Here is a 55,094-nt window from a genome sequence, read left to right on the forward strand (position 1 = left end):
AAAAACCACTGCAGTTATGCAGTGGTTTTTCGATTCTGTACAAAAAGTCACTTGAATCACAGCTTGTACCGAGTCATATGTGCATCGCAATGATGCACATATGACTCGGTAAATACTCAATTCCAAGAGTATTTACTTTCAATGATTAATACTCCAGGGACAAGGGTTCGAACTTTAAAGCGTAAATTGTTGCTATATAGCGTTTATTATCTAATTTCTTACTAATTTATCTTCAAGGGTCGTAGTGAATGATGTGGTATAATACTTGCATATAAGAACTGTTAACAGAATATTTTAAAAAGTATATTTTATAGATTTTCGTATATACTTTTTTCTCCAGTTCTTAGTGGAATACCTGCAAAGCAGTCGTTGTTGCTTATACCACCAAAATTCTTTTTCGGATATGCTAAGAAATGAGGGATCCGCTTGAAACATCGTGTCCTATTGGTCGATGACGATGACTCCGCACGTCAAGAACTGGGCTATTTACTCCAGCCTTTTGAGGATGTTCAGATTGTTGGGGAAGCCTCAAATGCATTAGAAGCCCTAGAGTTAATTGATAATCTGGATTATTCCCTAATTTTTTTAGACATTCTTATGCCTGGCTTAAACGGGATTGACCTAGCCCACCTATTGAGAGAAAAATCGGATTCACTCACAATTATCTTCACCACGGTTCATGAAGAGTATGCGTTTGTCTTTGCTTTAAATGGTTTAGACTATCTTCTTAAACCTATTCACCCTAAACGCCTGGAAGAAAGCCTCATGAAAGTGCGTCAAATGATAGGCAAACCAGCTGGACCGAAGAGTAAGCCGCTACCTGCTAAAAGTGATGTTATAACACCTCCCATTAAACCTTTGGAAGTTGTACCTGTTGAACTAAGAGGCAAAATAATTCTCTTACACCAGAACGACATTATCTTTATCTATACCGATAAAGACAAGGTCTTCATTAAAACCCAAAAGGACTCTTACTTAACCCGTTTCACCTTACGGGAGTTGGAAGAACGTTTAAACTCCGCCCTTTTTTTTCGTTCCCATCGTTGTTATTTAGTAAACACACAGCACATGAGGGAACTTTTCCCCTATTTTAATGGAACTTACACTATAGTAGTCGATGACCATGAACGTAGCGAAATCCCTGTGAGCCGGCCCAAATCCCGTATACTCAAAGAGATGTTAGGTCTTTAGGGTCGTATGGGTATTGAGTGACCATCAAGTGTGCCCAATTATCACTGGAAGCTGGCTACATCACGCTAAGTTTTAGTAATTCGAGAGTGAACTCGTTCAGTTATCCAACCATCCATTTACCAGCGAAATTGACCAATCTTCCCTCGCCAGATAATTGATGAATAGGAGGGCTAGAGCTTTATGGGCGTATTTAAAATATCTAACCCCTGTCCAGTTCAACTTAACCCAGACCAGCCCATTTCTGAAATAATCGATCTCTTAATCGCTAATAAACTCTGTTTTGCACCTGTTATAAAAGACCAGGTATTGCTCGGCATTCTGAGTCTGGCAACTGCCCTAAAATGGACAAGGTCCAATGAGCCCCTCAAAAATCAGGGTAAAGTCAAAGATGCCATGCAAACAAAAATCGGCCCTTATCAGGGAGGTTTAGATGGAAAAGAAGGGTTTCCAGAGGGCAATTGTGCGTTCTCTAGAGAAGATTCTCAGGGTAACTCGGATGGCTTAATCACTTTTAAGGAAGCATTTACTAATCTTACTCAAAAGATGACGACTCAAAATGAGTTTAACCAAGCCATTCTGGAAAGCGCACCTGTTGGTATCATTGCTCTCAACGCCCTCGGTGAAATCATATTTATGAACAAGGAAGCCTACCGTTTACTTAGTGTGGATAGTAATATCATCGGGAAACCGATGAAACTAGTTTTTCCTGTCAGTGGACTTACCAATATCATTGAGACGGGTCTTACAGAATTTGGCCAAAAATTAGTGGTTAACGGTCGCACTATTATATCCAACCGCTCCCCCATTATTTTGAATGACAATATTTGTGGTGCGGTGGCAATTTTTCAAGATATCACCGAATTAGAGAATATCTCCTCCCAACTCGCTTCGGTAAAGCAACTTAACCTCGAACTGGATGCGATTATCGAATCCTCTTTCGACGGCGTTATGATAACCAACCAAGAAGGAGTAGGCATCAGAATCAACCAAGCCTTAGCCCGATTAACCGGATTAGATGCCACGAACTTTGAAGGAAAACTAATCGATGATTTATTTGTTAAAGGCATTTTTGAGTATGAATCTATTACCATCAAGGCTTTACGAGAAGGACGAACTATTACAAATGTCCAGAAAGTTAGCACCACAGGCAAAGAGGTGCTCGTTACTGGTAATCCGATTTTCGATATAGAAGGTAAGGTTCATAGAGTAGTCACTAATGTCCGTGATATTTCCGAACTCCAAAACCTGAAGGAAAAATTAAAAGAGTCTGAGATGTTGGCAACTCGCTATCAAACAGAACTTTCACAATTGATTCCGGAGCGACTTGAAAAGGACAAAATTATTGTACAAAGTCCTAGTATGTTGAAACTATATAATCTCGCCATGCGAGCGGCCCGGACGGATGTCACCGTTCTGCTTCTCGGTGAATCCGGTGTCGGAAAAGAAGTCTTTTCCAGAGTGATCCACAGCACAAGCAACCGTGCAACTACAGGAAGATTAATCCAGATAAACTGTGGAGCTATTCCGGAAAATCTTTTAGAATCCGAGCTATTCGGATATGAACCTGGTGCTTTTACTGGGGCCAGTCCAAAAGGGAAACCAGGGATTTTTGAAATCGCTACCCACGGGACACTACTTCTAGATGAAATAGGAGATCTACCTAAAAATCTCCAGGTAAAACTGTTACGTGTTCTTCAGGAACAGGAAGTTTATCGAATAGGGAGTACTAATCCGATTAGACTTGATGCTCGCATTATTGCTGCTACCAATCTAAATATTTGGGAACGAGTAAAAGAGGGTTCCTTTAGAGAAGACCTATTTTATCGTTTGAACGTTTTACCTATTGAAATCCCCCCCTTAAGGGAACGCAAAGAAGATATTTTGCCTCTAGGCATGCACTTCATTAAACTTTACAACGAAAAATATAAAGTATCAAAGCGGCTGGACCCCAAAGCCATACCCATTCTGGAATCGTACAATTGGCCTGGCAATGTAAGAGAACTTCAAAATGTACTCGAAAGATTAATGGTCGTTACCGATGAAGAATTAATTCAATCCTTACAGGTTCAGTATCAATTAACCAAGTTTAAACCAAAGTTTAATTCTCCGATAACCGTAAATGAACTTATACCAATTCATGAAGCTAGAGATATATTGGAAAAAGAACTGATTTGTATGGCCTTAGATTGTTACCCTTCCATCAGAAAAGCTGCTGACGTTTTGGGACTTGATCACTCAAATATTGTACGTAAGGTTGCTAAATACGGGATAAAGAGATAATTAGATCCTAAGGCATTCTGCAACGAAACTAGTGCGTTTGACCATGACCCGGTGTTATAAGACTCCATATTGGTGCGGTAGGACTCCATATTTGAGGTTCTACCGCACCAATCTTATTTTTCCCATCGTTGTCTTAAAAAGTATATCTTCTGTTTACTACTTAAATATAACCGTTCAAGTTTATATAATGATAATTAATAGAAAATTTTAAAGATTCAGAAATAAATGGTCCTACTATTGCATTAAGAATTTGTAGTTATTTGAAATTCTCTTTTTTAAGATTGTTAAACCTAAAGGAACCTTTTTTCAAAGGGAAGGGGGGAAAGACTATCGTATCGGAGTATCGATGTTCAGCTTTGGCTGAACCACTTCACTTTGAAAGGAATGTTTTTCAACTATGCAAATAAAGAAATCAGAAGAAACAGCAAAGTTTAATGCAGCTAACTTATTTGTTGACCGTCATGTGCGCCAAGGTCGCGGAGACAGAGTAGCTCTTTATTATCAAGACCAACAAATCACTTACGGAAAGGTTTTTGAAAAGGTCAACCAGATCGGTAATGCTTTGAAAGACTTGGGCGTGAACATGGAAGACCGTGTTATGTTATTACTTTTAGATTGTCCAGAGTTTATTTACAGTTTCTTCGGGGCAATGAAAATTGGGGCAGTGCCGATACCTGTCAATACTCTACTAAAACCAGCAGACTACGAGTACCTGCTGAATGACAGCAGGGCTAAAGTGATCGTGGTCAGCGACGAATTGCTGAGCAACATTTCAACAGCTAAATTAAAATACTTGAAACACATCATCGTTGTAGGCAATCCAAACGAACCATTTATCAATTTTAATACTTTAATTAACGATAAATCTACAGAATTAGAAACTGCCGACACCGGCAAAGATGATCCAGCGTTTTGGCTCTACAGTTCGGGTACCACCGGTTCCCCCAAAGGCGCAGTACACCTCCACCATGATATGGCTTTTTGCGCAGAGCATTTTGCCAAAAATCTTTTTAATATTACTGAAAATGACCGAACCTTCTCCGTGGGCAGGTTGTTCTTCGCCTATGGTTTAGGTAATAGTATGTTTTACCCCTTTTATGTAGGTGCTTCCGCCATACTCTCTCCAGACCGCCCTACTCCAGTTCATCTCCTCCAGATCATAGACCAGTATAAACCTACGCTATACTTTGGGGTTCCTACCTCGTATACTGCCATACTACAGTTGGAAGAGGATACAGATAATTATGATTTAAGCAGCATCAAGCATTACTTTTCTTCTGGAGAAGCCCTACCCTCGGTGATCTTCGAGCGCTGGTTGGAAAAATTCAAGGTTGAGCTGTTAGATGCCATTGGTTCGACGGAGGTTCTGCACATCTTTATCTGCAATATGCCCGGTCAAGTTAAAGCAGGAAGTACCGGTAAGCTTGTTCCTGGCTTTGAGGCAAAGCTTGTTGACGAGGATGACTTGATCGTACCAGAAGGTGAAGTTGGAACTCTAATGATCAAAGGGGATTGTACAGCCGCCTATTATTGGAATAAACATGAAAAGAGCAAAAAGACCTTCAAGGGGGAGTGGGTTAATACTGGGGACAGATATTATCAAGACAAAGATGGATTCTTTTGGTATGTTGGACGAGACGATGACATGTTGAAATCCGGTGGGATCTGGGTTTCCCCCATCGAAGTGGAACATGCTTTAATGGTACACCCAGCAGTACTGGAAACAGCTGCCATTGGTAGCAGCGACGTAGATGGATTAATTAGGCCCAAGGCCTTTGTTGTGCTGAATAAGGGTTATGAACCCAGCCCAGAGTTAGCAAATGAATTAACCCAATTTGTCAAGAACAGCATTGCCCCTTATAAATTCCCGCGCTGGATCCAGTTTGCTACCGAACTACCCAGAACCGCTTCAGGAAAAATCCAGCGGTTTAAGCTACGGGAATTAGACAACTCTAATCATTCAGTATCAATGTAACTATTTTGCTGATATTACCTGCAAAGGGTGTAGAAAATGTTAAGATAAAGGGAGGTTTACAAATGAAAGAAGCACAAGGTAGTGCTTATGAATGGTTAGATAATATGAAATATAGCAGTTTTCATACACTAATAATTGTGTTACTCTGTTTAGTTTTAATTTTTGACGGGTATGATTCTCAGATAGTAGCCTATATCATGCCTTTGGCATCAAAGGAATGGGGCCTTACACCAGTAATGACAGGCTCCTTAGCCTCTTGGGGCTTCGTGGGTTTAATGTTTGGAACTGCCTTCTTTGGCTTTTTGTCTGATCGAATTGGCCGAAAAAAGGGTCTTGTGCTTGCAATTGCCTTCTTTACAATCTTTAGTGGATCAGCTTTTTTTGCTCCAAATTATAGTGCATTTGTTGCTCTACGAGTCTTGGCTGGACTAGGGATGGGCGGTGCCATGCCGATTTGTATTACTATGATTTCAGAATATTCACCTGCCAGAATCCGCGGCAAAGCAGTTACGGCCATGTATGGAGGTTTTACAACAGGATGGATATTGGCTGCCTTAGCGGCAATCGGGGTCATCCCATCTTTTGGTTGGCGCCCTGTGTTTCTGATGGGTGCCATTCCTATACTAATGATCCCATTACTGATGAAGTATATGCCTGAATCAGTCCGTTTTCTCGCCAGCAAAGGACGTCATGAGGAAGCTATTAAAGAAATACGCAAAATAGAAAAACTTACTGGTCAAAAGCCTATTGATTGGAAACCCGAACATTTTGCTATTACTGAAGTAAAATACACAGGCACCATCAAAGATCTTTTTACACCAGGTTTAATAAGAATGACAATTTTGATCTCTGGAACTTACTTTTTCAATCTCATAGTTGTCTATGGGTTGGCCAGTTGGCTTCCTACCCTTCTCGTTCAACGTGGTTTTTCCCTTGTCAAAAGCTATAACTATGGAATGGTTCAAGCTATCGCAGCTTCGGTTGGCGCATTTTTTATTGGTACTTTGTTAGATATATTTGGTCGTAAAAGAACCCTTATTGCAGGTTATTTAATAGGCGCAGTTTCTCTAGTGTTGTTTGGATTTGCTACCAGTGGTCCAGTTTTGATGGCTGCTGGGGCCGCGGCCGGATTTTTCATAATCGGCACGCAAACAACCCTGCACGTTGTTAATGGAGAAACTTATCCAACTCATATTCGTTCAACTGGAGTAGGCTTCACTTATACGATTGGTCGTATCGGTTCCTTTGCTGCTCCCCTAATTGGTGGGACCCTACTGGCGGCAAAAGTAAGTTTCAGTTTATACTTCGTAATCTTTGCGATTCCCTGTGTACTTTGCGCCTGTTGTGTCGCCGGATATAAGACAGCTGTGAAAGGTGAGGGACTTGAGCAGATTACTAAAACACTTATTAGAAATGTTGATGCTTAGGACGAAAGCTTTCGGTAAACCAAAAGAACACTGTCACCCGTAGGATGTCTACCCCCACCAAAGCAGAGTACGGGTACTCCTACTTTTAGACAAGAAGTGGGAGTCTCACGATAGGATAAACGAAAAATCAAAATTAGCCCTTAACCTTCCACTAGGAATAGTTAAGGGCATTATTTAATGTTTATTTACATTTCCCAATTCTACTCGCGAGGTTTTGTAGCTAGTATTTTGAAAAAGCCAAGATATTTGCTTATGTCAGCAAGAACTATGAATTTCAACAAAAAGGCTTTATTTGCTTTATATTTTGTAAATAATTGTAAATTAAATTTATTGAATTTTTTGGATATTTGTTTTAAAATTATTATTAACTTTTTTGAGTAGCTTAACTTCGTAATATAAGTTTTAAGGAGCAGCGACTGTATGGAACTTATCAAATTAGCTAGACCTAGTCCGGTGCAGCCTGACCCTGAACAGCCCTTAGCCAAGACAGTGGATAGTATGATTGCTCATGAACTCAGTTCGGTTCCGGTGTTACTAAACAAAAAAATTGTTGGCATCCTTTACCTGGCAGTAGCCCAGAAATGGACTCAGAAGGGTGAAAATTGGCAGCGCAGGGGCCTTGTTAAGGATGCTATGCAAGCGGATATCATTATTTACAGAGAAGGCACGGAATTAGAAGATGCTCTGATAGAGAATAATTCTTGGTTTCCTGCAGAAGATGCTCAGGGCAACTTTGTTGGAATAATTATGACAAGCACACTTGTTGTCTACCTTAATAAAAAGCTGACCACTCAAAACCAGCGTAACCAAGTGATATTAGAGAACATACCTAATGGTATTGTCGCTATTAACGCCGAAGGTAGAATCGAGATTGTGAACAAAGCTACCTGCCGTCTTCTGGGCGTAGATAAAGAAATCATAGGCCAATTGATTAGCGAAATATTCCCTGAAAGTAACCTTCCTGACATAACAAAATCCGGTTTAACCCAATATGGACATAAAATTGAACTCAATGGCCACACCCTTATCTCAAACCGTTCCCCGATTATTTGCGATAATTATATCTCTGGTGCGGTCGCAGTATTTCAGGATATGACGGAATTAGAAAATATCTCCCATAAACTAGCTTCAGTCAAGCAACTTAACCTAGAATTAGATGCCATTATCGAATCTTCTTATGACGGAATAGCGATTTGCGATCATGAAGGGCGGGGTATCAGGATCAATCAGGCCCATGCGCGATTAACCGGCTTGGATGCCTCACACTTTATCGGTCAGAATATTGATGACTTATTCGAAAAAGGCATTTTCCAGTATGAGTCCATCACTATCAAAGCCCTTCGCGAAGGACGGACTATCACCAGTGTTCAGAAAATCAGCACTACTGGTAAACAAGTACTGGTTACCAGTAATCCTATTTTTGACATAGAGGGTAACGTTTCGAGGGTTGTAAACAATGTCCGGGATATTTCTGAACTACATGAGCTTAATGAAGAACTAAGAGAATCTAAATTGCTGGCAACTCGCTATCAGACAGAACTCTCACTGTTAATGCTAGAGCGACTCAAGAAAGATAAAATTATTGTAGAAAGCCCTGGCATGATGAAGATCTTTAATCTGGCAATACGTACCGCCCAGACAGATGCCACAGTTCTACTTCTAGGCGAATCTGGTGTAGGGAAAGAAGTATTATCCCGGGTTATTCACAATACCAGCAACCGGGCGGCAAGAGGAAGTTTTATCCAGATAAACTGTGGGGCAATTCCAGAAAACCTCTTAGAATCAGAATTATTCGGCTATGAACATGGTGCTTTTACCGGGGCCAACCCCCACGGAAAACCAGGTATGTTTGAGCTTGCTCACCTTGGTACACTTCTGCTTGACGAAATTGGAGATCTTTCAGCGAGTCTACAAGTTAAACTATTAAGAGTGCTTCAGGAACAAGAGGTTTACCGGCTCGGGGGCACTAAGCCCATTAAGCTTGATGTCCGTATCATCGCTGCTACGAACCGTAATATATGGGAAAGAGTACAGGCAGGCACCTTTCGTGAAGACTTATTTTATCGGCTAAACGTTTTACCCATTGAAGTTCCACCCCTGCGGGAGCGAAAAGAGGATATCTTACCTCTAACTATGCACTTTATCCTCCTGTATAACGAAAAATATAGAGTCGTTAAGCGTTTAGATCCTAAAGCTATTCCCATATTAGAAGCCTACAGTTGGCCAGGAAATGTACGGGAACTTCAAAATGTGCTCGAAAGATTGTTGGTCGTCACCGAGGAAGCATTGATTCAACCCTTGCAAGTTCAGATACAATTGTCTAAATTTAAGACTAAGTTTAATTCTCCGATCACTGTTAATGAAATCTTACCGATTCAACAAGCAAAGGAAATGTTGGAAAAGGAGCTGATCATTATGGCTTTTGATTCTTACCCTTCAATCAGAAAAGCAGCCGAAGTTTTAGGTCTTGATCACTCAAATGTTATGCGCAAGGCTTTAAAATATGGGATAAAGAAGTAATGGCCAGAGGCCTGAACTTCAAGGTTCGAGATTCGTACATCAAAGATGGATAGGTTAAACTAAACGTGAGGGGGAGCTTTTTAAACTCCCCCTCACGTTTAGTCTCCTTTTTAACCCTTATCTCTGCTAGGTATTTTACACCCTTTTTGCGCGCTTCGATGTCGTATTTACTTTACTTAACTTCAGCAGCTAGTTTAACTGCTTTAATAATCTTGGTATAGCCCGTACAGCGACAGAGATTTCCTCCTAAGGCTTCTTTAATCTCCTCTTCATTAGGTTTAGATATTCTGTCTAAAAGACTCTTGGCAGAAAGCACCATTCCAGGTGTGCAGAACCCGCATTGAATAGCGCCATTTTCAACGAAGGACTGTTGAACTGGATGCAGTTTGCCATCATCTCCAGCCAACCCTTCAATCGTCATGATCTCTTTGCCTTCGGCCGCGATTGCCAAGGTAGAACAGGCTAGAGTAGGCTTATTTTCTACTAATACAGTACAGGCACCACAGCTGCCTTCATTACACCCTGACTTCGTTCCAGTGAGTCCAACCGTCTCTCTCAGCACCTCAAGTAAAGTCTGCTGTGGTTTGACAAGCACTTCATATTCCTGATTGTTTACATTTAAGACGATTACTCTTTTATTACTACTCATAATCTCGCCCCTTTTTCTGGCTATTATTTAGTAAATATTTGCTTCAAGCTTTCCTCGATCAATGCTCCCACCATCCGACGTCGATAGCTGGGTCGATAGGACATATTAGCTACTGGAAGAACATTTTTCCCTGCTATCGCCGCACATTCTTGGGCCAACCCTGAAATCTTTTCTGCATCTAGTTCTTCAGTCTTTAAACCACGGAAAATCTCTCCAATGCCTTTTACTAACACTGGTCCACTCCCTAGAGCAGTAAGTGCGAGATGAAGGTCTTTGACTAGTCCGCCTTCTTCGCTGACAACAACAGCTACGCCTGCCTGTGGAAAGTCTATGCTTTTGCGTGAACGGAGTTTGAGGTAGGCACTTTTGGTCTGCCAGGCACTTTGGGGAATTGTGATTTCGCTGATGATTTCTCCAGGTTTAAGGTTGGTTGGTGTTTTACCCTCTCCTGTATAAAACTCTGCTAAGGGGATTATTCTTTCACTATCTAAACAAGAAAGCTTAATTGTTGCTCCATAAGCAATTAGGGCTGGTGCGATATCGCTGCAATAGGCAGCATGGCATCTTTCAGACTTTTTCATAACCAGACATTGATCTCCACCAGTTTTATAGCATAACGGGTGAGCCTTTCTCCAATGGCGAGTCTGATTATAAAACCAACAACGGGTGTCTTGGCAAAGGTTTCCACCAAGAGTCCCCATCTGCTGGTGTTGGACAGCCCCTACTCCGCTGCCCGCTTGGTAGAGTGCCGTCAAACTCTGTTTAACTTCTAGCTGGTGGATTAAGTCCCAAATAGTGACCGCACCACCGGCAATGATTTGCTCATTAACTGAACATGCTATTTTGGATAGCGCCTCGATATCCGTAAGATCGACGAGAATTTCGGCAGGATTGAGTCCCACTTTCATATTGTTTAGTAAGTCGGTTCCCCCAGCCAAGGGGCGAATTTTTCCTGCTTGTTCTTTCAATAAGGTTAAGCATTCCTTGATGGTTTGAGGACGGTAATATTCTAAGGCCGGCAGCGTCATGCTTCCTTCCTCCCCTTGTTATTTTTTTCTTCGATTGCCTTCAAAATCTTTTCTGGAGTTATTGGTAAATCCATTATCCTTACTCCAATCGCGTCGGTAATAGCGTTCACGATAGCCGGTGCGGTGTAGATGGTTGCACCTTCCCCACATTCTTTAGCACCAAAAGGCCCTACCGGATCATTCGTCTCAACGTGAATTACTGCTTGAGGAGGGGCATCAGCAGCCGTGGGAAGCTTATAATCAATAAACGATACACTCCGGTTTTGACCATTTCCCATATCAAAATCAGGATCTTCATAGAGGGTGTGTCCGATCCCGGTCATAACCGCTCCTTCTATTTGGCCTTCCACCTGATCTGGGTTCAAGGCCCTGCCCGCATCGTCTGCCGTCACAATCTTAAGGATTGTGACCCGACCTGTTTTAGGGTCAACTTCAACTTCACAAGCCTGGGTTCCAAAGCTGTAGGAGCCGGAGATATCGCCGTTATCTCGCAGCAACGTGGTTGGCTCTTTAGCCGGCAATTGATAGTAGCCACGTCCAATCATGGGAACTTGAATATCAGCATACTGTACTAGCTTGACAGCTTTATTGATTTGCATTTTGCGTTCACCACGAAGCAGAATGTAGTCTTCTTTGATCGTCATTTCTTCCGGATCGGCCCCGATCTCTTTTGCGACAACTTGTAAAATTGTCTTTTTGATATCCCGGGCAGCAAGCTGAGCTGCTTTACCGGACCTGACGGTTACACCGCTACCGAATGTCCCGGAGTCTAACGGGCAGATGTCTGTATCTGCAGCGATAACCCTTACTTTCTCAAAGCTGACCCCTAGTTCTTCGGCGACAATTTGCGCGATAACGCTTTCCGCTCCTTGTCCGATATCTGCAGCACCTGTAAGTACCGAAACACCGCCGGTTTTCTCCAGCTTAACAACCGCACCGCCACCGATATGGCTCATGTTGTTAACGCCTGAAGCCCAACCGGAACCTCCCACGCCAACACCCCGATAATTTCCGCGGCCGCGCTTTTCCTTCCAGCCAATAGCCTCCGCAGCTTTATCCAGACTCTCTTTAAATCCGCAAGTGCGCAGAATCATTTTAGCGGGGTTTGGGCTGCCGGCTTCCAAAGCATTGATCCTCCGGAAATCAATAGCATCCATGCCTAAGTCTGCAGCTAGCATGTCGACCTGGGATTCGATGGCATAGCGCATCTGTGGCGCGCCGTGTCCCCTCATGGCTCCGTTCGCTTGTTTATTAGTATAGACATGCTTGGCATCTAAGACCAGATTAGGCAGATAATAAGGGATCATCCCAAAGTAACCGGACAGGGTGATGATCAGCGGGGCAGTACTGTTATAAGCTCCACCGTCCACGGTAAGATCAATGTGCTGGGAACTGATCCGGCCATCCTTAAAAACGCCGGTACGGACTTTGAGGATCGCGGGATGCCTGCCCCGTACACAGGTCTGTGCTTCTTCTCGGTCATAGAGAAATTTGACCGGCCTTCCTGTTTTCATAGAGAGAAAGGCAGCGCAAAAGTCTTTGGAGTACATATCGATTTTGACACCAAACCCCCCGCCAACGGCTGGCTTGATCACCCGCACGCGATCTTCGGCAATACCTAAAGTACTGGCAAGGTTGTGCCTTAAAAAATACGGGATCTGAGTACTGGACCAAATGGTGAGTTTGCCGCTCGGCTCGTACATGGCAATAGCCGCGTGGGGTTCCATCGGGGCATGATACTGACCGTGTGTTCTAAAAGTGTCTTCCCGAATATGGTACGCTTCAGCAAAACCTTGTTCGATATTGCCAAATTCTTTACGGTATTGAATGCTAACATTATTTTTCACCTTGGGACCGTCATGGATGTCTGGAGCCCCTGGTTTAAGGGCATCTTCAATGGTGAAAACTGCCAGCAATAACTCATATTCCACTTCAATAAGTTCTATAGCTGCTTCTGCGGTCTCTTGGTCCACAGCCGCCACAGCTGCTACTTCATCCCCTACGTAACGTACCTTGTCAATAGCCAGCCCGTACTCATCTTGGGCAAAAGGGACGATCCCGTACTTGATAGGGAGGATATCTTTCCCTGTCATGATTGCTTTAACACCCGGCAACTTTAAAGCTTTTTCAATATTTACGTTCAGAACACGCGCATGTGCGTGAGGACTTCTGAGTAATTTTCCGTAAAGCATGTTCGGCAGCTTCATGTCATCTGTGTAAACGGTCCGCCCGATTACTTTATCCCAGGCATCAGTCCTGGGAACACTTTTGCCTATTACACTAAATTCCTCCATGATTGATTAACTGGGTTTACCATTTCCCCCAGTTACTTTCCCCCTTCACTAACTAATATTTTCAAACTTTGGCGTTTTTGACTTTTCACAACCTCGCTGAAATTTTATTAGAAGTCATAAATATATATTTTTCCTTTCACCACCCCCAGCAAATTTACTAAGTTTTACTTGAAACCATTATCCAACGATTAGTTAAAGCTAATTGTTTGTTCAAAATCTCTTATTGTTATACTTAGCAATTCCCATGCCACTTTCAGTGTGTATCAGTAAAAACCCTTACCTTTCTGTATGCCTCGGGTAAGCCAAGGCTAAATACACAAACAATACTTGCTAACCCCAATCATAAAAACGTCCGAAAAACACACACTTGTATGTTTTTCGGACAATACATCTAAATCAGTTTTCTTAACTTCTATGTTCAGCTAACTTATCAGTCATTAGGGAAAGCTTTTCGTACAATTTCGATCGACTAATACCTAATAACCTCGCCGCCTTAGATTTATTACCTTGAGCCTGAGCCAAGGCGATTTGAATAGCTTCCTGTTCGAGATTGGCCAAGCTTTGACCCATTAATCTCTGACCTGTTATCCCGCAGATTTTCTCCGTCTGTCTGATTTCTTCGGGCAAATCTTGAAGATCTATCAAGCCACATTCAACATAGTTCAACATTCTTTCGATCACATTTTCTAACTCCCTGATGTTACCCGGCCAATTGTAATGAACTAAAACTTCTAAAGCTGCATCAGTGATCCCATCCACACGCTTTGTGAACGAATTATTATATTTTCTAATAAAAGTATTGGCTAGAATCGGAATATCCAGCTTTCGCTCACGCAAAGGGGGTATCTTTAAATCAATCACATTTAATCTAAAATACAGATCCTCCCTAAATTTTCTTTCAGCAACCAGACGCTTTAAATCCTTGTTCGTAGCGGCAATAATTCTCACATCGATTTTACGAGTCTTAATATCTCCTACTCGCTCAACTTCCTTTTCTTGAATGACTCTTAATAACTTACTTTGTAGCATAAACGGCATATCACCGATTTCATCGAGAAAAATTGTACCTCCAACGGCTAACTCGAATTTGCCAGGTTTACCCTGTTTTCGCGCTCCGGTAAAAGCACCGTCCTCATACCCGAACAATTCTGATTCTGCAAGTTCACCAGGAATAGCCGAGCAATTTACTTTAATAAACGGTTCTTTACGCCGATTAGAGGCATTATGAATGGAATGAGCAAATAGTTCTTTACCTGTTCCACTTTCACCTGTAATCAGAACAGTCGAGTTACTCCGTGCAACTTGAAGTGCCTGAGTTTTCAACTTTGCGATGCGCTCATTACTACAAACAATATTGCCAATGGTATAGCTCGTTCCATTTACCTTGAACAACTCGTCTTTGTAATAGTTGAGTTGCATATTGATCCGATTCAGCTGTTGCATAACATCAGCTAATTGATCTAAATCCTCATAGATCTTGACCACCGTTCCCTTGGTGTTGCTTTCTTTTGTAAAAGGCAAAGTAGAGATGACACAGGGCCTAGCATTGATTTCCAACACTTTTAATGGCGACTGGTTATCCGTCAGAGGAACATATTTATTAATATTTTGCCCAATAATCTGATCCTTAGATACCCCAACTCTTTTGCAAAAATTAGCATTAGCCATGCTCAGCCGACCTTGTTCATCTAATACTGCGACACCTTCATAAGCAACCTCTAAAACTGTCTCTAAAGTCATTTTGAGTTCCTTAACAGTTTTTAATTCATGAGCAATTCCCTCAACATCCGTCAGATCTTGTAAAACAAAGGTTGCCCCTTTTATTACTGTATTTTGAAAGATGGGGACAGCAGTAGCGATCAATTTTAGAGAACGATATTCAATCTTATGAGGCACAATCCAGGCTCCTTCAACAATGGGCGTAAAATCATCTTTCAAATCCGTAAGGAAATTTCCAATATACTCCCCCACTTGAACTTTGTGTAAGATACTTTTGGCGTATTGGTTTGCTAGGGTGACAAATCCTTGATCATTAGTTGCTATGATACCAGCAGGTACATTCTCTATAACACTAGCTAACTCATGATATAAATACTCGGTTCGATCCAAAAGTTCGTTAACCGCACCTGCTTGGGTCATCATGCCAATCGGTTCATTAGCCATATTAACGACAGGAGTTTGTCCAACCCGGACTGTGTGCAACCAATGGGCCAGTTCGCCTAAATCATGGAATGATTTATCTTCCCGTAAATAGGCTACCTCCCGAATGTAGTACTCATCTATTGAAGTATCAATACTTAGATCATTCAATAAACAATCGAATAGAGTTGAATGTGAAAAGTAGCCTATGAGTTGTCCGATTTCATCAACGACAGGCACTCCATGAAGTTTAGAATTTTTTAGTAATTCTATCGCTTTGCGTATGCTATCTTGAGGACGTAATTGAATCGTAGTTGAAAGCATAATGTCACGAACCTGCATGAAACATCCCCCCTTTTGATATCTTTAATAGGCGTCGTCCTCTACAGTATGGACGGGAGGCGGGCCATAGGCTACCACCGATTATGTTGGCCTTTACTGAGAAGAAACGCTTGGGTCCGAATCATTCATGCCTTAAATCAATTAGTGCAATACTAAAAAATACTGAATACTTTGAATAATGTTTCTGTAATTATATACTGGGTCAATATGCTTATCAAGCGATTATCTTAGGAGCTTAAATCTGATCAATCTTCACTTGTTTAAGAAGTTCAGGCATCGAAACTAACGCGATACAATTTCAAATAGGGTACGGTAGGACTCTCCATTTTGGAGGTTCTCCGTACCTATCTTATTTTTTATATTTGGTGTAAGAAAACACCGTTCTGGTGTTTTTTTGCACCGATCTGGTGTTTTCTTACACCAAATATTGGTGTGTTCATTTTTACTTAACGAATGATGATTCGCTCCTAATATAGGTTCATCTGCAAAAATCGCCATTTAGGATACAAATATCAACCACTGACGAATAATTTTTAAAATTTTGAATATTTGGCCCATGGTTTGCAATAAGTAGTTATTGGATTTTTTTTTGATCTCCATTAATCCTAAGGGATATTAAATCAGCAAAGAATTAGACTGATCTTAACTGGAGGGAGCTGAACATTTGAAGCCTATTAACCTAAGTTCAAAACCCCACTTCTCTAAGTGAGGGGGGCCATATTAAATTTCAGGTGGGGTATAATCCGCCTTTGCAGGTGTCTTTCATGTCTAGAGTCTCAATGTTCAGCTTAAACTGAACGAGTTCACTAAGGAGGTTATTATCATGGGAGCTAAAAACGGAATAGAAAAATTTAATGCTGCTAACCTATTTGTTGACCGTCATATTCAAGAAGGGCGTGGAGACAAAGTCGCAATTTATTATTTAGACCAAGAGATTACGTATAGTGAAGTTCATGAGAAAGTCAATCAAACAGGTAACGCTTTAAAGGAAATGGGCATTGGTCTCGAAGACCGAGTTATGTTGTTACTTTTAGATTGCCCTGAGTTTGCCTACAGTTTCTTTGGGGCCATGAAAATTGGCGCAGTTCCGATTCCTACCAACACCTTATTAATACCTGCAGATTATGAGTACCTCTTAAATGATAGCCGTGCAAAACTTCTCGTGGTCAGCTACGAGTTACTGGACAACATTACAGCTATTATCGAAAATTTACTCTATTTAAAACAGATCATTGTTGTGGGCGAGCCAGCCGAAGGGTGCCTAAGTTTTGACAGTATAATTAAGGATAAATCCCTAGAATTAGAAACTGCCAACACCGGTATTGATGATGCGGCGTTCTGGCTCTACAGTTCGGGAACCACTGGATTCCCTAAAGGTGTAGTTCATCTCCATCATGATATGGCTTTCGCTGCAGAACATTATGCAAAAGGAGTTTTGCAAATCACAGAAAAAGATATAACCTATTCCGTTGCAAAATTGTTTTTTGCCTATGGATTAGGTAATGGCCTTTATTTCTCCTTTTATGTAGGTGCTTCAACAGTCCTTTCCCCAAGTCGCCCCCTTCCAGAACACGTGTATGCAACGATTGATCGATACAAACCAACCTTGTTCTTTGGGGTTCCATCCTCATATGCAGCTATGATCCAACTGGAGACTACGAAGGACTATGATATGTCCAGTATCAGGTATTGTGTCTCTGCCGGAGAACCTCTCCCAAAAGTTATCTTTGAGCGTTGGTTAGAACTATGGAACTTGGAAATTTTAGATGGAATTGGTACAACGGAAATTCTGCACATCTTTATCAGTAATATTCCCGGAGACGTTAAGCCTGGAAGTACCGGAAAAGTTGTCCCGGGTTACGAGGCTAAAATTATTGATCCAGACGGGTATATCGTACCAACCGGTGAGATAGGAACACTCATGATCAAGGGACACAGCATTGCAGCCTATTATTGGAATAAACACGAAAAAACGACTGAAACTTTCATCGGTGAGTGGATAAATACGGGAGACAAGTATTTTCAAGATAACGAGGGCACCTTCTGGTATGTCGGTCGCAACGACGATATGATTAAGGCTGGTGGAATATGGGTTTCCCCTGTCGAAGTTGAGTATTGCTTGATGGAACATCCTGCGGTTTTTGAATCCGGTGTGATCGGAAGAACCGACGAAGATGGCTTAGTCAAACCAAAAGCGTATATTGTACTAAAGGAAGGCTACGAGGCCAGCTTTGAGTTAGCAGACGAATTGTCAATCTTTGTTAAAACTAAAATAGCACCTTACAAATTCCCACGTTGGGTTCAGTTTATCCCTAATTTGCCAAGGACAGCTACTGGAAAAATGCAGCGCTTCAAATTACGGCAGTTAGAAATTAGCGATTTACCCTAAAGTTCCCGGTTCATACCAAACAAATCGGATTCCAGTAAATTCTCAGGGATAGTCGCTCGATTCATTTTGATATAAGGATCTTTATTGATATCGCTCAGACAAATTTTCGATCGACTATCTCTTCTCTGTACAACTCTCATCTGCAATTAGAATTGTCAAACTACTCTGGCCATCTTTATTCTTGCCTAATATTTCTCATAGATAGACTTTTCTTAGCATTTTCTAGCCACCGACTGCAATGCGGAAGACTCTCTGTTGCTCCTGAATTGGTTCATCATGTAGACGGAGTCTTTTAAATTCCATTGGATTACATATGATTTAAATTTTCAGATAATTCAAACTATAAATTAAAATTAGAAATTTCACACAAATCTAAATTGAAACTGGGTATTCTTCCAATTTGGGAACGTTATTTAAGGGGGTGATTGATAACACACTATAGTTAGTAAAAGTTACTGAGAATAACTGCAAGGGGCAAGGCAACGATTCAATAGATTTTGGGGGAGGTGAGACAACAACAAACCCATTTTTAGATCCGAATTGCCCAGAGGTTGGGGTGCATTCCCTAACCAGACCATTCCTAACCGTCGGAAGGTATTTAAAAAACTTTATTAAATTAGGGGGAAGAGATAATATGAAATGGCAACGGTATCATACAATTTGGTTATTGATGTTTTTGGGTTGGACTATTGCATATACAGACCGCAACTTACTCTCTCCTATCGCGGCCTACATGATTTCCAACAAGATAGCCTTTTTCGCTGTGGTGGCTAATCCCCACGCACTGGCAGGTCTAATGAGCACTTTGTTTTTCGCAGGTTATATGGCGATGCAGTTCCCCGCCGGCTTAATCGGTGATAGAATTGGTCGCAAGCCCATCCTGGTACTCAGCTTACTTTGGGCAGCGGCAGGAACACTCTTAACCGGAATGTTGGCCTTCTCCTTGTTTGGCTTGCTTGCCGCACGAGTTCTCACTGGCTTGGGTGAGGGGACTTATTACTCCAATGACCGGGCTTTGATCTCTGAGGTTACCCCCCCAGAAAAGATGGGTATGGGCATGGGCGTATCCTTCGTCGGACTGGGCATTGGTCTGGTCGGCGCTTCAGTCGGCGGCGCATGGTTATTAAACTGGGGAGTGAAACTCTTTGGACCTGATAAAGGCTGGTACTTCCCGTTTTACGCAATGGTTATTCCTACTTTGTTAGTCGCTATATTGTTTATGATTTTGCTCAAACCGGACAGGGGTACTTTTTTCAAACCAGCAAGCGATGGCTCCTTTGCTCCCGGTACCCCTTATTATTCAAAGGCCCTATTAGAAGTTTCTAAATACATCGCGTTGTTTTTTGTGCTCATTATGGCTGTGGCTTATGGCGGAATTGAACTTGGAATGAGCGCAGTTGGCGTATCGATCTGTATCCTGATTATTGCCTTGGGAATTATGTTAGTCATTATGACCCGTCTGAATAAGCAAGTAGGAGCTGTCTTTTTTAACAAAAACCTTCAGCTAGTCTATTGGGGAGCCCTCCCTACCCTGTGGAGCCTCTGGTTTTACAGTTTCTGGGGCACTAAGGTTATTTCGGATGCTGCTTCAGCGGGCATTAATAAATCCGCTGTCACCGCAGCCATTTTCGGACTGGCGGCATTAGTAGGTCTTCCATTGATGGGAAAAGTTGCCGACATCTTTAACCGCCGCGGTTATGGCCGAAAGCCTGCCCTGATCTTAGCCATGGGTCTCCATGCATTGTGTATTTTTGGCTTGGGCTTTTACCTCTATGCAGGCGGCACGTCGATATTCATGCTCGGCGCTCTGGTGTTCGGCGCGGGTGTGTTCCTGTTCGGTACCTGGTCGGTATCCTTTTCCCTTGTCACTGCTTTTGCCCCTCCGGCCTTAATGGCTAGCGCTTTCGGGGTTTGGAACCTGATTGCTGAAATCGGTGCCATCTTATCGCCGGTTGTTTCCGGCGTCATGCGAGACGCAACTGGCAGTTGGGTGTCCCCTGTTATGCTGGATGGTGCCTTAATGGTGCTGGGCATAATTTGTGTTGCCTTAGTGTCGGAGCGCGTAGGTATTGCAACGAATGCCTCCAATCAACAAGCCGCCGCAACCAAAGAGGTTTAACCCCACAAATGGGACCACTTGTTCTTCTGTAAAATGTATAAACGTAATCTTATTCAAAATGACGGATGAAAACAAATAAGCGTGCCCTAGTAGGGCACGCTTATTTAACGAAAAAAAGGAAACGAAATGCCCGCTTAAGAATGCACATGTAATTTGTAATGTTCCAGATTTGTGTGCCTACAGATGTGAATTAGGCATTATTGGGAGGCGAACCATGGAAATAATTAATCCCCTTCTTAAGTCTGCCATTGATATGGCACGTTTTGTTGTTGAGTGTACACCACAACCCATGACAATTGGAGTCAGTGATACCACATGTTATTTAATTTACTACCCTACTCATGAAATCGATTTTAAATTAAAAGTGGGCGATCCTATAAGGCCTAAAAGTATGGCAGACCGTGTCTTATCTAGTGGTAAACGGCAAAGTAACCGTGTGGGAGCAGAAGTTTTTGGGATTCCTTATATTGGAGTAGGTGTACCAATTAATAAAAGAAGTTAATAAAGTTTCATCTATTTCTGAAGAACAGGCAGCTGCTTCTGAACAAATCGCTGCCTCATCAATACACATTAATAATCTGGCCGAAGAACTATATTTAATTTCCGAAAAACTGATTTAAGATGTACAAAAAGTTTTGGATTCATCCATTTTGCCAAATCCTCCAAATCACTAGCTTTTCTCGATATTTAGCAAGCCCTATTCAAAGAACCATCTTCGAGCAAAAATTACAAAAAAACTAACAATTTCTAAAATTTAATTAATAAGAGTATTGACAGGTGAATTTTCTGCAAATTTCACTAAAAGTGTATGCTATAATGAGAGAAATTTAGATGTTTATCAATAATGAGGAGGTATCGAAAGTGAAACTATCAACAAGACTAATCTGGAGTTACACCGTTCTTATTTTACTGATGTCAATTATTGTCGGAGTCGTCTATTATCAAGTTAATAGCCTTGGCACAATTGCTGCCAACCTTTCAAACTATCATGTTCCGATGCAAACTACTGCGCAAGATATATCCTTGCAGTTTGCTCGTGAAACGGCTTCCATTCGAGGGTATCTATTTAACGGTAATGATAAATTTATCGGTGAACTGAATGAAGCAGCGAAGAAAGCGAATGAAGATTTGGAGTTCCTACGAGCGAATGTAACCGATGAGCATAAAGAGATGCTTGAAACTGTGGCTACTGCAATGGCTGATTACGCACCTCATCCACTCAAAATGGCTGGATTATATCAAATGCAGGGCGCAGAAGCAGCTAACCAATATGAGCAAAGTGTAGCTGCAGCAGCTAACTCCTCAGCCTTGAAAGTGATTGACGACTATATTGCTATGCAAAATACCGAGTTGCAGGCTGAAGCTGTGCAGATTGATCTTCTAATTAGAAGGATTATTCTAATGACAATCATGGTCTTAGGAGTTTCTGTAGTCATTGCGATTATACTTGCGGGATATATAATTCGTTCGGTTAAAGGTTCAATTGCTAAGGGTCAAGTGGTTGCTGAAGCCCTGGCGAAGGGAGATTTTACCGTCGAGGTCCAAAGTGGCCATGATGAAATCGGGCAACTGGTGCAAAATCTAGGCAAAGCCTCGAGTAACTTGAGGGAATTAATTAGAAAATCCAAAGGGGTCACTGAAAAGGTTAACCTTGCGACTACGGGTTGCGAGGAGGCTATTTCTAACGTTGCGAGTAGTTCAGAAGAAATGGCAGCTTCTACCGAACAGGTATCGGCTGGCTTTCAAGAGATTGCAGCGACTGCAGAGGAAATTACCGCTTCGAGCGAAGAACTTAAACGCTACATTCTGGAGCTAGAAGAGAAGGCCAATTATGGAAGTCGTGAGGCCAACTCAATCGAGAAGCGGGCTGAGGAATTAAAAGGGCAGGCGGTTGAGGCCCAAATAAAAGCTGCAGGTATATATGAGAAAGAAAAAGAAGCCCTCGAGAAGGCGATCGAGGAATCGAAAGTTGTGCAAAAAATCTCTGAATTGACCCAGGGGATTTCCGCAATTGCTGATCAGACGAATTTATTGGCTTTAAATGCAGCTATCGAAGCTGCCCGAGCAGGAGAAAATGGCCGGGGCTTTGCTGTCGTGGCAGAAGAAGTGCGTAAATTAGCGGAACAGTCCTCACAGACTGTTAGAGAAATTGAAGATTTAGTAGGACGAGTGATCAAGGCCCATGAGGACCTTTCTTTTGGTGCTTTGAACAGTTTGCGCTTTATCAACGATGTTGTAGTTCCTGACTATAATAAACTCGTCCAAACAGGTCAACAATATCAACAAGATGCCAACACTATGAAAACTCTTACAAATGAGTTTTCAAGTACTGCTGTAAAACTGAATGAAATGGTCCACTCAGTAGCTACAGCCTTAAATAATGTCACTCAGACAATAAGCGAAGGGGTTGCTGGAGCACAGGAAGTTACGGCAGCGTCCACCGGAGTTGCGACAGACTTGGAAAAGGTAAATCGCGTCATGATTGAACTGAGTGGCCATGCTAACGAAATGAGGAGTGCTGCGGCAAATTTCACGGTTTAGAGTGATGAAAGTACATTAGATTCTCTTAATCAAAAAAAGGGGGGAAATCAACCAACAATAAAACAGAATATGGAGATTTGTATGAGAGGAAGGTCATAGTAAAGGCTTAGAAGGAGAAAAGATCTTAAATACTGTTAAAGACTTAGCTAATAAAAATAATAAGTTATAACAAAGTACTAGAAGGCATCAACATTTAACTGTTGATGCCTTCTCTGATTTTGAGAGTTTATAAAAGTAATTTATCCAAGCCCCAGAAGGCAGTCATCCCAAAAATAATACCTAGAAATAAATTCGGTACAAACTTAGAAAAAACAAACATTAGTGCTCCAGTCCATAAAAAAGGGTTATGTATGAGGACGATTGATCCTTCCGGTATCACCAATTCAGGTATAACAAGGGCGGCCAATAAAGCAATAGGGACAAGTTCGATAAAGTCCCGAGTAAAACCTTGAACATTCTTTCCCTTAAACAGCAGGAAGGGTAAAACACGCGAGCCATATGTGACTAAAGTCATTAATGCAATTATGGCAAGATATTCGATGGACATCCCTCTTCGCCCTCTTCCTTTGTAGCTATCTCTGACTCTTATTATAATTCTAAGGAAGGCAGTTTTCTGCGCCTCCACCATGCCCCGATCCCCGCAGCAAGGACAACACTTAGAATTAGATAGATTTTTCCAGGAATAAGTAACTTAAGTGCAATTGCTAGTATGGCTGCTATAAGGTAGGTCAGGTAATTTTTCTTAGATAAGGAGGAAGTTGTTAAAATAATGAACAACGCTAAAAGCGCAAATTGAAAACCAGAGAATTCAACCGGCAACCAATTGCCAATCAAGCCACCTAGGATCGTAAAGATGACCCAGCAAGAGAAAGCGCCTAAATTAATTCCCTGCATAACCCTGCGACGATTTTCTTCACTACCGACCTCCTTTAAAACCTTCGTATTGAGTACAAAGGTTTCGTCAGTAAGTCCCTGGGCTAGACCCAGAGACCAGGGAAGGGTTCTTTCTGGAAAAAAGGGAACGATTGACAAGCTCATCAGGAGATGCCGAATATTAATAATAAGGGTAGTCACGCCAATCATCAAAGGGGTCGCTCCCTGATGGATCATTTCAATAGCAATAAATTGCGAGGCACCTGCGTAAACAAAGAAAGACATCAGCCCGGCTTCCCAAATGGTTAAACCGAACTGAGTCGCTAAGATTCCAAAGGTAATAGCTACTGGCGTATACCCAATAACAATGGTCAGAGACTGACGCAAGCCATAGACCAACCCTAAATTGGCATTTGCGTTTAGATTGCTTTCCTTTTCTATAGGAATTAGAACTTGACGTTCCATTGCGGTTCAGCTCCAGTCACTCTTTCTCCATGGTATAAAACCAGTCAAATGCTTCAAGGACTCGACGTTCTCCATGATAGAGGGTCACTCAGTTACCTGCTTGATCACGGTCAAAAAATCAGGATAAGATACCTCAGCAGCCTCCATGTTTTCTACGCTGACCCCATCTGTGGAGAGCAGCCCAGCGATAGCCCAAGCCATAGCCAAGCGATGATCTCCAAGACTATTCGCGTAGCCACCGCGTAAGGAAGGCTGACCATGAATCCGCAACCCATCAGGCATTTCCTCGACCTTGGCCCCTAGGGCATTTAGGCCCTCAGCCACTGCGCGAATCCGATCACTTTCCTTGATGCGCAGTTCGGCCGCGTCACGAATCACCGTTTCCCCTTCCGCCAAACTTGCGGCTACTGCTAAAATTGGAATCTCATCAATCAGTCTTGGAATCATGGACCCTCCGATTTCTATCCCTTTTAGGCGTGCAGGACGAACCCGCAAACTTGCTCTGGGCTCACCGCAAACGTCCGAAACATCGCTCAACTCAATATCCGCACCCATCGCTTGTAGCACGTCCAATATCCCTGTACGTGTCGGGTTCACTCCAACATCCGTCAAGATTATCTCTCCGCTCCCAACCAAACTTCCTAAGACCAGAAAGAAAGCAGCCGACGAAATATCTCCTGGAACAATAATTCTTTGACCAGTTAAACGTCCCCCACCATGAACTGACACCTCAGTACCGAGACTTAGAACCTCCACGCCAAATCCCCTTAGCATTCGCTCAGTGTGGTCCCTGGAAAGAGCAGGTTCCATTACTCTGGTCTCACCGCTGGCTCTTAACCCTGCTAAGATAATGGCTGATTTTATTTGAGCCGAAGCGACCGGTGTTCGAAATGTTTGCCCTTGTAACTGACCACCCTGTAGAGTTAACGGCGCAAAATTGCCCCCTTGCCGACCCATTATCTGGGCTCCCATCTGCTTAAGTGGGTCCGTGACACGGCGCATAGGTCTAGATCTAAGTGATGCATCTCCAGTCAGGGTGACAGCAAAGGGACTACCCGCTAACACGCCTAGCATTAATCTCATAGTGGTTCCAGAATTACCAGCATCTAGAATATCCGAAGGCTCTTGCCAAGCTTCCATTCCCTCGCCGCTAATCCAAACTTCGCTCCCTTGTCTTTGCCAAGATACTCCAAGTTGAGTTAAACAACGAAGCGTACTTAAACAGTCCTGGCCTAATAAGAAATTCGAAACATGGGTTTCTCCCTGAGCCATACCTCCGAAGAGGGCTGCTCGATGAGAAATCGACTTATCACCCGGAACCCGGATTTCTCCTTTCGCGTCGGAAGCTGGTTTGATATACACGCCTCGCATAGGTGCTACCCCCTTAGTTAGGTTATACATTACGTTATACACTTATTTCTGCCAAACTTCAATTCAACTACCAAAATAATTAGTTTTACTTCAATTTTCTAAAGACTCCACTTCTATTCTAGGAGTGTTTAGTGTGGTATTCTTCGTAAACTTATGGCTCTGGCAAAGTTTACGATTCCTACCTAACATGGAATTATTTCATGTCCTCTCGAATCGCATGTGCCTTGCGAAATGCCTCAGCAATAGACTCTCCATCTCCTTGCTGTAGGCATTCCCGCAGTTCTTTTATTCTCTGCTCCCAATGGGTAAGCCCATCGAGAATGGCATCAGCATTTCTCACCATAATTTCCTTCCACATTTCAGGTGAACTGTCTGCAATACGCGTAATGTCTCGGAAGCTGCGACCAGCTAACGCCAAAGTCGATGCCCCTTCTTTTGAGGCATCCTGTGCCGCCAATGTCAGGGCTACCGCTAACAAATGGGGGATATGGCTGACCATTGCCACTTCCACATCATGATCATTCGCTTCTCGAAAGACAACTTTGGCTCCGAACCCTTGAACAAGTTCGACGAGTCTCCCAACCGCCACTGGAGAGGAATCTGAGGTAGGAGTTAGGACATAGGGATAACCACGGAAAAGGTCTGGATCCGCGACTCCAAACCCTGACTGTTCTGAACCCGTCATTGGGTGACCGCCAATAAAATTAAAATTATAGGGCCCGCCAAAGCCATTATGACGAGATTTTTGGCAGATTTCCGTCTTTAAACTGCCCACATCTGTGACAATTGCCCCCTTGGGAATTCTGCCCATCAATTGTTCTAACCCATTTTCCAGTTCTTCTATGGGAAGAGCTAAGACAATTAAATCAACATCGATAAACTGAGGCATCTCCGTCCAGCCAGCCAGAATCCAGCCCCGACGCACAGCTTTATCAAGACTAGCCTTTTCCGGGTCTACTGCAAAAACCTCCCAGCCAGCACGCTGCAAGGCACCCGCCCAAGACCCTCCAATCAATCCCAAACCAAGGATGCAGGCCTTCGGAATCCGAAGACCTGACCAGCCTGGTGTTAAAAATTCTTCATTCTCAGGATTCATCAATCCATCAGTCAACACGCTTACTCACTTCTCCTAACTCACGATCTAGTACAGAGGTAAGCCTTGATAGATCGTTCATCATAGTTTGAAACCTTTCAGGCGTTAAGGACTGTTTTCCGTCGGAAACGGCCTTTTCCGGATGAGGATGGACTTCGACAATCAAGCCATCGGCACCAGCAGCAAGGGCTGCTTTGGCCATAGGATGAACCAAATGCCACTTCCCAGTTCCGTGACTTGGGTCAACTATGACCGGGAGGTGAGAGAGGGCATGCAAAGCAGGGACCATACTTAGATCAAGCGTATTTCGAGTATAACTCTCAAAGGTACGAATCCCACGCTCGCAGAACATTACTTGGTAGTTTCCTCCATCCATGATATATTCTGCAGCCATCATCCATTCCTCTAGTGTGGCAGAAGGTCCTCTTTTTAAGAGGACAGGCTTCCCGCACTTGGCTACTTCTTTGAGGAGAATAAAGTTTTGCATGTTCCGAGCCCCAATTTGGAGAATATCAGAATAATGAGCCACTAAAGAAACATCACGCGCATCAATCACTTCTGTGACTACTAATAGCCCCGTTTTATCACGCGCTTCGGCTAAATAGCGTAATCCTTCTTCCTCTAAGCCTTGAAAGGAATAAGGAGACGTGCGCGGTTTAAAGGCACCTCCTCGCAAGAAGGTCGCACCACTCTCGCGTATGGCAAAAGCCGTTTCCATGATTTGGGCCCTACTTTCTACTGCACAAGGGCCTGCCATAACATGGACCGTCTTGCCTCCGATTTCTTGTCCACCCACTCGGATAATAGTATCAGCAGGTTGAAACTCTCGACTGACTAACTTATACGGTGCCAAAATCGGCACTACTTTTTCTACCCATGGAAGCGCTTCTAAATCAAGGGATTCAATTTTCTGCCGGTCCCCAATTGCTCCCATGATCGTTTTTTCGACCCCTTGGGAAAGATGAATTTTCAAGCCCTCATCCGTTAACCGTGTGGATACCTCTTCAATCTGTTCTACCGTCGCACCATTTCTTAAGACAATAATCATTTTTTTTACCCCTTTCAACCATCCTACCTCTAAATCTATCTAGGGAGACCACGAGATAAGAATCCTCTCTTATTCTGGTCTGTTCCTACAGTAATTATTAATCAGGACGCGTGATAACCAAAAAGGCACCCTGAATAGAGGGTGCCTTGATTTTCAATCGCTCCCATCCTACTATTCTACCTATTCTTTGCCAAGTCCTTCGCTAATGAAGCACCCGCAACAACCACAGCCGGCCATCCTACATAAGCTTTGCCAAGCAAAGCTTGCTAATCTAATCACGAAGTAAAAATTAAATTAGAGCTATCTTACCACAGAAGGGGCTATCTCTACAACCCCAACCATAGTATTCATATTATTCTGTAAACTTGGATGTATCAGGGTGTAGGTTACTAATTTTGCGATTAATAATTTCTCGCAGAAAGACCCGATTTCAGTATGAACTGCAACCGGGTCTTTTATATGTGCCTAGGTCAACGAGCAAGAAGCCATCACGCAAAAATCAATTCTCGACCCACAGCTTTAGCCACAGGCCCAACACTTTCCATAAGTTCAGCGAAATGTTCAAAGTTCAACGATTGATCTCCATCACTTAAGGCAATTTCTGGTTGAGGATGTACTTCGATCATTAAACCATCTGCGCCAGCAGCAATTCCTGCTAAAGCGACAGGTTTGACCAATGACCATCTTCCAGTACCATGACTTGGGTCTAAAAAAACAGGCAAATGAGTTAGTTCTTTTAAAGCTGGAATTGCCGTAATGTCCACGGTGTTTCGGGTGTAGGTCTCAAAGGTCCGAATCCCACGTTCACACAATACAACTTGATCGTTTCCTTCTGACATAATATACTCCGCGGCAAAAATCCATTCTTCTATGGTTGCTGCCAGACCGCGTTTTAACAAAACAGGATGTTTAGTTTTTCCTATTTCAGTTAAAAGTGTATAATTTTGCATATTTCGAGATCCTATTTGAAACATATCCGCCACTTCGCCAACCCGTTCAATGTCGCGAGCATCCATAACTTCCGTAACCACTGGAAGTCCTGTCAGCTCCCTAATCTGTGCTAACATTTCCAAACCGCCTTCTCTTTTTCCTCGAAAGGAATAGGGGGAGGTTCTTGGTTTATATGCTCCACCACGAAGCATTGTGGCTCCGAGACGTTGAATTTCCAGAGCTGTACTCAATAACTGTTCATAGCTTTCAATTGCACACGGACCAGCTACGACCACCAATTGCGGGCCACCGATGATAACATCTCCCACTCGAACAGTCGTGGTTTCTTGCTGTTTGTTTTGCCGTCGAGTGATTAGATTCACCCCGCACTCCTTCTTCCTCTGCGCTTAGTCGATTCGTTCACGAGTTCATTTCTTAGGTACTTAATCAGCATCTATGAGATCTTTCCTTAATATGACAGCATTACGCAAAAAGATGTGGCGAATTTCCCTTTGGCAACGATCAGAATTGGCATGTAAAAGCACTCGTATACAGTGTGGAAGTGCGCCAGGCACTGGAATTTCTGTCGAGCAAAGAAGAGGTACCAACTGCCATCCTATGGCACGAGCACTTGATGCAGGAAAATCTGCATTTAAATCTGGGGTCACCGTAAAAATCGCACTCACTAAATCTTCAGTGCTTAAGGCATTTTCTTTAAGAATAATTTGTAAAAGTTCCTGGGTTGCTTCACGGATTTCCTGAGGATCATTGCGATCTACCGTTGTCGCACCTCGTATTCCTCGCACCATGCCCACCCCCCCTATTCCTTAGGAGCGACGCGATGTCCTAATCCTACTGCTACTTCATCTAGATGCAAGAGCCCTATTCCGAAGAATACCGCTACGCTCAAATGATCACTCTGACGAGCGATTCCAATCTTTCCGCCAATATTTAAACCCAAAGCTTTATTCATGATTTGACTTAAGGCCTCGCGAGTTGCACCGGCTACAGCCCCTTCATCCCCATGTGTTTCTTTAATAGCTCCTTCGCGTTTTGCCGCTACAATTGCCCGTTCTACGATCTTGCGAACCGAACTAATATACTCTCCACCATAATCGACTGCAGCAGTTTTTACCCCCAACCGTTGATAAGACTCTTTTAATTGAGCCTCTTCTTCTCTGCTCTCTGTCATCGCCATTCTTAATGCTGCGAGCGCAATCTTTTTACTTTGTGCCATGTACGCATTCTTCCTTTCCCACGAATTGATCCCACTCTTATTCGTGAACAAGACGTGCGGAATGGTAGAAAAAGACACTAAGTAGTGTCTTTGATTTCTTAATTTAACCATCCCACCATTCTTCTATACTAAAGCGAATAATTCCCATCCTACCATTCTACCCTCCTTTTCTCAATAGTTTATGAGAAAATATATTTATGATTGATGTAATTATATTACGCTAAAGAGAGCTTTGCAAGATTAGTGCCTTACAGTTACATTCTGAATATTTCCCTGCACCACGAAAATCTGGTTTTGACGCGGCTCAAGTAATTGAGGATCTTTCTTGAGGACTTGAACCTGAATGCGCTGAGCTATACCCACACCATCCAGTTGGATTTGACCGGATTGAACCGTTATTTGCTGTTCCCCCTTGGCTAAAGTCGCAATAACTTTACCATTTTGAAGTACACGAATCGGTGCAGCTGGTATCGCTTTCAATGTCACATTCCAGACGTTAACTGATTCTACTAAGGTTGGCTTGGCAAGGGAAGGAAGGTCCAAAGAAGGAGCTTCAACCCGTTCTGCCATTGCCATATAAAATTGTACCGGATCTCTAATTGCACTTAACTGCATTAAGACAAGTATTACCGATGCCAAGACCACGACTCGAATGATCCGGCGTTCTCCCCGCTGGACAATATTCCAGAGCCACTCTAACAGGCTTCCTCTACGACGCACTTGCACCACCTCAAATAGAGTTTATGCAAGAGATGTCTAAATCAGACCACGGATAAAGCAACCTCTCGAGCCGCACATCCCGCCCGATAGCCCATTGCAAAGGCCGCCTGAAGGTTATAACCTCCTGTAATACCATCGACATCCACTACTTCACCGGCCCAATAAAGCCCTTCAAGACATTTTGAAGCCATTGTTTTGGGGTTAATCTCTTTAACATCAACTCCACCGGCTGTAACAATCGCGGTCTCTATAGAAAGGGTTTCTGTAATCGTCATAGGCAACTCTTGTAACAGTCTGAGCAAGCGTTTTCGTTGTTCGCGGCTGATTTGATGCACTACTCCTTCTGGGTTAATTCCGCTCAAACGGATCATAACCGGAATCAGACTTTGAGGTAATAGGTCATCCAGAGCATTCTTAAACTGCTTATTGCTGTACTTTTGAAAATCACGTTGAACACGGGCATCTAATTGTTCTTGGGTAAGGGCTGGTTTAAAATTAACCCGTAACTCGACCTGCTCCCCGTTACACAAGGCATCCCCTGCGCGACGGCTCATGGTTAAGATAATGGGACCGGATACCCCAAAATGTGTAAACAGCATTTCGCCAAACTCAGTTATCTGCTTCTTTCCATCGATCCACAAGGACCCCTCAACGTTCTTCAAGGATAATCCCTGAAGCTCCTTCACCCAATCTTCCGCCGTTTTAAGTGGCACCAAAGCGGGCCTGGGGGTTATTACTTTGTGCCCCAGTTTACGGGCAAATCGAAATCCATCCCCACTTGACCCGGTCGCTGGATAGGATGAGCCTCCCGTACAAACGATCACTACAGGCGCCAAGAACTTTTTCTGACCATGTCCTCGAACCCCAGCAACATGACCGTTCTCAACTAGAATTTCCTCAACCGTGATTCCAGATCGGACCTCTACTCCTGTTTCTGTTAAAAACGCCGCTAAGGCATCTACAATCTTTTCAGCGTCATCTGAAATCGGGAAAACACGTCCTCCACGTTCGACTTTCGTCTCGACCCCGTACCGAGCAAAAAAATCCCGTAAGGCTACATTATCGAAACCTCTTAAAATACCGTGCAAGAACCGTCCATTTCCAGGGTAGTGGCTGATAAAATCTGACACGTTTTCTTCGTTCGTTATATTACAACGTCCTTTACCAGTGATCGCAATCTTCCGGCCCAGACGTTCTTTCTTTTCAACTAAAAGAACCTTCGCGCTTCCTATAGCCGCTTGTCCAGCAGCCATCATACCTGCAGCTCCACCACCAACCACAATAACTTGATACTCGTTCATAGTTTATTCCTTTCTTTAGTGGCTCTTTTCAAGCCAGAGGCCATAACTTAACATTTCTTCTTTAACTAAATAATATGTACACTATTGCTTTGGAAATTAAATTTTATAATTCTACCCCTCTATTCAGGTTAAAATACTTCCTCCCAATGAAACATATGCGAACGGGCATGAAGTCAAGCATGCAAGTCACGAGCCGTCCCCAACTTGCACTTTGTTCGCACCATGCAAGTGCTGAGCCTAAGATAAATAGTCAAACAAGATAACCCGAAGGAAAGTTCATTGAACATTGGTACTCGGCGGAACTTGCTCGCAAGGTATCATTTGTTGTCGTTCCGAGTAAGTTCCTGTAGGTTCCCGGACCCTACTCGGAACGACAAGTTCCGCCGAATAACAATGGGCTGCTTTAAAACAGGTAGCTTTCTTTAGATTTTCACACATAAACACAATATCGTCAATAAGCTGTTCTGTACGGATAAGTCCCTCTAGAAAAGTTTTTTCATATAGATATAACGTCCTTCATCCTATATGCCAATAAATGGTATTCAAAATAATTATAGCGATATTTTGTGAGAGTCAAGTGGTTTTTGCATCTTTTTGAATATTTTTATCAACTTTTATTTAGCCGATTTATAAGCTAAATAAAAGTCTTCCTAATTATGTCAGCACAGCTTGATGACATTGGGGTCGGAGGTTCGAGTCCTCTCAAACCCACCATAAGTTAGATTTGTAAATCGTTACTATAAAACCTTGAGATCTCTGAAAGCAGAGAGTATCAAGGTTTTTTAAATTAATAAGAGAAACAAGAGCAAGCTTGATAGCTCTATTATAGCGTGTCTGTAATGGTATTTTTGTGGATTTTCCATTGACACAAACACATAGGAATAGTACAATAACTTTAAACCTCCCCCCCCGGGGGCGGGAATAAGGTTTTACTAGTTAAAGTATGAACTAAGTGTAAATGAAGAAATTAGGAGTTGTTAATATGGTTGACACCGAGAAAGAAACCATAATTAACCGTTTTAGAATTATTCGGGGTCACATCAGCGGTATAGAAAAGATGATTGAAGGAGGAAAAGAATGCGCTGATATTTTGGTACAAATGGCGGCTGTAACCGCCTCCATGACAAAGGTTAAGCTAATGATTAATAAACATATGGTTGAGCAATTTATAGAAAAGGCATTAGTTGAAGAAAAAGATATAAAAAAGGAAATAACTAAAATACTTGAAAATATTTTAAAGATCAGTTAATAAAAATTTAAGCCTTCATGAGAAATTATACATCAAGAAGGCGGAATGGGAGTTAAATATGAAGAAAATATTAATTTTGGGGGCAGGTACCGCTGGAACTATGATGGCCAATCATCTTGTCAAGAAAGTTAACAAAAATGAATGGTCAATAACGATTGTCGATCAACATGAAAAACATTACTATCAACCAGGGTTTCTGTTCATTCCTTTTGGGGTCTATTCGGAAAAAGACGTAATAAAAGAAAAAACTAACCTTCTTCCAAAGGAGGTGAAATATATTCAAGCTCCTATAGAGTTGATTGAAGCAGAAAAAAAACAAGTCATATTAGGCGACGAGAAAATTATCCCTTATGACATATTAATTATTGCAACAGGATGTGAAATTGCCCCCGAAGAAGTGGAAGGGGTAGACCAGGGCTGGAGAAAAGATATTTTCGACTTCTATACTATTGAGGGTGCAGTTGCCCTAAGGGATAAATTGAAAAATTGGGAGGGAGGTAAATTAGTTGTTCACATAAGTGAAATGCCAATTAAATGTCCCGTTGCTCCACTTGAATTTGTTTTTCTTGCAGACTGGTTCTTTTCAGAAAAGAAAAAAAATCGTAAAAAGGTCGAACTAAGTTATGTTACTCCACTAGACAGTGCCTTTACGAAGCAGAAGTGTGCAGATGTCTTAGGTGACTATTTTCCACAAAAAAATATAGATTTAATTAAGAATTTCAATGTGAGTCATGTAGATGCGGAAAGCAGAAAGCTTGTATCGTTGGATGACAGAGAAGTAACTTACGATCTTCTTGTAACGATTCCGGTAAATATGGGAAGCAAGCTGATAGAACGCTCTGATTTAGGTGACGACTTAAACTTTGTACCGACTGACAAACATACTCTTCAATCTAAAGCTCACAAGAATATATTTGTCATTGGGGATGCCACCGATATTCCAGCTTCAAAGGCTGGTTCTGTCGCCCATTTTGAAGCAGAAATTCTAACTCATAATATCCTAAGTTATATTAATAATCAGCCTTTAACTGCTAGCTTCGATGGTCACGCAAACTGTTTTATCGAATCAGGATACCATAAAGCACTTTTAATTGATTTTAATTATGAAATTGAGCCTGTTGAAGGAACATTTCCTCTGCCTGGGATTGGCCCTTTTTCACTCTTAAAAGAAACGAGAATAAACCACTTAGGGAAATTGGCTTTTAGACACATCTACTGGAATATGCTATTGAAAGGCATTCCGATTCCTACTGTTTCGCCAGATATGAAAAAGAGCGGCAAGAAACTTGAAGGATTATCGGTTGATGTTTAAGCATAGAAATCACTAATAATTAGGGAGGATTAGCTATGGAAAAAGTAATTGCGGGTTATTCTGTAGACGTTACTGAAGAAGGATACTTGACTAATCAGGCTCAATGGAACAAAGAAATAGCTTGGGCAATAGCAAAAGAAATTGGAATTAACGAATTAACTGAAGGTCATTGGAAAGTGATTGAATTCTTACAGAAGGATTTTGCTGAAACAGAAAAAATGCCAACTATTAGAAGAGTTAAAAATGCAGGCGGTATTGCAACCAAAGAACTATATGCACTGTTTCCAGAAGGACCTATCTTAAAGGCTGCTAAAATAGCTGGATTAAGCAAGCCTGTTAGTTGTGTTTAAATGGAAGGGGAAAGAAAAATGTCAAATAACGAAAAGATTAAAAAGGTCTCGATTGTTGTATCAAAGGGATCTCTGGAGGGAATATACCCAGCGTTAATTATGGCTAATGGAGCAAGAATGCAAGGAATCGAAGCCAATCTATTTTTCACATTTTTTGGAATGGATGCAATCACTAAAAAGAAGATGGCCAATATTAAAGTTGCCACTGTTGGTAATCCGGCAATGGGTATACCCACTTTAATTGGAGCTATTCCCGGAATGTCGTATTTTGCAACTAGGATGATGAAGAAGCAGATGGAAGAATTAGATATTCCGCCAATACCGGAATTTATCGAAATGATTGATGATGCTGGCGGCAAAATATATGCTTGCTTAGCTAGCGTAGAGATGTTCAAATTGAAAAAAGAAGATTTTTGCGATCAAGTAGAAAAAATATTGACAGTAGGAGAATTTTATGACATCTCAGCTGGAGGTCAAATAATATTTACCTAAAAAGATAACCGGTTCTCCGACAATTGTTGAGGCAGCAGATATTCTAATGGAATATCTGCTGCCTCTTTTCATGATATATTGTTAAAAATGAAATGGATAATCGGGCTGTTTATATCAACATAAGCCTAACGAGACCAGAGGGCACCACGGGCGGATGTCCCGTTAAACCTCTGTAAGATCGTTACGACGCATAATAAGCATAATTCGACGTAGCGAATTAAGTTTTAATGCCTACAAAAAAGCCACACCAATTTATAGTGCTGTTCTCCGTAATTTGAATGTTCGTCTCGACAATTCAAAGACACGCATATTAAACAATCGTTTTGGAGAAATCTGATGTGGCAATTTTATGCTTCTTAAATTTTATCGCGATTTAGTATTATTGAACCATTCAATCGTTGCTTTTCCATGCTCTTCAGGAATCTTGTTACTAACTTGTTCATGAAGCCATCCTAAAGTCTTATTGTTCAAATACTGTCTCATCTGGTCTTCTGCTTCTACCATTACAACTTTTATCAAGCAAGGACATTTTGTATATGTATCAGGTAAATTATTTTTATCAAACAATATCTCATTTTGTCTAATCTCTGCACATTGAAATAATGGAGTCGTCCCTTCTACTGCTTCAACTATATTCCAAAAGGTTATGCTTTCTGGAATACGTGCTAACTCATATCCCCCATTAACACCTGAAATTGACTTCACAATCCCGGCTTTCCTTAATTTTGTATATACTTTTGATAAATAAGTTTCTGAAACTCCCTGAAATGTCGCTAAATCTTTAATTCCAACAGCCTTTCCTGATGGAATATCTACCATATATAATAAACAATGTAATGCATACTCTACTCCTATGGAAAATTGCAATACAATCCACCTCCTAAATAATAAAGTCCCCACATAATACTTAATTATTTTTTGTCGATATAACATGATTCAATAGTAGATAATGATTATCTTTAATATATATTGACTTTATGCAAATTTATCACTTTTATTTACTTTCTACAAAAAACCACCAATTCCTTTTGATGATAATATTTCCCTTTAAAGAAGATTTAAAGCCATGCAGGAAAAGAACAGGATTTCAAATTTTTTTAAGAAACTCAACGGTTCACATGCGCCGGCACAGGACGTGCCAAGTGTCGAATGCGCCAAGACTCGAACAGAACGTTCGAGATTAGAGCGCCGCCATGGACGGTAAGGCACCGTGACGGCATAGCATTCGACCAGAAAGCCCAGAGGTTTTGAGTTTTAGCCATATCATCAAGCGAATAGCAATGAAACACGATAGTCTCCAGTGGAGAGTATCGCCGAAGCCGTGATCCCAATGGAAATACTTACCGGCGTAGGATGTTAAGACACTTCCTCCCCTTTGCCCTCAGAACTCTTCTGTGCTAAGATTATCGCAAGTCCCAAGAACAGCTAAAGCAAAATTAGGAGGAATGTTTCATGAGTCTCGACCAACGGACCCTTGCTCTAGTACAAATATCTGCAGCAGTAGCCTGTAATGCCCTTGCAACCCTTCGTGTTACGGTCACAGCGGCCCTAAACTTAGGTTTAACCCCCCAAGAAATCGAAGAAGTTATCAATTTGGCTAAAGAGATTCAACAACAGCCCATTTCTCATGTAACTCATTTAGCCAATCAGCTTTTGCGCGAACCTAAGAAACAAGCACACGAGCCTAGTGCCCAGTGCGGGTGCGGCTGCGGAAGTCACCATTCCTAAGCTCCTCCACTCTGGCATGCTCCTATAAAGCTAGTTCGAAAAAAAACCGCGGCCATCAGGATTACTGGTTGCGCAGACTAAACATAATTCAGCCTTATCAAAAATCCGTTTGCCACATCGAATGCAATACCCCGGCTGACCCTCGTGGATCAGTATTTTACCCGTAAGTAAACGATGTGACAATGATTTAAGCTTAAATGATAATGCTTTTGGAGGGCAAGTTTCCACGCATCGCTGGCAATGAACACACTTTTGGGGTTCCAGAATAAGACGCAATTTCTGGATCTTATCCTCTGTGTTAAGCTCCTCTGTACTCGGATCAGGATTCATCTCTTCTCGCTTTTGTAACGCGCCTTGTGGGCAAATTGCTGCACAGACACCGCAACTTGTACAACTATCGGAAACGGTTAAAGCTCTGAAGGGGATTTTCTCCTCTGAAGCAGCCCCTAAAGCCTCAATCAGCCACTGACGCGATTTGGGTATTGGATATATATCATCGCCGGCCAGGCTTGGTAGCCATTCTTCCATCTTTTCCTTGCTCATTTGCCTCCAGCCTGATTTTGTTTTCCGTTTCAAATGGAGAGGGGCAACAACTGCAGGCTCTGGTTCAATAGCACTCCCTTCATCCGAGTGAACTTGAATGTGGACAAGGGGATGCTCTGGCCAGTCCAGATGAACCTGTTTAAAAATCTGAACACTCGTTGCGCAAGCAAGACGATCATCGCAATCTGAACATACACCAGTCATAATCGTGACAGACTTTTCCTTAGCCAAAATCGCAAGTGTCATCCAGCTATCTCGATCAAATATTCCCAAGCAAGGGATTTCAAACCCGAGGGGCCTTGCTTTAGGGCAATTTAAAACAATTTTTTCAGTCTCTATTAGAAAATCATGAAGATTGTCCATGGTCCGATCTGCAAAACCGTCACTCGGGCACACGGCCATACACACTCCGCATTCCGTACATTGTTTAGCATCCAGCTGTCGATACTCTGAGATAGCTTGATGCGGACAACGTTCTATACACAATTGACAAGGCTGGGCAAACGGCTTTTTCGTATTAAGACAGTTCCCATTGTAGTATACCATTTGACATGTCATAATCTTATCCTCACTATCATTTCCTCCTACATGACTATTCGCTTTTAATCCCAAATTTCCTCTAACTACAACTTTTCAATCAGCTTTCGATAAGAACTTGTTCAGCTAAGGCTGACATCGAGACTTCTGTGACGAATGCCTCCTAGGATGCCCTTTATGGCGCATTGGCATTCGTCAGTGACGCCACATAGCGGCATGAGAGTGAAAGTCTGAATAAACTAAAAAAGAGGCGGAAGCACTATTAGTGTTTCCGCCATTTTTAGTCTATATTTAAATACTTTGCCAAGTGTCTCTCGACCCCGAGCAAATGGTCCAACATAAATTTTTGGGCCTTTTCTGCATCATGATTTTTTATCGCCTCATAAATTTTACAATGTTCATCATATAATTTCTTTGGGGTGTCACCGCGTTCGTAGAGTCGACTGCGGCTTGATTTTAACGATTTTTGCATAGTATCGGAGAGCGTATTCATGAGACGAATTAGAATTTTATTATGCGTTGCCCTAGCAATTGAGTAATGGAATTGATGATCAGCATCTTCCCCTAAACGATGGTTTTCAAGGTCCATGCGCATAATTTCTAGTGCCTCATACAAATCTTTGATCTCATCATCATCCGCTCTCTCTGCCGCTAATCCCGCAGCCTGGACCTCCAAAATCTTTCGAGCTTCATAAAGCTCTAAATCCGAATCAGTTTCAATGAAAAGCATCCAAGCGAGAGGGGTAATCACCGATTCAATGTTAACCTGTCTAATGTACGTTCCTTCTCCAGAACGAACTTCGATTAAACCCATCATCTCAAGAGCACTAATAGCCTCTCGAATAGAGGCTCGACTTACTTGAAACCGCTCAACTAATTCTCGTTCTGAAGGTAAACGGTCACCGGGTTTTAACTGTCCTTCAGCAACTAGGTGTCCTACTTGGTCGACAATCTGCTCGTAAATTTTTCGGGTTTTAATGGGTTTTAGATTCACCCTTTTTCACTCCTCGTCATTGGTATCAATAATTGTACCAGTAAATAGTGTAACACAAGTCTGAACTTAAAAGAACATGGAAACACTTATTTGTTGAGTGTTTCCATGTTCAATAGTCCTTGATTAGAGCAATACCAAGCTTTAATAAGGAATTACCTTTTTTTTCCTGACCGATAAGATTCTGCGAGAATTTGGATTGTGTGCACTACTTCTTCCTCAATTCCAGCATTTTCAACCCCACTTTTCAGTTGCAAGCGGCAAGCAGGACAGCCCGTTGCTACGGTGTCTGTACGAGTTAGGGCAATATCAGCCGTTTTACGATCTGATATCTGCACGGAAAGATCAGGGTGTACTATACTGAAAGATCCGGCCATACCACAACACCGACCTGGCTCTTTCATTTCAATCACTTCTACTCCGGGAATACTCTTTAGGATTTCGCGTGGCTCACTGCTGATCCCCTGCCCACGGTTTAAGTGGCAAGGATCATGATAGGTTACTTTGCGTTCCACACGACCTAAACCTTCTTTTTTAAAGGGTACTTTATGAATAAGGAACTCGGAAATATCGTAGGACTTTCCAGCCCATTTATCTGCCAAGGCTTTAAACTCCTGATCATTCTCCAATAGTTCAGTAAAGACATGCTTCCAAGCGGTCCCTCCCGAAGAACAGGCTACGACTAAGGCATCGGCACCTAATTTTTCGAAGGCCCGCAGATTACGTCTTGCTAAGGCACGGGCTGAGTGAACGTCTCCATTGACAGAGGCTGGAATACCGCAACATCCCTGGTTCTTGGGAATGACGACTTCGATATCATTTTCAGTAAGCACCTCAACGACTGCTCTACCGATGTCTGTGTAGAAATAATTGATCATACACCCCGTAAAAAAGGCCACTCGTTTTTTTGGGTTTTTGACCGATATTACTTCAGGAAATTCAGACCTCAAAGTTTTCTTGGCCAACATGGGAAACACTTTTTCAGTTCCTATGCCAACGTCAAAACGCATCCGCGCGATCCGATCACTTTTATGAGGCAAGTGCTTTAAGGCTACGCCCTGGAATACACTACCTGCCTTCATGCCTAAATCGAACAATTTCTGCATCTTTAACGCGGTAAAGGCAATCTTTTTAACTGAATGCAATCCTTTTTTGCGAACAGCTTCTGCCCTTGCAGCAAGGATGATTTTATCAAATCGAACCCCGCAAGGACAGTTGGTATTACAGGCCATGCAGGTAGTGCAAAGGGAAAAGCGATCCGCTAGTCCCTTTGTCATGTCAAGTTCTCCTGAAATAAGGTACTCCACTAAACTGATTTTTCCCCTGGCAACGCCCACTTCTTGACGAGTTTCTTTATAAATCGGGCATACGGCCATGCAGTTTCCGCACTTCATACATTTATGGAGTTCATCGGTAATCGAATCCAGCGAATTATATACGGACACGATTAGTCCCTCCTTACAATCTTCCCAGGGTTCAACACATAGTTGGGATCCAGGGCTTCTTTTATACGTCGTAATGCTGCAACACCGGCTTCTCCAAATTCCAAATCTAGATATTTCATTTTAGCAATCCCAATCCCGTGTTCCCCTGAAAGAGTTCCTCCTAGAGAAATCGCCACTTGGAAAATTTCGTCTACAGCAAGATGAACTCGTTTCATTTCGTCTGTATCCCGTTCATCCGTAAGAATTGTAGGGTGCAAATTACCATCTCCGGCATGCCCGAATGTGGCAATTTGAAGACGATGCTTTTCGGCAATTCTACGAATTGCTTTGAGCATATCGGGAATTTTGCTGCGTGGAACCGTGGCATCTTCTAAGACTGTCGTCGGTCTTTTCTGAGCAAGAGCGGGCAGGGCACTTCGGCGAGCCAACCACAATAGATCCCGTTCTTTATCGTTTTTGGCAATTTTCACCTCAGTAGCTCCCTCAGCCTGTAAAATTTGCTCGACCAAAACTGCTTCCCGCTCAACTACTTCTTTATACCCATCTACTTCAACCAACAGCACGGCTTCTGCATCCAAGGGGAGCCCCGCATGCACGAAATGCTCAACTGTTTGAATGGTCGCATTATCCATAATTTCGAGGGTTGCTGGAATAATCTTATTGCGAATAATAGAAGCAATGGCCTTCCCAGCCTTATCGACATCATCAAAAATGGCTAGAATGCTTTTGCGTGCCTCTGGGGCTGGTATCAGCTTCACGATAATTTCCGTGATAATCCCCAGTGTTCCTTCAGCGCCGGTAAAGAGGGCAACTAAATCATACCCTGTGACGTTTTTGACCGTTTTTCCACCCCAACGAATGACTTCTCCATTGGCTAAGACCAATTGTAGGCCCATAATATAATGCTTGGTAACTCCGTATTTCAGTCCGCGCAATCCACCTGAGCATTCGGATACCGAACCACCCATGGTCGCTGTTGTCACGGTTCCTGGATCCGGGGGATACAACAAACCTAATTTAACCACTTCATCATTGAGAGCTTGGATGATCACTCCAGGTTGAACAGTTGCTGTTAAATTATCTTGATCTACCTCTAGGATTTTGTTGAGATTGAGCATGGAGAGTACGATCCCCCCCTTAGTGGGAATGGTTCCCCCGCTAAGGTTAGTTCCTGAACCACGTGGATAGATTGGGATTTGATGGCGTACGGCAATTTTTACAACCTCTGACACCTGTTCGGTAGAAAGGGGCGAAACCACTACATCCGGCTTATGATGTTTCATGGCAGCGGTTGCGTCATAAGCATAGGTCAGTAAGTCTTCCTGCTCTGTGAGGACATTCTCTGCACCGAGCACTTGAACTAGTTCTTGTAAGACTTCACGAGCTAACATCCATTTACCCCCTTAAAAATGAAGATATCTACCATTTATTTAGTTTTTGTCTGGCTGTGTCTGACTGTCAGACCACTTATCCCTATATTAATTCAATTTAATAGAAATTTCAATATAAAATTCAAAATTTCGTCTTCCAAAAGTTTAGGAAGGGGTTAGCTGTAACCCCTTCCCAGTGAAATTTGTTAACTCATCCAAGCCTAACGTGAATATTTATGTTCTAATAGTTTCATCTCTTGCTGAAATGATTGACTTAACCGAAAGAGCAGGCGTTCCATATCCAAGCGGTGAAGTGAAACTGTTTCAGGACTAAGAAACTCAATCTTTCGAAACTCGGGTTTAATCAGGATAGGAAGCAAATCGTCGAGGTTCTCGATCCGAAGTGTCAAAATAATAGGGGCATAAGCAACCTCTTGGGAGCGTCTCCCCTCACTCTCTGTCACAGTATAGATATCTAGACTCAAATCGATATCTTCAATAAAGATACCTTGCAGTGGAACATTGCGAAGTAAAGCAACCTGTTGTTCCCGGATCGATTCAGCCATTAGTTCTTTACTCTTGCCTCCAAAGAAAAATCGTCCACTTTTTGATTCTCCGCGATAATCTACCCGAATCCGTACGCGAACGTGTTCAGTTAGAAGCTCATTTCCAATCCGAATCTTCATAAATGGCTCTCCCCGTTTCCTAATTAACTCATTCTATAAGATATAAGAACATTTTTCGCAATTACGTAGTTAAAATTATTCTCCAAAGGTTTATATTTCTCCTGCAAGCCTTGCTTTAGGGTTAGAATTTTGGACATACTAAGAAAAATCCAAAGGTATATTTTTAGGGGGGTACAAAATGCTCAAAACTGCCATTGCTATTTTTAAAGGACCTCAACAGACTAAAGAGGCTATTGAAGAAATTCAAGGGGAATCCTTAGCTAACAGTAAAATATCGGTTATAGTTCGAAGCGAATATATTCACCAAGGTGAGTTTCGCGAAGAAATTGCCAATGAATTGGCTTATTACCCCAGTGAAATCAACTTGGACAAATTTAATGCCTGGTTAGTTCAAGCTCCGCCCTTTGTGGTTTCGGACCTTGGCGAAGTTGTCGTCGCTGGACCGCTGGCCAGTCAACTAATGCACCAACCTCAGAGTCGCGGGTTGAACGAAGCTCTATTTAGCTATGGTCTTTCTGAGACTAGAGCTAGACATTATGAACATGAAGTTCGCACAGGGCACTGGTTAGTTCTGATCCAGACCAGCCATGAAAAAATTAATTCCGTGGCCAATGCCTTGCGTTCCTTTGGCGGAAGAGACATAGAAATCTGGAACAAAGAAATCGAGCACCCTATATACCCTTTTGGTTAACTTTCTTATCTTCAAAGTCCCACATTGGAACGCAATTGCTTGACTTCTTCTTCAGTAAGAGCCCGGTAAGAACCTGGGTGGAGAGTAAGGTTTTGGGTTAATGTCAATGGCCCGAATCGAATTCGTTCAAGTTTGACGACTAAATATCCAACAGCCTCAAACATTCGTCTGATTTGGCGATTTCGCCCCTCATGGATCGTCACTTCCAAGACTTCCAGGGAATCGTTCTTTAAGCCTCCTTTCGTCCGCTGGGAAAGACCGCTTACGCGCTGAACTTGGGCGGGAGCGGTTTTTCCATCTTCTAAAAGTACCCCCTGCTGCAAAGTTTCAAGAGCATGAATACCTACCGGACCTTGGACCCAAACTCTGTAGGTCTTCTCAATTCCATGCGAGGGATGCATTAAACGATGAGCTAACTCTCCATCGTTCGTAATAACCAATAATCCAGAAGTATCATAATCCAACCTGCCAACCGGATAAACCCGAACCGGAACATCTTTTAGTAAATCGACCACAGTCGGTCGCCCTCTTGGGTCGCTGGCACTGGTAATCACGCTGACTGGTTTATTCAGTAAATAATAGTACAAAGCCTCGGTTCGTTTAACCAGACGTCCATCCACTTCGATCTGATCTCGAACCCCGACTTTGGTCCCTAAAGCTGTCACCTTATCTCCATTAACCGTCACACGACCGTCAAGGATCAGTTTCTCGGCATGTCGTCGTGAAGCAACCCCAGCTTGGGCGAGTACTTTTTGCAAACGTTCTCCGCCCCCTACGTCTAATTCCATACTCTCACCTTCCATTATCTTTCTCCTTTGTCTACTTAAGCACAACTCAATGCCACAAGAATTCTATTTGGCTTTCAAATCATAAATTCCCGGACCGATTTCCGGATAACTTCCTTGGACCTTTTCCCAGAATTGGTCTTTTTGTTCACTTCGCGGCAGTCGAACAAGATAATCTGCTGGGAATTTTTGCAGTAGTTGAGTAGCCATTTCTTGATCTTTTACAGTGGTTAATCGAAACCCTACCCGGTTCGCATAATAAAACGTCATTGGGGGCGAGTCGCTTAACACTAATATACTGGATTCAGGTGTATTTTCTTTAATCCATCGTGCCTGAATGAGATAGTCTGAACTCCACTGATACTTTGGAGTTAAATAGGTATAAGCATCTAAATTGAGCAAGGCTATAAGCACGATCACTAACAATACTCCTCGAATATCTTTTATTTCATCGAGGGCATAGGCGCTTAGCAAGGCTATAAGCGGCAGAATCGGCACTAAATAATAATCCAAGGGAATCCGCACACAAACGACTCCAACATAAAGAACACTCACTCCCAGCCAAGTCAAAAGGACCATTCGTACTGGAGAAGGAAAAAATAAAAGTCGAAGTACGCCTATACCTGCAAGGATAAGCATACTAAGTGTCAGTCCTTGCTCGATGTTTTTACCTAATAACTTCCAGTCCAGATTGGGATTGGCCATATTTCCAGTCATTATACCGGAAACGAATTGACTTGAAGGCGGTGCGTAATAATGTACCCACAAATAGTATACCATAGGTAGAATGAGCACAATCACACTATAACGAAGAAGCTGTCCTGCCGCCTTCGATTTGAGAGGCCAAAAACCCAAGAGCAGGGCTACTGGAAACAACATCAACTGCGGAAGCTTAGCAAGTATTGCACCGGCCATCAATAGACCTACTTTCCAACTTCCGCTCTCCGCTTGGGATTTCCTCCACTTGCAGAGTATAGCCAACGCCCAAACACTCCAAGCTTGGGCCATCGGTTCAGGCATGACAACTCGACCATAATAAATCGATAAGGGCATTAAGGCATAAATAGCAGCTGCCAAAAGCCCTGCCCGATCTGTAAACATCTGTCTTCCCAAATAATAAATTCCGCCGATCGTAAGCAGCGATAGCATAACCGACCATAACCGTCCCCAAAGATCTGCCCAACCGAAAATGGTCCAGGTCCATGCTAAAAGGTAGGGTAAAAATGGAAACTCTAATTCTACTCTTTGAGGGGTTATTCCATCATAACTAAGTAGTGGAATAAAGACATTAGGTAGATCGGTTAGGCGCCCGAGCATATGGCTTGCCATGCTCGCCGTATCGGCTTGTCGCCAAGCCTGATTGTCTAATAATGGGTTAGTAATTCCTCGCAGCCTAAGTCCTAAGGCCACTAGAAATATTAAAAACAACCACCATCGTCTTATTCCTCGGCCCATTCTACTGTTCTCCACTTATTACGTTTTAGTTGATATATCAGTTGGACATATCCCCAAATTGTTGGTAATATTCTCAGTTTACTGGCACCTTTTTTGAGCTCATAATGAAGTTTTAAAGGAATTTCAGTGACACACTCTGCAAAGGGTGCAACTTTGAGAAGCAATTCAACCATCCCGGAAAAATTGCGACTTTTAATAATTTCCGGGCCATATTGTCGAGTCCCTTCGGCCAATAAGGCAAGGCGATAAGCTCTGTAGCCACAAGAATAATCCCGTACTCCTTTGATCGGGGCAAAATAATGCATCACTCTACCAGCTCCCCAAGATAATCCCCTCCGCCCTAAAGAAAGCCCATTTTGTTCCCCACCTGAAACGTAGCGAGAGGCAATCACGAGGTCAGCCCCAGCACATATAGCATCATAAAGCAGGGGAATACAATCTGCGGGTTGAGTATTATCTGCATCCATTGTAATGACAATATCCGGAGCGTTCAGATTCTTCTCAAGCTGACCATCTAATAGGTCTCCAGAAAACCTGTGGAAATTCAAGACATATTGGAAACCGCTGTTTAAGGCAGCTCCTAGACCTTGATTTTGAGAGTGATTCACGTTGTGAATATTTCGATGTATTTGAGCAAAACTTCTTACTACATCTGAAGTATGATCAGTGCTCCCATCATTGACGATCACGATCTGATGGGGGATGGGTGCGCAGGTCTGTTCAATATCCTCGAGTAAAGCTGGTAGCGCTTGCTCTTCATTATAAGCTGGTAAAACAATATAAAGCATACAACAATGTCCCCCTTTCGGTTCATCGTTAGTATGCACAAAGAACGGTTCAATAAAACGCCTTGTTGACGATCCATACTGAAGCTATTAAACCAATAGCATCCGCTATTAAGCCCAATTTGAGTGCGTATCGGTACTTTTTAATGCCTACTGAACCAAAATAGACCGTTAGGACAAAGAATGTCGTATCCGTACTCCCTTGGAGAGTTGACGCTAAACGTCCAATATAGGAATCTGGTCCATGTTGATTAATCAGTTGTGTTGCTACTCCTAAAGCGCCTGATCCGCTGAGGGGGCGCATAATAGCTAGCGGAATGATGTCAGCAATATTTGAATCTAAACCTAAAAACATAAAGACTGGCTGTAGCCAGCGGGCTACTATTTCCAATGCCCCTGAGTCTATGAAAACTCTAATGGATACCAACATGCCAATCAAAAAGGGGAGGATTTTAACTCCTGTTTTAAATCCATCCTCCGCTCCTGCTACGAAGGATTCGTAGACGGGAACCTTGCGCAGATAAGCCAGCACAGGGATGAGTAATAAAAGTATAGGGATAGCCCAGCGTGAAATCTCAGCAATAACGTTCATCGTTTTCTCCTACTTCTCCTACGAATAAAATAATCTACCAGGATGGCGACAGTCATTGCGCATCCTGTCGCGACTATTGTTGTTCCAATTATCTCGGTTGGATTAACGGAATTTGCCTTAAGACGCACACCAATGATCGTAGCTGGGATAAGCGTTATACAAGAGGTATTTAAGGCTAGAAACGTAATCATTGCTGGGCTGGCCACGTCTGGTGTAGAGTTTTCTTTTTGAAGTTCTTGCATAGCCTTCAAGCCAAAAGGGGTTGCAGCATTACCCAAGCCTAGTACATTAGCACTTAAATTCATGATAATGGCTCCCAGTGCAGGACTATTCGGCTTTAGAGAAGGAAATAAAAGACGAACTAAAGGACCAAATATTCGGGCAATTCCTCTGACAAAACCTGCTTCCTCGGCTAAACGCAGGAGCCCTAACCACAAGCTCATCACGCCAATCAGTTCAATGGCAACCTCTACCCCCAATTCGGCTGCTTTCATGGCAGAGGCAGTAACAGTTTCGATATGTCCATTGTACGCTGAGACAATAATCCCAATCGCCAACATTAAAAGCCAAATGAGATTAACCATGTCCCACCCCCCTGCCTATAGAAAACTTGGCTGGCGCCCGAAGACACTGTCTTCGCACGTATTAGTCATTCTGTCAGCTTCAGCGAAGGCGGCCGCCTCGTTCATGATAACTTATGCGCTGGCCATGACTCGAACAGGACGTTCGAGGTTAGAGCGCCGCTATGACTCAACCAAGGATGGTTGAGATTAGAACACCGCCATGGATGGCAAGGTGTCGTGATGGTAAGGCACCGTGATGGCGAGAAGGGAGCTCCATAAAGTATGTAACCAAGTTATACTTTATGATAAGTATGAAAAAGCCAAACAAAAAAGAACGTATCCGTTCTTTTTGTTTGGCCTAAATCTAGATAATAATGCCATTAGTCACGGGCGATGATGATATCTTCCGAAACTTTCTTTTTCTTGTGAAACATACCTGTAATTCGATCTAACAAATCAGGAACTGTATCAATCAAACGGTCAACTACCACGTTACTATCAACTGGAAGAAGCCGAATATTCCCATTTCCTACGACCAAAAAAGCAACCGGTTGTACAGATACTCCTGCTCCGGCGCCGCCTCCAAAAGGAAGTGGAGGTGCTTGTCCCCCAGTATGAACATGCTCTTTGCCATCTTCTGGTGCTGCAAATTCGCTCCCGCCTGCTGCAAAGCCGCACGACACCCGTGAAATCGGAATAATCATGGATCCATCATGGGTTTCTACAGCTTCGCCCACAATTGTATTAACGTCAACGATTTGTTGGATGCTTTCCATGGCTGTTTTCATTAATGATTCGATTGGATGATTTCCCATGCGTCTACCCCCTTATACCCCACTTAAATGTTCTCAGTATATTTATTCCAATAAAAATAATATGACCGATTTTCAAATGGAATATGCATTGAATATCACAAAAGAAACCCTCTTTCTTAAACTGAGGAACAACGACTAACTCTGGACAAGCTACCTCGACTGTTACTTGTCGATAAAGGCGTGAAAGAGCAAAGCCAATCATGGTCCAAAACGCCCCGGCAGCAATTGCAGTGTGACGCGCATCTTCATAGCCAATTTCGATTCGCCAATTGATGGCCTTACAATGGATCCCTCGGTAAAATTCATTCCTCAACCGAGATAAATAGTTTAATAACCGATGTATTTTGGGCCAAATCCTTAATAATAAACCTCCGCGAAAATAGCGAAATCGCACTTTATGGCGAGCCTGACGTGTTCCCCCATTAGCCTCTGACACCTGTTCGTATTTGAGCTGAGGACCCTTCTCCCATTCTAATTGAAGGGTTGGAATTTGATATTGAATGTGCCATAAACCATAAAAAGCTCGCACATGGATATCGATATCATCTTTCTCTTCAATCCGTCGATATCGAAAATCAACTTCAGCTTTCATGGCTAAACTAAGTAGTATTAGAATAGTCACAGCAAGCAAGAATGCTAAAATCCGCACCAAAACCCCTCCGTACTCCATACCCTCGTCAAAGTGACAGTCCCTAAATAGGTATGATGTACGGTTTGAAGAAAAATTATGCACTCTGCAAAGCTAAAATAGCCAAAACCTTAAATTAGGAAGGTATTCCCATTGAAATTTTAGTATTTTAACCCTTAGCCTAACAGAAACTATACTGCCGTGATCTAAATTTTCGTTATGGAGGTGGACTTTAGTATGAATATGAGAATAAGAAAGGTCGACCCTGGAACATTTAGCTTTCTTGAACCCGGCTGGTTTATTTTTCACGCACTCGCTATTACTGGAATGATCATGATTGGTATGGCAATAGAACGAAGAGACTGATTTAACGCCTAATGTAAAAAGAAAGTATTAACCTGCAGTTAGTCTTTCTGACGAGTATGGGCAAGGAGAAGGGTTGCTATAAAGCTGCCCCCTTCTCCTTCTTTTGTTCTCGACGTTTGGCCCGAGTTAAAAGCTTTACCATGACTAAGGCAATTCCTGCGATCATAAGTATGCCCGCGGCAACGGCAACAAAGGCAAACCGATTGGGATTCTTAATTAAGGAACTGAGGTTCTTATTATCCTCGACAATCTTTCTTTGCTGTGTCTCTTGGTAATATTCAGGAACCTGAGCAATTCCGTTCACTTTATCAAATGATTTTAGATATTCGGCAAGCGCAAACCATTCCTTAAGTTCGTTATTTCGCCCACTGGTTTTATCAGTAATGATATGTGCTTCATAGTCAGTAATTGGGGTGCCATCCTTGGTTTTCGGTACAATTGATAATAGTCCCAGTGATTTATCTCCCACGACTGATAACATCTGGGCTGAGTATAAACCAACCACAACACGATAGAGTTCCTGATCGTCAATCTCTTGCAGAAGACCATCAGGTTTTTGCAAGATGGTATCGGTTACTTTATTTAAAATTAATCGATTTGGGTTAAATGTGAAATTTAAGCCCGACATATAGAGCTGAGCATCTTCCATAATCGGCGCAATAGATGCATCCACTTCGCAGGCTGTCTTCAACTCTTTACCTGTAAGATAAACAGAAATTAACGGATAGCCCGAAATAAGATCTGGACCAATACCCAAAGAACTAACCGAGAACGCATCTGCCACCGAGATATTCCCTTTGACGAAGGAAGAGCGAATCGTACCAGCGGGTACAATGGCCACTGCAACTGGTTCGTAATCTACTCCCTCGGCTTTTTTTACCGCATATATATAAGCGTCGCTAATCAAGTTGCCTAGTGTATCCTCGGCGTGCTGCTTGCCTATTTCTGGGGTTGGGACAAAATCAAAGGCAGAAGTTGCTAGAACTTCGTCAAACTCCATTCCGAAATGATCAAGGTACTTTTCTTGCACAATACTCTTGAAATAATCAATTTTCTGGGAGATATCTGGATCAGGCTTATAGGTATGATCTATTTGTTTAAGCATATAATCGTTCAAGTTCCAATTGTGCTCAGAACTCTGGATAAGATCTATAACTCCTAAGTTTTCGCCGTACTTTCCAGCTGAGCCTATGATTGTTTCCCCCACGACTATGGGTTCCGTGAGCTTTGTATGAGTATGACTACTGATGATAATATTAAGCTCAGGGACTTTCTGGGCGAGTAGTTCATCCTCAGATTTGGTAGGATCTGGCGATGTGCCTAAATGGGAAAGGCAGATTATAAGATCTACTTTTTCCGTTTGCTTTAATATCTTGACAACACGCTGGGCATTTTCAACAGCATCAGTAAACTCGACTTCCGCCATCGGTGCTTTAGAAGCTGCATCCTTACCCAATAAGCCAAAAACACCAATTTTCAAACCGCTACGGTCTAAAACAGTATAATCTTTAACCCCATAATCAAGCATTGCTTGCTGCAGATTACTTAAAGAATCGGATAAATTGCCCTTTTTATCACTTGGATAAATAAAATTAGAGGCCACAAGTTGTGGTATTTTATCCCCACTTTTCTTGGCAGCACTTAAACTTTCTGCCAAACCTTTAGCCCTAAAATCAAATTCGTGGTTTCCTAAGGTTACCACATCATACCCCATCTGACCCATGATTCTGAGTTCAGGTGCATCACTAGCATAAATCGACTGAAAGAGTGTCCCCATGGAAAAATCCCCTGAATCAAGTAAGATTGAATTGGGGTTGCGTAGCTTTTCTTGATTAATAGCGCTTTGCAGTTGGGCATATCCTCCGAATTTAGAAACGGCGCCTTTTTGATTAATGTCAAACGGAAGGAAATGATCGTGCAGATCATTCGTAAATAGAATGGTCAGTGTCTTTCCATTTTTCTCTACGGAAGTGGCGGGATTACTCAGACCCAGTATCCATATAATGGTCATAAATACGCATAATAGTTTAAAATACGCTTTCGTAACTACCCCCCCAATTATCCATCATATTCCGCTATTTATTCTCTCCTTTACATCACCGAAAGCTCCCATAGATACAAGGAGGCAACCGAGCCATAGGGAGAATACCTTTTTCTATACCGCTCAAATTTCTCCTTCGGAAGTTCTTTGAGACCGTACAAATTCATCATTCCTCTACAGATTGCTAAGTCCTTGTAGCTAACCACATCGGGACGGCTGAGTGAAAAGATAAGCAGCATTTCAGCAGTCCAAACACCCACACCATGGAGTGAAGCGAGCTTTTTTATGATTTCATCATCGGTCAGAGTATGAAGTTGATTAAACTTTACCTCCGATATCGCAGCATGAGCAATGCCCTTGATATATCCAGCCTTTCTCTCAGACATGCCACAACCTTTTATTGCAAACAGGTCCGCCTGGGTAATACTTTCCGGTGTAATGGTTCCCAGCAGCGCAAACATTCTGTTCCAGACAGTTTCAGCGGCCTTTTTGGATATCTGCTGACTGACAACGCTTGAAACAAGTGCCGTAAATGGATCAGGTGTAATCTCACGCTGAATAATGCCTATCTTATCAATAGCGGCACCAAGTTTTTTATCTCGGCGTTTCAAGTACTCAATTTCCTGGTGTCCATATTCAAAAAACGGCATAGCTATTATTCCCCCTAGTCCTACTCTAAAGCGCTTGCCACCTCATCTTCAGTAAGCGCCACAACTTCTAGGTTTGGCAGATCCTTGAGTGATCGCAAGCCAAAATGGAGAAGAAACTGTTCAGTTGTTCCATAGAGAATAGGGCGCCCCGGACCGTCTTTGCGGCCGATTTCCTTCACTAATCCCTTTTCTACCAACGTTGTCAGGGCTCGATCAGACTGAACTCCTCTGATAAAGTCGACTTCTCCTCGCGTCACAGGTTGCTTATAGGCTATTATCGAGAGGACTTCTAAAGCTGCATTAGAGAGCACTTGAACAGGTTGTTTATACAGAACTTCGATATAACGGGCCAATTCGGGCTTAGTGCCCAATTTGTATCCACCATTAATTTCTAAGATCGTTAACCCACAAGAGTTCAGAAGATAACGGTCACGAAGCTCAAATATGAGCTCTTCAACCTTCGCTTGGTCTAATTCAAGAATCTCCCCTAGGAGTTCAGAGGTGAGCGGATTCTTGGCAACAAATAATAGGGCTTCTAAGGCCGCCGTTTCCGGCTCTCGAAACAGCATTCCATCTACTCCTCTTCCGTGAATTCCCAAGCTTTTGCCGTTGGAAACATCATAATATCACTGAGCTGGGATGGTTGTTCAGCTCGAATTTTTCCTGACTTTAAGAGTTCTAGCAAGGCCAGAAAAGAGACCACCATTTCCATGCGTGATCCTATCCGCATGAGCTGGTAAAAGCGTATTCCTTTGGGATGTAGTAGAACACGCCGTAAAACATCCGCCAGCACTCTCTCAATCGCGATCTCATCCGGTTTTACATGTCGGATTTCTTCCCCTTTTTCCGCACGTTCGATCACTCTACAAAACGCTTGCCAAAGATTATCGAACACAATCCCTTTGAGTGGATCCTCAGGTGGCACTTCCGAGAGTAAGTCCTCGACATTAACCTCACGAAAATAGGATCGTCCGGAGGATGTATCCAGCTTCTCAAATAGTTGAGCCGCCTGCTTGAACGTCCGATAGGCTATTAAGCGCTCAACCAATTCCTGGCGAAGATCTTCCTCTTCGACCTCAGTCTGGGCAGTCTTCGGAGGTTTTGGCAAGAGCTCCCTTGATTTAATATAAAGCAATTGTGCCGCAAGCACTAGAAATTCAGTCGTGACTTCCATGTCCATAGACCCTAACTGGCGTATCGCTTCCACAAACTGATCGGCAATTCGCGCAATCGGTATATCGTAGATGTCCACTTTTTCTTGTTGTATCAGTGTCAATAGTAAATCCAAAGGACCTTGATAAGCAGGAAGTTTGACCTGGGTCACTGTTTTGTCAGTGTCCATTCACTTATAGTCCCATGACACAGCGGACTTCTTTCATGGTCTCCGAGGCAGTAGCTCGGGCACGCTCTGCCCCTTCTTCGAGAACCTGCTCCACCCTACCTGGTTCCTCCCAATATGTACGCCTCTCTCTAAACGGACTGATTAATTTCTCCAGATTCCCTGCCAGATGCCGTTTACAAGCGACACAGCCTACTTTTCCTGTGCGGCAACTCTCTTCCACTTCTGCAACTTCCGGTGTGTAGATTTGATGGAACTTATGGACAATACAGACTTCTGGATGCCCTGGGTCATCTTTACGGAGCCGAGCTGGATCAGTGACCATTTGTTGAACACGAGTCTTGATCTCCTCAGCAGAAGCTGTAAGGGAAATCGCATTATGATAACTTTTGCTCATTTTTCGCCCATCAACGCCCGGTAAAAGAGGCACTTTACCCACCAACCCTTGTGGCTCAGGAAAGACCATTCCGAATAAGTGATTGAAACGGCGAGCAACTTCTCGGCACAGCTCAATATGCGGAAGTTGATCTTCTCCGACTGGCACTACGTTTGCCTTATAGACCAAAATATCAGCTGCCTGTAAGAGGGGGTATCCCAAAAATCCATACGTCCCTAAATCTTTCCCCTGCAGACTTAATTGTTGGATTTGGTCTTTGTAGGTAGGAACACGTTCCAGCCAAGATATGGGCGTAAACATAGAAAAAAGCAGATGAAGCTCCGCATGCTCTTTGACTGCCGATTGGATAAAGACAGCACTTTTCTGAGGATCAATCCCTACACTTAGCCAATCTAAGGCAATCTCCCGCCGAAGACTTGGAAAGTTTAAGCGATCCTCATACCCTGTTGTCAAAGCATGCAAATCCACAATGGAAAAATAGCATTCATAGTCTGCTTGTAAAGCTACCCAGTTCTGAATGACACTCAGGTGCCCTATATGCAGTGCCCCAGTAGGCCTCATGCCACTTAAAATTCTCCCTTTCACACTAACACTCCTTTTGTAATCTAAATCTCGCTAACTTAATTATTGACTAATTTATCAAATGGCTAACCATCACTAGGAGAGAGAGTCAAAAATCCACCTATACTAAGTTCCGTACTACCGCTCTACCCAATAAAGGGGGTTAGTATTAAGGTAATGATTTTCTCAAAAGCATCAAATAAGCCCTTCCTTACTGGAAAAAGCACCATACCTAGAATATCTGTAAAGAGAAGCACAATCAAGATTATCATACCATACTGCTCTATCACTTGTAACCGAGGCGCGAAGCTTCGAGGTAATAACCCTCCGAGAATTGCGAAACCATCGAGGGGAGGAATTGGTAGGAGGTTAAAGATACCTAACCCTAGATTCATGAGTACTATGGATTGAAACATTAGCGAAATAATGTCACTCCAGGCAGAGGCTTGAATCGAGATCATCGTTAGAAACCAAAAAAACATGGCCACAAACGCTATGATCAAGTTTGTAAGAGGTCCTGCCAAGGAAACCAACATTAAACCCCTCTCTTTATCTCCTCTAAAATATTGAGGGTTGGTCATGACTGGCTTAGCCCAGCCAAAACGAAATAAAAGAGCCATGATCGTTCCAAAAAGATCTAAATGCACAAATGGATTTAAGGTTAAGCGTCCTTGGCTGCGGGGAGTTGGGTCACCTAAACGGTCAGCTGCCCAGGCATGAGCATATTCATGAAAGGCAAAACCAATCATCAAGGCGGGTATATTGGCGATAATGGCCGTTAAATTAAAATC

At 42.6% G+C, this 55,094-nt stretch carries 50 protein-coding genes; 16 read left to right on the forward strand and 34 right to left on the reverse strand.

All coding sequences use genetic code 11. The features are described 5' to 3' along the window. Positions 1–426 precede the first annotated feature (426 nt). From JL57_RS25935 to JL57_RS25960, 5 genes are all read left to right on the forward strand, one after another. Complete coding sequence (locus JL57_RS25935; RefSeq protein WP_034143294.1) at positions 427–1,191, forward strand: LytTR family DNA-binding domain-containing protein; 765 nt, start codon at positions 427–429, stop codon at positions 1,189–1,191. Positions 1,192–1,371: 180 nt separating this feature from the next. Continuing rightward, entirely contained in the window at positions 1,372–3,471 is a 2,100-nt protein-coding gene (locus JL57_RS25940; protein ID WP_034143293.1) for a sigma 54-interacting transcriptional regulator, read from the forward strand. Between the two features lie 397 nt (positions 3,472–3,868). After that, entirely contained in the window at positions 3,869–5,446 is a 1,578-nt protein-coding gene (locus JL57_RS25945) for a benzoate-CoA ligase family protein (protein ID WP_034143292.1), read from the forward strand. Positions 5,447–5,508: 62 nt separating this feature from the next. Further along, positions 5,509–6,873: an MFS transporter gene (locus JL57_RS25950; protein WP_034144796.1), complete on the forward strand. Its 1,365-nt coding sequence runs from the start codon at positions 5,509–5,511 to the stop codon at positions 6,871–6,873. A gap of 420 nt (positions 6,874–7,293) precedes the next feature. After that, entirely contained in the window at positions 7,294–9,393 is a 2,100-nt protein-coding gene (locus JL57_RS25960; protein WP_034144798.1) for a sigma 54-interacting transcriptional regulator, read from the forward strand. Positions 9,394–9,565: 172 nt separating this feature from the next. Here JL57_RS25960 and JL57_RS25965 read toward each other — a convergent pair whose 3' ends face one another. The 4 genes from JL57_RS25965 to JL57_RS25980 form a co-directional block, all read right to left on the reverse strand. Beyond that, a complete protein-coding gene (locus tag JL57_RS25965) occupies positions 9,566–10,042 on the reverse strand; it encodes a (2Fe-2S)-binding protein (RefSeq protein WP_034144799.1) in 477 nt (158 codons plus the stop codon). Positions 10,043–10,065: 23 nt separating this feature from the next. Then, a complete protein-coding gene (locus JL57_RS25970; RefSeq protein WP_291300584.1) occupies positions 10,066–11,070 on the reverse strand; it encodes an FAD binding domain-containing protein in 1,005 nt (334 codons plus the stop codon). Further along, positions 11,067–13,364: a xanthine dehydrogenase family protein molybdopterin-binding subunit gene (locus JL57_RS25975; protein ID WP_034144800.1), complete on the reverse strand. Its 2,298-nt coding sequence runs from the start codon at positions 13,362–13,364 to the stop codon at positions 11,067–11,069. Before JL57_RS25975 ends, JL57_RS25970 begins: the two co-directional genes overlap by 4 nt. Before the next feature lie 405 nt (positions 13,365–13,769). Then, complete coding sequence (locus JL57_RS25980) at positions 13,770–15,845, reverse strand: sigma 54-interacting transcriptional regulator (RefSeq protein WP_045690947.1); 2,076 nt, start codon at positions 15,843–15,845, stop codon at positions 13,770–13,772. Positions 15,846–16,668: 823 nt separating this feature from the next. On the opposite strand from JL57_RS25980, the gene JL57_RS25985 reads away from it, so the two are divergent. After that, positions 16,669–18,234, forward strand: coding sequence for a benzoate-CoA ligase family protein (locus JL57_RS25985; protein WP_034144801.1), 1,566 nt, complete (start codon positions 16,669–16,671; stop codon positions 18,232–18,234). Here JL57_RS25985 and JL57_RS36685 read toward each other — a convergent pair. Further along, positions 18,231–18,374, reverse strand: coding sequence for a sigma 54-interacting transcriptional regulator (locus JL57_RS36685; protein ID WP_366557108.1), 144 nt, complete (start codon positions 18,372–18,374; stop codon positions 18,231–18,233). The two genes, JL57_RS25985 and JL57_RS36685, sit on opposite strands and share 4 nt — an antisense overlap. Before the next feature lie 530 nt (positions 18,375–18,904). Here JL57_RS36685 and JL57_RS25990 point away from each other — a divergent pair. From JL57_RS25990 to JL57_RS26000, 3 genes are all read left to right on the forward strand, one after another. After that, positions 18,905–20,353, forward strand: coding sequence for an MFS transporter (locus JL57_RS25990; protein ID WP_291300591.1), 1,449 nt, complete (start codon positions 18,905–18,907; stop codon positions 20,351–20,353). Between the two features lie 214 nt (positions 20,354–20,567). Beyond that, positions 20,568–20,855 (forward strand): hypothetical protein, encoded by a 288-nt coding sequence (locus JL57_RS25995; RefSeq protein ID WP_291300585.1) that lies wholly within the window; start codon positions 20,568–20,570, stop codon positions 20,853–20,855. A gap of 359 nt (positions 20,856–21,214) precedes the next feature. Further along, on the forward strand, positions 21,215–22,894 hold the full coding sequence (locus tag JL57_RS26000; protein ID WP_034144802.1) for a methyl-accepting chemotaxis protein: 1,680 nt from the start codon (positions 21,215–21,217) through the stop codon (positions 22,892–22,894). 226 nt (positions 22,895–23,120) lie between these two features. Here the strand turns inward: JL57_RS26000 and JL57_RS26005 are convergent, their stop codons facing one another. The 10 genes from JL57_RS26005 to JL57_RS26050 form a co-directional block, all read right to left on the reverse strand. Beyond that, a complete protein-coding gene (locus JL57_RS26005) occupies positions 23,121–23,441 on the reverse strand; it encodes an AzlD domain-containing protein (RefSeq protein ID WP_034144803.1) in 321 nt (106 codons plus the stop codon). 41 nt (positions 23,442–23,482) lie between these two features. Next, a complete protein-coding gene (locus JL57_RS26010; RefSeq protein ID WP_291300586.1) occupies positions 23,483–24,232 on the reverse strand; it encodes an AzlC family ABC transporter permease in 750 nt (249 codons plus the stop codon). An 84-nt stretch (positions 24,233–24,316) separates the two neighbouring features. Further along, complete coding sequence (gene aroA / locus JL57_RS26015) at positions 24,317–25,603, reverse strand: 3-phosphoshikimate 1-carboxyvinyltransferase (protein WP_034144804.1); 1,287 nt, start codon at positions 25,601–25,603, stop codon at positions 24,317–24,319. A gap of 193 nt (positions 25,604–25,796) precedes the next feature. Further along, the gene (locus JL57_RS26020) at positions 25,797–26,699 is read right to left on the reverse strand and encodes a prephenate dehydrogenase/arogenate dehydrogenase family protein (protein ID WP_034144835.1); all 903 of its coding nucleotides are present in this window, start codon (positions 26,697–26,699) and stop codon (positions 25,797–25,799) included. Positions 26,700–26,706: 7 nt separating this feature from the next. Next, entirely contained in the window at positions 26,707–27,744 is a 1,038-nt protein-coding gene (gene aroF, locus JL57_RS26025) for a 3-deoxy-7-phosphoheptulonate synthase (protein WP_034144836.1), read from the reverse strand. A 488-nt stretch (positions 27,745–28,232) separates the two neighbouring features. Further along, on the reverse strand, positions 28,233–29,057 hold the full coding sequence (gene aroF / locus JL57_RS26030; RefSeq protein WP_291300587.1) for a 3-deoxy-7-phosphoheptulonate synthase: 825 nt from the start codon (positions 29,055–29,057) through the stop codon (positions 28,233–28,235). Positions 29,058–29,117: 60 nt separating this feature from the next. Continuing rightward, positions 29,118–29,483, reverse strand: a complete 366-nt coding sequence (aroH, locus tag JL57_RS26035; RefSeq protein WP_034144805.1) for a chorismate mutase — start codon at positions 29,481–29,483, stop codon at positions 29,118–29,120. An 11-nt stretch (positions 29,484–29,494) separates the two neighbouring features. Further along, the gene (locus JL57_RS26040) at positions 29,495–29,911 is read right to left on the reverse strand and encodes a HutP family protein (protein WP_034144806.1); all 417 of its coding nucleotides are present in this window, start codon (positions 29,909–29,911) and stop codon (positions 29,495–29,497) included. 240 nt (positions 29,912–30,151) lie between these two features. Next, positions 30,152–30,631, reverse strand: coding sequence for a hypothetical protein (locus JL57_RS26045; RefSeq protein WP_034144807.1), 480 nt, complete (start codon positions 30,629–30,631; stop codon positions 30,152–30,154). Between the two features lie 41 nt (positions 30,632–30,672). Next, positions 30,673–31,932: an NAD(P)/FAD-dependent oxidoreductase gene (locus tag JL57_RS26050; RefSeq protein WP_034144808.1), complete on the reverse strand. Its 1,260-nt coding sequence runs from the start codon at positions 31,930–31,932 to the stop codon at positions 30,673–30,675. Positions 31,933–32,914: 982 nt separating this feature from the next. Between JL57_RS26050 and JL57_RS26055 the strand changes: the two genes are divergently transcribed. From JL57_RS26055 to JL57_RS26070, 4 genes are read left to right on the forward strand one after another with little or no spacing between them, the layout of a single operon-like run. Beyond that, on the forward strand, positions 32,915–33,181 hold the full coding sequence (locus JL57_RS26055; protein WP_034144809.1) for a metal-sensitive transcriptional regulator: 267 nt from the start codon (positions 32,915–32,917) through the stop codon (positions 33,179–33,181). Between the two features lie 58 nt (positions 33,182–33,239). After that, the gene (locus tag JL57_RS26060) at positions 33,240–34,493 is read left to right on the forward strand and encodes an NAD(P)/FAD-dependent oxidoreductase (RefSeq protein ID WP_034144810.1); all 1,254 of its coding nucleotides are present in this window, start codon (positions 33,240–33,242) and stop codon (positions 34,491–34,493) included. Positions 34,494–34,528: 35 nt separating this feature from the next. After that, on the forward strand, positions 34,529–34,843 hold the full coding sequence (locus JL57_RS26065; RefSeq protein WP_034144811.1) for a TusE/DsrC/DsvC family sulfur relay protein: 315 nt from the start codon (positions 34,529–34,531) through the stop codon (positions 34,841–34,843). A gap of 18 nt (positions 34,844–34,861) precedes the next feature. Then, positions 34,862–35,335 carry a DsrE/DsrF/DrsH-like family protein gene (locus tag JL57_RS26070; protein WP_034144812.1) on the forward strand — a complete coding sequence of 158 codons (474 nt, stop codon included), beginning with the start codon at positions 34,862–34,864 and terminating at the stop codon, positions 35,333–35,335. Positions 35,336–35,698: 363 nt separating this feature from the next. On the opposite strand, the gene JL57_RS26075 is transcribed toward JL57_RS26070, so the two are convergent. Beyond that, complete coding sequence (locus tag JL57_RS26075) at positions 35,699–36,202, reverse strand: Rrf2 family transcriptional regulator (protein ID WP_034144813.1); 504 nt, start codon at positions 36,200–36,202, stop codon at positions 35,699–35,701. 585 nt (positions 36,203–36,787) lie between these two features. Here JL57_RS26075 and JL57_RS26080 point away from each other — a divergent pair. Beyond that, a complete protein-coding gene (locus JL57_RS26080; protein ID WP_034144814.1) occupies positions 36,788–37,063 on the forward strand; it encodes a carboxymuconolactone decarboxylase family protein in 276 nt (91 codons plus the stop codon). A gap of 30 nt (positions 37,064–37,093) precedes the next feature. On the opposite strand, the gene JL57_RS26085 is transcribed toward JL57_RS26080, so the two are convergent. The 5 genes from JL57_RS26085 to JL57_RS26105 form a co-directional block, all read right to left on the reverse strand. Continuing rightward, entirely contained in the window at positions 37,094–38,164 is a 1,071-nt protein-coding gene (locus tag JL57_RS26085; protein WP_034144838.1) for a 4Fe-4S binding protein, read from the reverse strand. Positions 38,165–38,423: 259 nt separating this feature from the next. After that, complete coding sequence (locus JL57_RS26090; protein ID WP_034144815.1) at positions 38,424–39,137, reverse strand: FadR/GntR family transcriptional regulator; 714 nt, start codon at positions 39,135–39,137, stop codon at positions 38,424–38,426. Positions 39,138–39,289: 152 nt separating this feature from the next. Continuing rightward, positions 39,290–40,579: a (Fe-S)-binding protein gene (locus JL57_RS26095; protein WP_034144816.1), complete on the reverse strand. Its 1,290-nt coding sequence runs from the start codon at positions 40,577–40,579 to the stop codon at positions 39,290–39,292. A 2-nt stretch (positions 40,580–40,581) separates the two neighbouring features. Next, entirely contained in the window at positions 40,582–41,970 is a 1,389-nt protein-coding gene (locus JL57_RS26100; RefSeq protein ID WP_034144817.1) for an FAD-binding oxidoreductase, read from the reverse strand. A 200-nt stretch (positions 41,971–42,170) separates the two neighbouring features. After that, positions 42,171–42,635, reverse strand: coding sequence for a hypothetical protein (locus tag JL57_RS26105; protein ID WP_034144818.1), 465 nt, complete (start codon positions 42,633–42,635; stop codon positions 42,171–42,173). A 178-nt stretch (positions 42,636–42,813) separates the two neighbouring features. On the opposite strand from JL57_RS26105, the gene JL57_RS26110 reads away from it, so the two are divergent. After that, on the forward strand, positions 42,814–43,326 hold the full coding sequence (locus JL57_RS26110; protein ID WP_034144819.1) for a hypothetical protein: 513 nt from the start codon (positions 42,814–42,816) through the stop codon (positions 43,324–43,326). An 11-nt stretch (positions 43,327–43,337) separates the two neighbouring features. On the opposite strand, the gene JL57_RS26115 is transcribed toward JL57_RS26110, so the two are convergent. From JL57_RS26115 to JL57_RS26145, 7 genes are all read right to left on the reverse strand, one after another. Further along, positions 43,338–44,129: a pseudouridine synthase gene (locus JL57_RS26115; RefSeq protein ID WP_034144820.1), complete on the reverse strand. Its 792-nt coding sequence runs from the start codon at positions 44,127–44,129 to the stop codon at positions 43,338–43,340. Positions 44,130–44,177: 48 nt separating this feature from the next. Beyond that, positions 44,178–45,566 carry a glycosyltransferase family 39 protein gene (locus tag JL57_RS26120; RefSeq protein ID WP_034144821.1) on the reverse strand — a complete coding sequence of 463 codons (1,389 nt, stop codon included), beginning with the start codon at positions 45,564–45,566 and terminating at the stop codon, positions 44,178–44,180. Continuing rightward, the gene (locus JL57_RS26125) at positions 45,551–46,354 is read right to left on the reverse strand and encodes a glycosyltransferase family 2 protein (protein WP_034144822.1); all 804 of its coding nucleotides are present in this window, start codon (positions 46,352–46,354) and stop codon (positions 45,551–45,553) included. Before JL57_RS26125 ends, JL57_RS26120 begins: the two co-directional genes overlap by 16 nt. Positions 46,355–46,403: 49 nt before the next feature. After that, a complete protein-coding gene (locus tag JL57_RS26130; protein ID WP_034144823.1) occupies positions 46,404–46,943 on the reverse strand; it encodes a spore maturation protein in 540 nt (179 codons plus the stop codon). Continuing rightward, positions 46,940–47,527: a nucleoside recognition domain-containing protein gene (locus JL57_RS26135; RefSeq protein ID WP_034144824.1), complete on the reverse strand. Its 588-nt coding sequence runs from the start codon at positions 47,525–47,527 to the stop codon at positions 46,940–46,942. The genes JL57_RS26130 and JL57_RS26135 overlap by 4 nt, the downstream gene beginning before the upstream one ends. A 359-nt stretch (positions 47,528–47,886) precedes the next feature. Continuing rightward, on the reverse strand, positions 47,887–48,321 hold the full coding sequence (gene ytfJ / locus JL57_RS26140; protein WP_034144825.1) for a GerW family sporulation protein: 435 nt from the start codon (positions 48,319–48,321) through the stop codon (positions 47,887–47,889). Positions 48,322–48,325: 4 nt separating this feature from the next. Further along, entirely contained in the window at positions 48,326–48,970 is a 645-nt protein-coding gene (locus tag JL57_RS26145) for a DUF2953 domain-containing protein (protein ID WP_291300588.1), read from the reverse strand. Between the two features lie 216 nt (positions 48,971–49,186). Between JL57_RS26145 and JL57_RS35595 the strand changes: the two genes are divergently transcribed. Then, complete coding sequence (locus tag JL57_RS35595) at positions 49,187–49,315, forward strand: hypothetical protein (RefSeq protein ID WP_291300589.1); 129 nt, start codon at positions 49,187–49,189, stop codon at positions 49,313–49,315. A gap of 76 nt (positions 49,316–49,391) precedes the next feature. Here JL57_RS35595 and JL57_RS26150 read toward each other — a convergent pair whose 3' ends face one another. The 6 genes from JL57_RS26150 to JL57_RS26175 form a co-directional block, all read right to left on the reverse strand. Continuing rightward, a complete protein-coding gene (locus JL57_RS26150; protein WP_045691481.1) occupies positions 49,392–51,326 on the reverse strand; it encodes a bifunctional UDP-sugar hydrolase/5'-nucleotidase in 1,935 nt (644 codons plus the stop codon). Between the two features lie 80 nt (positions 51,327–51,406). Next, the gene (locus JL57_RS26155; protein WP_034144828.1) at positions 51,407–52,006 is read right to left on the reverse strand and encodes a DNA-3-methyladenine glycosylase; all 600 of its coding nucleotides are present in this window, start codon (positions 52,004–52,006) and stop codon (positions 51,407–51,409) included. A gap of 20 nt (positions 52,007–52,026) precedes the next feature. After that, positions 52,027–52,575 (reverse strand): SMC-Scp complex subunit ScpB, encoded by a 549-nt coding sequence (gene scpB / locus JL57_RS26160; protein WP_034144829.1) that lies wholly within the window; start codon positions 52,573–52,575, stop codon positions 52,027–52,029. Between the two features lie 5 nt (positions 52,576–52,580). Next, positions 52,581–53,348 carry a ScpA family protein gene (locus JL57_RS26165; RefSeq protein ID WP_034144702.1) on the reverse strand — a complete coding sequence of 256 codons (768 nt, stop codon included), beginning with the start codon at positions 53,346–53,348 and terminating at the stop codon, positions 52,581–52,583. 4 nt (positions 53,349–53,352) lie between these two features. Continuing rightward, positions 53,353–54,327 (reverse strand): tryptophan--tRNA ligase, encoded by a 975-nt coding sequence (gene trpS / locus JL57_RS26170; protein ID WP_034144703.1) that lies wholly within the window; start codon positions 54,325–54,327, stop codon positions 53,353–53,355. Between the two features lie 122 nt (positions 54,328–54,449). Further along, a partial coding sequence (locus JL57_RS26175; protein ID WP_291300590.1) for a site-2 protease family protein occupies positions 54,450–55,094 on the reverse strand: 645 nt, incomplete at its 5' end.

Source organism: Desulfosporosinus sp. BICA1-9 (assembly GCF_000802135.1).

What these genes read in the sequence shown, in the direction of transcription:
- JL57_RS25965 (WP_034144799.1), bottom strand. Translation starts at nt 10,042, where the DNA reads ATGAGTAGTAATAAAAGAGTAATCGTCTTAAATGTAAACAATCAGGAA.
- JL57_RS25975 (WP_034144800.1), bottom strand. Translation starts at nt 13,364, where the DNA reads ATGGAGGAATTTAGTGTAATAGGCAAAAGTGTTCCCAGGACTGATGCC.
- JL57_RS26115 (WP_034144820.1), bottom strand. Translation starts at nt 44,129, where the DNA reads ATGGAAGGTGAGAGTATGGAATTAGACGTAGGGGGCGGAGAACGTTTG.
- JL57_RS25945 (WP_034143292.1), top strand. Translation starts at nt 3,869, where the DNA reads ATGCAAATAAAGAAATCAGAAGAAACAGCAAAGTTTAATGCAGCTAAC.
- JL57_RS25950 (WP_034144796.1), top strand. Translation starts at nt 5,509, where the DNA reads ATGAAAGAAGCACAAGGTAGTGCTTATGAATGGTTAGATAATATGAAA.
- JL57_RS25995 (WP_291300585.1), top strand. Translation starts at nt 20,568, where the DNA reads ATGGAAATAATTAATCCCCTTCTTAAGTCTGCCATTGATATGGCACGT.
- JL57_RS26070 (WP_034144812.1), top strand. Translation starts at nt 34,862, where the DNA reads ATGTCAAATAACGAAAAGATTAAAAAGGTCTCGATTGTTGTATCAAAG.
- JL57_RS26080 (WP_034144814.1), top strand. Translation starts at nt 36,788, where the DNA reads ATGAGTCTCGACCAACGGACCCTTGCTCTAGTACAAATATCTGCAGCA.
- JL57_RS26005 (WP_034144803.1), bottom strand. Translation starts at nt 23,441, where the DNA reads ATGTCCATCGAATATCTTGCCATAATTGCATTAATGACTTTAGTCACA.
- JL57_RS26060 (WP_034144810.1), top strand. Translation starts at nt 33,240, where the DNA reads ATGAAGAAAATATTAATTTTGGGGGCAGGTACCGCTGGAACTATGATG.
- JL57_RS26110 (WP_034144819.1), top strand. Translation starts at nt 42,814, where the DNA reads ATGCTCAAAACTGCCATTGCTATTTTTAAAGGACCTCAACAGACTAAA.
- JL57_RS26155 (WP_034144828.1), bottom strand. Translation starts at nt 52,006, where the DNA reads ATGCCGTTTTTTGAATATGGACACCAGGAAATTGAGTACTTGAAACGC.
- scpB (WP_034144829.1), bottom strand. Translation starts at nt 52,575, where the DNA reads ATGCTGTTTCGAGAGCCGGAAACGGCGGCCTTAGAAGCCCTATTATTT.
- JL57_RS26055 (WP_034144809.1), top strand. Translation starts at nt 32,915, where the DNA reads ATGGTTGACACCGAGAAAGAAACCATAATTAACCGTTTTAGAATTATT.
- JL57_RS26020 (WP_034144835.1), bottom strand. Translation starts at nt 26,699, where the DNA reads ATGAATCCTGAGAATGAAGAATTTTTAACACCAGGCTGGTCAGGTCTT.
- JL57_RS26135 (WP_034144824.1), bottom strand. Translation starts at nt 47,527, where the DNA reads ATGGTTAATCTCATTTGGCTTTTAATGTTGGCGATTGGGATTATTGTC.
- JL57_RS26010 (WP_291300586.1), bottom strand. Translation starts at nt 24,232, where the DNA reads ATGGAACGTCAAGTTCTAATTCCTATAGAAAAGGAAAGCAATCTAAAC.
- JL57_RS25985 (WP_034144801.1), top strand. Translation starts at nt 16,669, where the DNA reads ATGGGAGCTAAAAACGGAATAGAAAAATTTAATGCTGCTAACCTATTT.
- JL57_RS36685 (WP_366557108.1), bottom strand. Translation starts at nt 18,374, where the DNA reads ATGAGAGTTGTACAGAGAAGAGATAGTCGATCGAAAATTTGTCTGAGC.
- JL57_RS25970 (WP_291300584.1), bottom strand. Translation starts at nt 11,070, where the DNA reads ATGACGCTGCCGGCCTTAGAATATTACCGTCCTCAAACCATCAAGGAA.
- aroH (WP_034144805.1), bottom strand. Translation starts at nt 29,483, where the DNA reads ATGGTGCGAGGAATACGAGGTGCGACAACGGTAGATCGCAATGATCCT.
- JL57_RS26150 (WP_045691481.1), bottom strand. Translation starts at nt 51,326, where the DNA reads ATGACCATTATATGGATACTGGGTCTGAGTAATCCCGCCACTTCCGTA.
- JL57_RS26105 (WP_034144818.1), bottom strand. Translation starts at nt 42,635, where the DNA reads ATGAAGATTCGGATTGGAAATGAGCTTCTAACTGAACACGTTCGCGTA.
- JL57_RS35595 (WP_291300589.1), top strand. Translation starts at nt 49,187, where the DNA reads ATGAATATGAGAATAAGAAAGGTCGACCCTGGAACATTTAGCTTTCTT.
- JL57_RS26165 (WP_034144702.1), bottom strand. Translation starts at nt 53,348, where the DNA reads ATGGACACTGACAAAACAGTGACCCAGGTCAAACTTCCTGCTTATCAA.
- JL57_RS26130 (WP_034144823.1), bottom strand. Translation starts at nt 46,943, where the DNA reads ATGAACGTTATTGCTGAGATTTCACGCTGGGCTATCCCTATACTTTTA.
- JL57_RS26065 (WP_034144811.1), top strand. Translation starts at nt 34,529, where the DNA reads ATGGAAAAAGTAATTGCGGGTTATTCTGTAGACGTTACTGAAGAAGGA.
- JL57_RS25990 (WP_291300591.1), top strand. Translation starts at nt 18,905, where the DNA reads ATGTTTTTGGGTTGGACTATTGCATATACAGACCGCAACTTACTCTCT.
- JL57_RS26085 (WP_034144838.1), bottom strand. Translation starts at nt 38,164, where the DNA reads ATGACATGTCAAATGGTATACTACAATGGGAACTGTCTTAATACGAAA.
- JL57_RS26100 (WP_034144817.1), bottom strand. Translation starts at nt 41,970, where the DNA reads ATGTTAGCTCGTGAAGTCTTACAAGAACTAGTTCAAGTGCTCGGTGCA.
- aroF (WP_034144836.1), bottom strand. Translation starts at nt 27,744, where the DNA reads ATGATTATTGTCTTAAGAAATGGTGCGACGGTAGAACAGATTGAAGAG.
- JL57_RS26050 (WP_034144808.1), bottom strand. Translation starts at nt 31,932, where the DNA reads ATGAACGAGTATCAAGTTATTGTGGTTGGTGGTGGAGCTGCAGGTATG.
- JL57_RS26125 (WP_034144822.1), bottom strand. Translation starts at nt 46,354, where the DNA reads ATGCTTTATATTGTTTTACCAGCTTATAATGAAGAGCAAGCGCTACCA.
- JL57_RS26040 (WP_034144806.1), bottom strand. Translation starts at nt 29,911, where the DNA reads ATGGCACAAAGTAAAAAGATTGCGCTCGCAGCATTAAGAATGGCGATG.
- JL57_RS25980 (WP_045690947.1), bottom strand. Translation starts at nt 15,845, where the DNA reads ATGCAGGTTCGTGACATTATGCTTTCAACTACGATTCAATTACGTCCT.
- JL57_RS25940 (WP_034143293.1), top strand. Translation starts at nt 1,372, where the DNA reads ATGGGCGTATTTAAAATATCTAACCCCTGTCCAGTTCAACTTAACCCA.
- ytfJ (WP_034144825.1), bottom strand. Translation starts at nt 48,321, where the DNA reads ATGGGAAATCATCCAATCGAATCATTAATGAAAACAGCCATGGAAAGC.
- aroA (WP_034144804.1), bottom strand. Translation starts at nt 25,603, where the DNA reads ATGCGAGGCGTGTATATCAAACCAGCTTCCGACGCGAAAGGAGAAATC.
- JL57_RS26120 (WP_034144821.1), bottom strand. Translation starts at nt 45,566, where the DNA reads ATGGGCCGAGGAATAAGACGATGGTGGTTGTTTTTAATATTTCTAGTG.
- JL57_RS25960 (WP_034144798.1), top strand. Translation starts at nt 7,294, where the DNA reads ATGGAACTTATCAAATTAGCTAGACCTAGTCCGGTGCAGCCTGACCCT.